General features: G+C 51.4%; 58 protein-coding genes (2 of these 58 cut by a window edge). 24 read left to right on the top strand and 34 right to left on the bottom strand.

Annotated elements, in window-relative coordinates; translation table 11 throughout:
• Positions 1–1,281: the 5' portion of a hypothetical protein gene (locus CVV30_06070; protein PKL70901.1), read on the bottom strand. The gene continues 150 nt to the left of window position 1, outside the view; the window shows 1,281 of its 1,431 coding nt (coding positions 1–1,281); it begins with the start codon at positions 1,279–1,281; the stop codon falls past the left edge of the window.
• 913 nt (positions 1,282–2,194) lie between these two features.
• Between CVV30_06070 and CVV30_06065 the strand changes: the two genes are divergently transcribed.
• Positions 2,195–3,709 carry a transglutaminase gene (locus CVV30_06065; protein ID PKL70986.1) on the top strand — a complete coding sequence of 505 codons (1,515 nt, stop codon included), beginning with the start codon at positions 2,195–2,197 and terminating at the stop codon, positions 3,707–3,709.
• A gap of 352 nt (positions 3,710–4,061) precedes the next feature.
• Here the strand turns inward: CVV30_06065 and CVV30_06060 are convergent, their stop codons facing one another.
• Complete coding sequence (locus CVV30_06060; GenBank protein PKL70900.1) at positions 4,062–5,804, bottom strand: bifunctional metallophosphatase/5'-nucleotidase; 1,743 nt, start codon at positions 5,802–5,804, stop codon at positions 4,062–4,064.
• 344 nt (positions 5,805–6,148) lie between these two features.
• On the opposite strand from CVV30_06060, the gene CVV30_06055 reads away from it, so the two are divergent.
• The 3 genes from CVV30_06055 to CVV30_06045 all read left to right on the top strand — a co-directional run bounded on the left by CVV30_06055 (position 6,149) and on the right by CVV30_06045 (position 8,663).
• Positions 6,149–6,379: a hypothetical protein gene (locus CVV30_06055; protein ID PKL70899.1), complete on the top strand. Its 231-nt coding sequence runs from the start codon at positions 6,149–6,151 to the stop codon at positions 6,377–6,379.
• 70 nt (positions 6,380–6,449) lie between these two features.
• The gene (locus tag CVV30_06050; protein ID PKL70898.1) at positions 6,450–8,345 is read left to right on the top strand and encodes a peptidase U34; all 1,896 of its coding nucleotides are present in this window, start codon (positions 6,450–6,452) and stop codon (positions 8,343–8,345) included.
• A gap of 117 nt (positions 8,346–8,462) precedes the next feature.
• Positions 8,463–8,663, top strand: a complete 201-nt coding sequence (locus CVV30_06045) for a hypothetical protein (protein ID PKL70897.1) — start codon at positions 8,463–8,465, stop codon at positions 8,661–8,663.
• A gap of 211 nt (positions 8,664–8,874) precedes the next feature.
• On the opposite strand, the gene CVV30_06040 is transcribed toward CVV30_06045, so the two are convergent.
• Positions 8,875–9,123 (bottom strand): hypothetical protein, encoded by a 249-nt coding sequence (locus CVV30_06040; protein ID PKL70896.1) that lies wholly within the window; start codon positions 9,121–9,123, stop codon positions 8,875–8,877.
• A gap of 274 nt (positions 9,124–9,397) precedes the next feature.
• Between CVV30_06040 and CVV30_06035 the strand changes: the two genes are divergently transcribed.
• The 6 genes from CVV30_06035 (at position 9,398) to CVV30_06010 (ending at position 15,592) form a co-directional block, all read left to right on the top strand.
• Positions 9,398–9,604: a hypothetical protein gene (locus CVV30_06035; protein PKL70895.1), complete on the top strand. Its 207-nt coding sequence runs from the start codon at positions 9,398–9,400 to the stop codon at positions 9,602–9,604.
• Positions 9,601–9,993: a nucleotide-binding protein gene (locus CVV30_06030; GenBank protein ID PKL70894.1), complete on the top strand. Its 393-nt coding sequence runs from the start codon at positions 9,601–9,603 to the stop codon at positions 9,991–9,993. Before CVV30_06035 ends, CVV30_06030 begins: the two co-directional genes overlap by 4 nt.
• Positions 9,994–10,171: 178 nt before the next feature.
• Positions 10,172–11,842, top strand: a complete 1,671-nt coding sequence (locus CVV30_06025) for a sodium:calcium antiporter (protein PKL70893.1) — start codon at positions 10,172–10,174, stop codon at positions 11,840–11,842.
• A 90-nt stretch (positions 11,843–11,932) separates the two neighbouring features.
• Positions 11,933–12,367 carry a DUF4440 domain-containing protein gene (locus CVV30_06020; protein ID PKL70892.1) on the top strand — a complete coding sequence of 145 codons (435 nt, stop codon included), beginning with the start codon at positions 11,933–11,935 and terminating at the stop codon, positions 12,365–12,367.
• A 236-nt stretch (positions 12,368–12,603) separates the two neighbouring features.
• On the top strand, positions 12,604–13,620 hold the full coding sequence (locus CVV30_06015) for a BMP family ABC transporter substrate-binding protein (GenBank protein PKL70891.1): 1,017 nt from the start codon (positions 12,604–12,606) through the stop codon (positions 13,618–13,620).
• 217 nt (positions 13,621–13,837) lie between these two features.
• Positions 13,838–15,592, top strand: coding sequence for an ABC transporter ATP-binding protein (locus tag CVV30_06010; GenBank protein ID PKL70890.1), 1,755 nt, complete (start codon positions 13,838–13,840; stop codon positions 15,590–15,592).
• Between the two features lie 100 nt (positions 15,593–15,692).
• Here CVV30_06010 and CVV30_06005 read toward each other — a convergent pair whose 3' ends face one another.
• Entirely contained in the window at positions 15,693–16,898 is a 1,206-nt protein-coding gene (locus CVV30_06005; GenBank protein PKL70889.1) for a peptidase M1, read from the bottom strand.
• A gap of 246 nt (positions 16,899–17,144) precedes the next feature.
• Positions 17,145–17,522: a hypothetical protein gene (locus CVV30_06000; GenBank protein ID PKL70888.1), complete on the bottom strand. Its 378-nt coding sequence runs from the start codon at positions 17,520–17,522 to the stop codon at positions 17,145–17,147.
• Positions 17,523–17,672: 150 nt separating this feature from the next.
• Between CVV30_06000 and CVV30_05995 the strand changes: the two genes are divergently transcribed.
• Positions 17,673–18,317, top strand: coding sequence for a methyltransferase type 11 (locus CVV30_05995; protein PKL70887.1), 645 nt, complete (start codon positions 17,673–17,675; stop codon positions 18,315–18,317).
• 165 nt (positions 18,318–18,482) lie between these two features.
• Here the strand turns inward: CVV30_05995 and CVV30_05990 are convergent, their stop codons facing one another.
• From CVV30_05990 to CVV30_05980, 3 genes are all read right to left on the bottom strand, one after another.
• On the bottom strand, positions 18,483–18,728 hold the full coding sequence (locus CVV30_05990) for a hypothetical protein (GenBank protein PKL70886.1): 246 nt from the start codon (positions 18,726–18,728) through the stop codon (positions 18,483–18,485).
• A gap of 111 nt (positions 18,729–18,839) precedes the next feature.
• Positions 18,840–19,799: a cation transporter gene (locus CVV30_05985; GenBank protein PKL70885.1), complete on the bottom strand. Its 960-nt coding sequence runs from the start codon at positions 19,797–19,799 to the stop codon at positions 18,840–18,842.
• 141 nt (positions 19,800–19,940) lie between these two features.
• Positions 19,941–20,867, bottom strand: coding sequence for a 3-hydroxybutyryl-CoA dehydrogenase (locus CVV30_05980; protein PKL70884.1), 927 nt, complete (start codon positions 20,865–20,867; stop codon positions 19,941–19,943).
• A 483-nt stretch (positions 20,868–21,350) separates the two neighbouring features.
• Between CVV30_05980 and CVV30_05975 the strand changes: the two genes are divergently transcribed.
• A complete protein-coding gene (locus tag CVV30_05975; protein PKL70883.1) occupies positions 21,351–22,313 on the top strand; it encodes an alpha/beta hydrolase in 963 nt (320 codons plus the stop codon).
• A gap of 162 nt (positions 22,314–22,475) precedes the next feature.
• Here CVV30_05975 and CVV30_05970 read toward each other — a convergent pair whose 3' ends face one another.
• From CVV30_05970 to CVV30_05960, 3 genes are all read right to left on the bottom strand, one after another.
• Entirely contained in the window at positions 22,476–23,948 is a 1,473-nt protein-coding gene (locus CVV30_05970) for an MFS transporter (GenBank protein ID PKL70985.1), read from the bottom strand.
• 253 nt (positions 23,949–24,201) lie between these two features.
• Positions 24,202–25,281 (bottom strand): hypothetical protein, encoded by a 1,080-nt coding sequence (locus CVV30_05965; GenBank protein PKL70984.1) that lies wholly within the window; start codon positions 25,279–25,281, stop codon positions 24,202–24,204.
• Entirely contained in the window at positions 25,167–28,163 is a 2,997-nt protein-coding gene (locus tag CVV30_05960) for a hypothetical protein (GenBank protein ID PKL70882.1), read from the bottom strand. The genes CVV30_05965 and CVV30_05960 overlap by 115 nt, the downstream gene beginning before the upstream one ends.
• A 319-nt stretch (positions 28,164–28,482) precedes the next feature.
• Here CVV30_05960 and CVV30_05955 point away from each other — a divergent pair, with 319 nt between their 5' ends.
• Complete coding sequence (locus CVV30_05955; GenBank protein ID PKL70983.1) at positions 28,483–28,698, top strand: KTSC domain-containing protein; 216 nt, start codon at positions 28,483–28,485, stop codon at positions 28,696–28,698.
• A gap of 194 nt (positions 28,699–28,892) precedes the next feature.
• Positions 28,893–29,291: a flavin-nucleotide-binding protein gene (locus CVV30_05950; GenBank protein ID PKL70881.1), complete on the top strand. Its 399-nt coding sequence runs from the start codon at positions 28,893–28,895 to the stop codon at positions 29,289–29,291.
• Between the two features lie 121 nt (positions 29,292–29,412).
• On the opposite strand, the gene CVV30_05945 is transcribed toward CVV30_05950, so the two are convergent.
• The 4 genes from CVV30_05945 to CVV30_05930 form a co-directional block, all read right to left on the bottom strand.
• Positions 29,413–30,942: a carboxylesterase family protein gene (locus CVV30_05945; protein ID PKL70880.1), complete on the bottom strand. Its 1,530-nt coding sequence runs from the start codon at positions 30,940–30,942 to the stop codon at positions 29,413–29,415.
• A gap of 351 nt (positions 30,943–31,293) precedes the next feature.
• Positions 31,294–32,364, bottom strand: coding sequence for a hypothetical protein (locus CVV30_05940; protein PKL70879.1), 1,071 nt, complete (start codon positions 32,362–32,364; stop codon positions 31,294–31,296).
• Between the two features lie 80 nt (positions 32,365–32,444).
• Positions 32,445–33,965, bottom strand: coding sequence for a carboxylesterase family protein (locus CVV30_05935; protein ID PKL70878.1), 1,521 nt, complete (start codon positions 33,963–33,965; stop codon positions 32,445–32,447).
• Positions 33,952–34,176: a hypothetical protein gene (locus tag CVV30_05930; protein ID PKL70877.1), complete on the bottom strand. Its 225-nt coding sequence runs from the start codon at positions 34,174–34,176 to the stop codon at positions 33,952–33,954. The genes CVV30_05935 and CVV30_05930 overlap by 14 nt, the downstream gene beginning before the upstream one ends.
• Before the next feature lie 60 nt (positions 34,177–34,236).
• Between CVV30_05930 and CVV30_05925 the strand changes: the two genes are divergently transcribed.
• The 4 genes from CVV30_05925 (at position 34,237) to fhcD (ending at position 38,023) form a co-directional block, all read left to right on the top strand.
• Complete coding sequence (locus CVV30_05925; protein PKL70876.1) at positions 34,237–35,472, top strand: hypothetical protein; 1,236 nt, start codon at positions 34,237–34,239, stop codon at positions 35,470–35,472.
• Positions 35,473–35,627: 155 nt separating this feature from the next.
• A complete protein-coding gene (locus CVV30_05920; protein ID PKL70875.1) occupies positions 35,628–36,428 on the top strand; it encodes a hypothetical protein in 801 nt (266 codons plus the stop codon).
• Between the two features lie 128 nt (positions 36,429–36,556).
• A complete protein-coding gene (locus CVV30_05915) occupies positions 36,557–37,117 on the top strand; it encodes a 5-formyltetrahydrofolate cyclo-ligase (protein PKL70874.1) in 561 nt (186 codons plus the stop codon).
• A gap of 15 nt (positions 37,118–37,132) precedes the next feature.
• Positions 37,133–38,023, top strand: a complete 891-nt coding sequence (gene fhcD, locus CVV30_05910; GenBank protein ID PKL70873.1) for a formylmethanofuran--tetrahydromethanopterin N-formyltransferase — start codon at positions 37,133–37,135, stop codon at positions 38,021–38,023.
• 301 nt (positions 38,024–38,324) lie between these two features.
• Here fhcD and CVV30_05905 read toward each other — a convergent pair whose 3' ends face one another.
• A complete protein-coding gene (locus tag CVV30_05905) occupies positions 38,325–38,717 on the bottom strand; it encodes a hypothetical protein (GenBank protein ID PKL70872.1) in 393 nt (130 codons plus the stop codon).
• Between the two features lie 375 nt (positions 38,718–39,092).
• Here CVV30_05905 and CVV30_05900 point away from each other — a divergent pair, with 375 nt between their 5' ends.
• Together CVV30_05900 and CVV30_05895 are read left to right on the top strand one after the other, a co-directional pair.
• Complete coding sequence (locus tag CVV30_05900) at positions 39,093–39,755, top strand: alpha/beta hydrolase (GenBank protein PKL70871.1); 663 nt, start codon at positions 39,093–39,095, stop codon at positions 39,753–39,755.
• A 173-nt stretch (positions 39,756–39,928) separates the two neighbouring features.
• Positions 39,929–40,177, top strand: coding sequence for a hypothetical protein (locus CVV30_05895; GenBank protein ID PKL70982.1), 249 nt, complete (start codon positions 39,929–39,931; stop codon positions 40,175–40,177).
• A 140-nt stretch (positions 40,178–40,317) separates the two neighbouring features.
• On the opposite strand, the gene CVV30_05890 is transcribed toward CVV30_05895, so the two are convergent.
• The 3 genes from CVV30_05890 to CVV30_05880 all read right to left on the bottom strand — a co-directional run bounded on the left by CVV30_05890 (position 40,318) and on the right by CVV30_05880 (position 42,718).
• Entirely contained in the window at positions 40,318–40,641 is a 324-nt protein-coding gene (locus tag CVV30_05890) for a hypothetical protein (GenBank protein PKL70870.1), read from the bottom strand.
• 120 nt (positions 40,642–40,761) lie between these two features.
• On the bottom strand, positions 40,762–41,055 hold the full coding sequence (locus CVV30_05885) for a hypothetical protein (GenBank protein ID PKL70869.1): 294 nt from the start codon (positions 41,053–41,055) through the stop codon (positions 40,762–40,764).
• 46 nt (positions 41,056–41,101) lie between these two features.
• Positions 41,102–42,718: a thermosome subunit gene (locus CVV30_05880; protein PKL70868.1), complete on the bottom strand. Its 1,617-nt coding sequence runs from the start codon at positions 42,716–42,718 to the stop codon at positions 41,102–41,104.
• Between the two features lie 377 nt (positions 42,719–43,095).
• Here CVV30_05880 and eif1A point away from each other — a divergent pair, with 377 nt between their 5' ends.
• Positions 43,096–43,437, top strand: a complete 342-nt coding sequence (gene eif1A / locus CVV30_05875; protein ID PKL70867.1) for a translation initiation factor eIF-1A — start codon at positions 43,096–43,098, stop codon at positions 43,435–43,437.
• A 320-nt stretch (positions 43,438–43,757) separates the two neighbouring features.
• Here eif1A and CVV30_05870 read toward each other — a convergent pair whose 3' ends face one another.
• The 6 genes from CVV30_05870 to CVV30_05845 form a co-directional block, all read right to left on the bottom strand.
• A complete protein-coding gene (locus CVV30_05870; GenBank protein ID PKL70981.1) occupies positions 43,758–44,180 on the bottom strand; it encodes a zinc/iron-chelating domain-containing protein in 423 nt (140 codons plus the stop codon).
• A gap of 145 nt (positions 44,181–44,325) precedes the next feature.
• Complete coding sequence (locus tag CVV30_05865; GenBank protein ID PKL70866.1) at positions 44,326–46,224, bottom strand: hypothetical protein; 1,899 nt, start codon at positions 46,222–46,224, stop codon at positions 44,326–44,328.
• A gap of 216 nt (positions 46,225–46,440) precedes the next feature.
• Positions 46,441–47,019: a phosphohydrolase gene (locus tag CVV30_05860; protein ID PKL70865.1), complete on the bottom strand. Its 579-nt coding sequence runs from the start codon at positions 47,017–47,019 to the stop codon at positions 46,441–46,443.
• A gap of 14 nt (positions 47,020–47,033) precedes the next feature.
• Positions 47,034–47,270, bottom strand: a complete 237-nt coding sequence (locus CVV30_05855) for a hypothetical protein (protein PKL70864.1) — start codon at positions 47,268–47,270, stop codon at positions 47,034–47,036.
• A gap of 571 nt (positions 47,271–47,841) precedes the next feature.
• Positions 47,842–48,129, bottom strand: coding sequence for a hypothetical protein (locus CVV30_05850; GenBank protein PKL70863.1), 288 nt, complete (start codon positions 48,127–48,129; stop codon positions 47,842–47,844).
• Positions 48,130–48,131: 2 nt separating this feature from the next.
• Complete coding sequence (locus CVV30_05845; protein PKL70862.1) at positions 48,132–48,437, bottom strand: hypothetical protein; 306 nt, start codon at positions 48,435–48,437, stop codon at positions 48,132–48,134.
• 215 nt (positions 48,438–48,652) lie between these two features.
• Here CVV30_05845 and CVV30_05840 point away from each other — a divergent pair, with 215 nt between their 5' ends.
• Complete coding sequence (locus CVV30_05840) at positions 48,653–48,985, top strand: hypothetical protein (protein ID PKL70861.1); 333 nt, start codon at positions 48,653–48,655, stop codon at positions 48,983–48,985.
• Between the two features lie 246 nt (positions 48,986–49,231).
• On the opposite strand, the gene CVV30_05835 is transcribed toward CVV30_05840, so the two are convergent.
• The 7 genes from CVV30_05835 to CVV30_05805 all read right to left on the bottom strand — a co-directional run bounded on the left by CVV30_05835 (position 49,232) and on the right by CVV30_05805 (position 52,842).
• A complete protein-coding gene (locus CVV30_05835; GenBank protein ID PKL70860.1) occupies positions 49,232–49,561 on the bottom strand; it encodes a hypothetical protein in 330 nt (109 codons plus the stop codon).
• Between the two features lie 212 nt (positions 49,562–49,773).
• A complete protein-coding gene (locus CVV30_05830; GenBank protein ID PKL70859.1) occupies positions 49,774–49,989 on the bottom strand; it encodes a hypothetical protein in 216 nt (71 codons plus the stop codon).
• 235 nt (positions 49,990–50,224) lie between these two features.
• Positions 50,225–51,295: an AI-2E family transporter gene (locus CVV30_05825; GenBank protein ID PKL70980.1), complete on the bottom strand. Its 1,071-nt coding sequence runs from the start codon at positions 51,293–51,295 to the stop codon at positions 50,225–50,227.
• A gap of 171 nt (positions 51,296–51,466) precedes the next feature.
• Positions 51,467–51,868 (bottom strand): hypothetical protein, encoded by a 402-nt coding sequence (locus tag CVV30_05820; GenBank protein ID PKL70858.1) that lies wholly within the window; start codon positions 51,866–51,868, stop codon positions 51,467–51,469.
• Complete coding sequence (locus CVV30_05815) at positions 51,855–52,226, bottom strand: hypothetical protein (GenBank protein PKL70857.1); 372 nt, start codon at positions 52,224–52,226, stop codon at positions 51,855–51,857. The genes CVV30_05820 and CVV30_05815 overlap by 14 nt, the downstream gene beginning before the upstream one ends.
• A 14-nt stretch (positions 52,227–52,240) precedes the next feature.
• The gene (locus tag CVV30_05810) at positions 52,241–52,585 is read right to left on the bottom strand and encodes a hypothetical protein (GenBank protein ID PKL70856.1); all 345 of its coding nucleotides are present in this window, start codon (positions 52,583–52,585) and stop codon (positions 52,241–52,243) included.
• A 32-nt stretch (positions 52,586–52,617) separates the two neighbouring features.
• Positions 52,618–52,842, bottom strand: coding sequence for a hypothetical protein (locus tag CVV30_05805; protein PKL70855.1), 225 nt, complete (start codon positions 52,840–52,842; stop codon positions 52,618–52,620).
• Between the two features lie 132 nt (positions 52,843–52,974).
• On the opposite strand from CVV30_05805, the gene CVV30_05800 reads away from it, so the two are divergent.
• Entirely contained in the window at positions 52,975–54,381 is a 1,407-nt protein-coding gene (locus tag CVV30_05800; protein ID PKL70854.1) for a hypothetical protein, read from the top strand.
• Positions 54,382–55,018: 637 nt separating this feature from the next.
• Positions 55,019–55,345 carry a hypothetical protein gene (locus CVV30_05795; protein ID PKL70853.1) on the top strand — a complete coding sequence of 109 codons (327 nt, stop codon included), beginning with the start codon at positions 55,019–55,021 and terminating at the stop codon, positions 55,343–55,345.
• Between the two features lie 33 nt (positions 55,346–55,378).
• Here CVV30_05795 and CVV30_05790 read toward each other — a convergent pair whose 3' ends face one another.
• Together CVV30_05790 and CVV30_05785 are read right to left on the bottom strand one after the other, a co-directional pair.
• Positions 55,379–56,593 (bottom strand): type III PLP-dependent enzyme, encoded by a 1,215-nt coding sequence (locus CVV30_05790; GenBank protein ID PKL70852.1) that lies wholly within the window; start codon positions 56,591–56,593, stop codon positions 55,379–55,381.
• A gap of 12 nt (positions 56,594–56,605) precedes the next feature.
• Positions 56,606–56,739 carry the 3' portion of a homospermidine synthase gene (locus CVV30_05785; GenBank protein PKL70851.1) on the bottom strand. Its footprint extends 1,309 nt past the window's final position, so only the last 134 of its 1,443 coding nucleotides appear in the window; its start codon lies off the right edge, out of view — the gene reads right to left on this strand; the stop codon is at positions 56,606–56,608.

Here is a 56,739-nt window from a genome sequence, read left to right as displayed (position 1 = left end):
GTTCATTGCCGGTGCTGCACCGTGTCCTACAAAATCCGCCCGTCTCGCGTTTAAGGGGAACGTGATCGTGTCATCAATGACCGGTGCCGGGTAGATGACCGGCGTCTCGTTGTCATTATCGTGCAGGACATAGCCCACGGTGATTTCCTCTGCAGTTGCCGAATTACCGGCCGGATCCACCATTACCTTAAGGTACCCGAGCCGTCGTGTTGAACCCGTCTGGTACCCGGCCGGAGGGGTGGCATTGAGTGGCATGGAAAAGCCCCCGGCAGTGCCGACAATCAAGTAGGGTGTTCCCTGAATGGAAAACCGCTCGTAGTTATGATTGTGCCCCGCAAACGATGCACTGAGATTGTACGTATGGTACAGTTTCTCCCAGGGTCCCGCAGTGGGAAAGAGAGTTGTATAGTCATCCCGCCAGTTGGGCTGGTGCTGGATCGTAAACGTCCCGTATAACTGGTTGTCCAGTTGTTGCCGGAGCCAGGACTCCTGTCCCGCCACAATGGCATCGGAGAATGGCGGGCCGAGAGCCGGGTTCGGGTCCGGCAGGGTCGGGTCCTGGGTGTCCAGGCTGATATACCGGACCCCGGCAACATCGAAGCTGTAGTTCAACGGTACCGCAAATGCCTGGCGGTAATTTATTGCAGGGGAAGGTACGGTGCTGCCGGTGATATTATGGAATTCATGGTTGCCGACCGTCGGGAAGATGGTGGTATTGGAAAGCATCCCGTCAGCGTTATTAAAAAAAATCCCCCAGCGGCCGAAGTCGTCCAGCCGGGCGTAATCCCCGCCCGCGAGGATGAAGCGTACATCCGGTTCCTTTGCGATTGCAGCTGCAACGTAATGGAACCGCATGTTCTCGGTGAACTTTGTGCTGTCCTGCGGATCGCTCATCACGATGAAGGTATACGGGCCATTTTCCGGCATGGTACGGAACGTCCGATAGGAAAAGACGCCGGGGTTGCCTTCGGGTTGCACAAGATAAGTGTAGGATGTATCCGGTGCAAGGCCCTCAAGCTGGACATGGTGGTACGGCGTGGCCGATGTATCCGGTATCGTGGAATCCAGCCGGTGGTTCAGGGTATAGGATTGTGTTGTGGCATACGCAACCGTAGCCGTCCCGTTTGTATCCTGCCGCCAGTTGATAGTCGCGCTGGTGGTCGTGGTTTTTGTCACCCAGGGTGCCCAGTTGTTCTCCCAGGTATCTGCGAGCACCGGGACTACGCAGAGCATGCCAAGAAGGATGAGCACCAAAAAGATGCAGCAGGGTTTTGCCGTCATTATCCTTTCACTCAGGAATGGTACTCATTACCGGTTATTAAACGGTAATCATTTCATCCTGCCGGTGAGCGATTGCTAAGGTTTAAGCGCCGCTGGAAATTCCCCGGTCGGGCCCGGTACAAAAAAAATCAACCGGTTTTTTTTAATATTGAGCAGAACACGCGTTAAAAATTTCAAAGGATCTTCACAATAAAAATTTTCACCAAAACTTCTTTCCGAAAGGAATTTCACAAAGCCGGGGTCCGTAAAAAACGGTCAAATTCACGTCGATGCACGCCGAAAGATTCCCGGATCGGAGCCCCAAAGCTGGGCTTCTTTTCATTTTCCACCTACTACAGGTCATCTCAAGGGAGATTTGCCCTCCAAAGCGCAATAAAGAGGAAACTTTTAGAGCAATTAAATGCCGTTTTTTGGCATTTACTGCCCAAAATAAGAGCCGTTAAAATGCGATGAGCTTTAATCCGACAAATCTCGCAAATAATGCAGGAAAATGATACCCTCTTCATACCCGGGCACCCCCCCTCTCCGTCGGAGAAGTAGGTCTGCGGGAGAGCATCTCTTACAGTGTCCCGGGCCAGAATAATCGATCCCTAAAAGGGGGGTTCTTTTGCTCATCATCCTTCGAACCTCCTCTCCTCAAGGGCTATCAGAGATCCTCAATCCAAACTGCACAGTACTGGCCGGTTTATCTCCTCTCAAAACGCCCCCTTTCATCAACAGGGTTTGAAATGCTATTTTCTGAAAAGAACTGACCGGGAAATCACCGTAACTGGCCGGTCGGGTGCCGGAAATGATGCAATCCGGGGCAATTATGAGCCCGGATGAAGGGTTTATGGGAGCACCCCCCGGTGATGGGCAAGATCATTTCAACAGCTTAATTTCCCCGCACATCCGTCTCTTTATCCGGCGAACCATGAATAAATTTCCCGTAGTATCCGTGATAACTGCGTGTGTCCTCATCGCTGTCATCCTTGCAGCGGGATGCACTTCCGAAAAGACCCCGGTACCAGCGTCCAAAGGTGACGCACTCTATGCGCAGGGTGAGAACGAAGTAAGGAACAACAACCTGAATGCCGCAGAGACACTCTTTGGCCTTGCGCAGGAAAATTACACCGCAGAAGGCAACACTGCTGCCGCCCTTAAGGCCCGGGACAGGGATACGATTACCCTGATGAAGCTCGTCCCCTTCCCCTGGAACCGCAGTGCCGCAGAACAGCAGGTTGCAGAGACCTTCTCCAACATGTCCGTACAGGAAAGGACAGCCCTCCTCGATGCAACAAAGGTAACAACCATCACAACTGACGGGGAGGTTATGTATTCCCTTGATACCGTCAATAACATCTGGTTCCATAACCCGCCGCTGATGCAGAAGAGGACGGCCGCCATGAACTATACTCCGCTGTACGATCAGATTATCCCCCTGGTACGCACACCAAAGACGGCGGGAGCCGGGCCGTACGGCGAGCCGGTGCGGTATACGGGCCTCGGGGAGATCTCGATCCCCCGCGAAGAGCTCCCAAAGACCGGCACGTTCAAACTCTGGATGCCCCTGCCGGTGGAGACCGGTTCCCAGACCAATGTAACGATCATCTCCGTTGAGCCGGCCCGGTACGTGAAGTCCTCAACCGGCACGGGTGCGGATATTGGTCTCGTCTATCTCGAGGTCCCGCTCGAAGAGTTTAATGATCCCTTCCTGAATGTCACAACGCGGTTCAGTTTCACCCAGCACGAACAGCGGTTCACCATCGATCCCGTAAAAGTGAAACCCTATAACACGAACGATCCGGAATACCTGAAATACACAAAGGCCAGCAATAATATCGCTCTTACTCCCGAGATGAAGAAGAAGGCGAAAGAGATCGTGGGGAATGAGACCAACCCGTACCTGCAGGCACAGAAGATCTACTGGTCTATCGTGGACACGTTCCCCTACAGTCACGCCCCGCATTCCTGGATTAACGCAATGAAAATCCCTGAATCCACCTATATGCTTACGACTGATATTGGCGACTGCGGAACCCAGAGCGTATACTTTGCCGCACTCTGCCGCTCTCTCGGCATCCCCGCCCGGGCACCCGGCGGCTACCAGATGATTGAAGGAAAGGCAGGCACTCATTTCTGGGCAGAGTACTATCTCGAAGGGTACGGATGGATCCCTGTTGATGTGACCGCAGCAGAGGGTGCCGACTGGTCCCATAACGCAACCGCGGACGACCGGCACCAGTACAAAGAGTACTTCTTCGGCAGTCTCGACCCGTACCGCTATATCATCCAGAAGGATGTCGATGTCCCGCTCGTCCCGGCAATCAATGACCCGACAATGGTGGATATGGGGGTTCAGGAACCCCGGGCCATGTGTGACACCTGCACGGAAGATACAAAAGTCTGGCTGAGTAACTACGGCAAACTCACGGTCACAAAGGAATAATTCTGTCCCTATTTTTTTTAGAGATTGCCTGTATGCATCCATCTCGTCGGCCATTGTTATTGCACTTGTGCAAAAAAATGGAATGCTCATACCAGCACCGGAAAAATTTCAGGTAAAAACTCCGGGTCACAGACTCGTATCTCCCCCTGAATCGCGGTCCGCCAACAAACCCGTCCTCACTCAACTCATCATCAAAACCCTTCCCTCAGCACTCCCCACCCCCATTCATCCGGCCAAGCCCCGGCCCCCGTTCCCTCAAGGTACTAAAACAAAGCCCAAAACCCCGGGAAACACCCGCGGTCCCCTCAACAATAATTAAAAAAAAAAGACTGTGGCAGATGCCGGTTCAACGTCAGTTGATCCTCTGTATTCTCCCGTCCGTGGTCACATTCACCGGTTGCGGCAAGGACCCGACATAGGCAACAAGGGCATCGATATCTCCCGGCCCATACGTCATGTTCGTTCCCCGGGTAAATGTTGTATACCCGTCACCGCCCATGGCAAGGTAGGCAACCGTGGAAACCGTGTAGCTCGAATTCGGGTTTAACGGTACACCGCGTATTGTTACGGCAGTCACTTTACTGCCGGCAGGTTTTGCTTTATCCCAGCTATACACAAGCCCCGAGACAATGAGATTGTGCGGGGGAAGCGGCTGCTGCCACTGCTGTTCAAGGGCCTGCCGGATCTGGGCACCGGACAGGGTCATCGAGAGGACCGTGCCGCTGGCCGGCTGGACTGCATAGAGATCGTTCCAGGAAATATTTCCAGCAGACAGGTCTGCCTGGATGTCACCGGCAGTATCGAATCCCACATCGGTTTTCATCGCAGCCCGCTCACCGTCTGCAAGAAGATCGCCGAGAGCCGATTCCCCGGCACTGTTCTGCGTCCGGGTAATATTTTGGGCAGCAACGCCAATGAGCCGGTTCATCACCGGGGCAAGGACATTTTCATCCTCAGCAAGGAACTCAGTGGCCGCGGGATCCGGGCTGGTGCCGGGGGCCTGATCGGCATAGGTTAAGATAATCTGTGCGGATTTTTCCACGATCTCCCCGCTTGCCCGGTCAATCGTGAGATCGACATCGGCAAATCCCCTGCTGTACATGTATGCCTGCGTGACAAGCACGGGTTTCCCGCCGGCATTGGGGAGGTACGTGTTGGTAAACTCATGGGTATGGGCTGACAGCACTACATCGACATCGGGGTCAAGCCGGGGAACAATCTGGGCCACCCGCCCGGTCACGGTTCCGTTTGCCTGCGTGGGGCCGTCATAAGGTGTCTGGGTGCCGCCTTCGTGAAGAACAACAACGATCGCATGGACTCCCTGTTTCTGGATCTCCGGGATATACCGGTTGATGGCATCGGCTTCGTCCTGGAATGAGACCCCGTCGAGATTGGCAGCATTCTGGAGCTGGGGAGTAGTCATGGTATCGGCACCAATAAATGCAATCCTGACACCTCCGACATCCCGCAGGGTATAGGGCGGGAGGACCGGTGTCTGGTTGGCAGTCCAGACCACATTTGCTGCAACATAGCCGAGTTTCGAGCCGGGATACGGGTCAACAATGTGGGTGATGTTGGTTGTGCCATTTCCCCCGTTGATCATTCTCATGAGTTCTGCAACCCCGTAGTCGAAGTCCTGGTTTCCCAGCGTTGCAACCATATTGCAGGAAGGATCCTGGGGCTGCGATCCGAAGGTACAGTGCTGGTTTGCATAGCTGTTGAAGAACACCATGGACGGTTCGTCAAGAAGCAGCCCGGACTGGGGTGGTGAACCTCCCATTACATCCCCGGGCAGGGCAATGATGATCCCATCTGCCTTCCCGGATGCCATTGCAGCATTGAGGTAGGATGCCAGTACCGGAATACCGCCGACCGGGCGGTTGTTCAGGGTCTGGCCCGGGATGATGTGCCCATGCAAATCATTTACCGCGAGAATTTTCACCTGGACGTTGGGGTTAGTATGCGATGCCGGAGCCGGCCCGAAAAGATACCCGGCAAAAAAAAGTGCCGCCAGGAGGAGAACACAGAGTGCGCAGATCCCCAAGAGAATTTGTTGCCTGGCCGGAATCCTGTCCCGCCACGAATCGGATGCCATGATAATGACATGTCAGTGTGTGATCGTTTAATTGTTGAGTTTCCCGGCGAACCAGAAGGAGTCGGGCAGGAAATTTTCCGGCCATATTTTCCCCCGTAAATTTCTCACCGGATATTTTTTTTTAAAAACAAATTTTTTTGCAAATCCTAAAAAAAAAATCTACCGTCTCCCCTTAAAAAAATTTCACACGCCTCTGCCCGCACCACTTCCGGCCCCCTTTCATCCACCCACGCCCCGGCCTCCATCCCCTTAACAGTCATCTGATCTGGATGATGTGGAGCATAAACCTTAAAGGAAATCAGGACAGGCATCAGTTTATCCCCTCACTTGTTCCATTGCGGTATATGCTTGAGGAGTTCTGTGAAGAAAATCACTGTGATCAATACATCCATTCCCTGGGTGGGTCTACCGCACAGTGTCTCATGGTACAGAGAGAATTATCCCGGGTTGGTGCCTGTCCTCTCCGCTATGACAGGATTGCGGTAAAGGAGATCCCGGTAGAAAGAACCAATTCCCACAGCGGGGTCAAAAGCGAGCCAGCGAGGAAGAAAGGATTTACCGACAGATCAAAATGATCTGAAGGCAACCGCTCCGGAAAATGAAAGGGCATCGATTAAATATTTCCTCATCCCAAGGAAAAGTTGCATGGCGATCCTATCGACAAATCGGTTTCCGGCGCTTTTATTGGCGCTGATCCTTCTCTGCTCTCCGGCCCTGGCATGCACCAGTTTCATCATTACACCGGGTGCATCTGCTGACGGGTCAATGTATGTAGGGCACACGAATGACGGCTTTGGTGCCAGCGTTGTCGGGCACAAGGTAGCAAACGAGAGTTCCCAGATCATCTATGTACCCGCAGCAGATCATCCTGAAGGTGCGATGCGGGCGGTCAACTATGATCCCAACTCCGGATCCGATGAACCCACGAGTGTCAAGGAAGCGCAGTCAAAACCCTTAGCCTACATCCCGGAAGTAAAACACACGTACGGGTATTACACCGGCAGTTACGGGATCATCAACGAGCACCAGCTGATGTCCGGGGAAGTGACAACGGGAGCAAAAGTTCAGCCCGTCTCCGACCCGAAAAACCGGATTTTCTATAGTTCAGAGCTCTCGAATATCGCGCTCGAACGAACCCGGACGGCAAAAGAAGCGGTAACCTTAATCGGCCAGCTCATTGACCAGTACGGCTATTACGGCACCGGAGAGACACTGCTCTTTGGCGACCCCAAAGAAGCCTGGGTCATCGAGATGTGCGGGGGTACACCTGACGGAAAAGGCGGACTCTGGGTAGCACAGAAAGTTCCCAATGGCGAGATCTTTGTCACGGCCAACACGTTCCGTATCCGGGATGTGGTGCCGGGCAATCCCAACCAGATGTATTCTGCCAGCCTCTTTCCCGCTGCAAAGGCAAACGGGTGGTGGAACGAATCACAGGGAAACCTTGACTGGTTAAATACCGTGAGCGAGGGTGAGTACTCGCACCCGTACTATTCCCTTGGCCGGGTCTGGAGCCTGTACAGCAGGATTGCGCCATCCCGTAACTTTACGCCGTACGTTACCGACACGTACTCGAAGGAATACCCCTTCAGCCTTGCTCCTGACAAAAAACTTTCCACCGCCGATGCCTTTGCCCTTTTCAGGAATCACTACGAAGGCACGGTCTGGGATCTCACCACCGGGCCGGCAGCCGGCCCGTTCGGGAATCCCTACCGCTGGCGCGGACCGTTCGATGATCACGGCCACATTATCTTTGGCGAAGTAAAACCGGGTGCATGGCCCCGTGCGGTCTCCGAGATGTTCTGCGGGTACAGCTACATCAACCAGGGCCGGAGCTGGCTCCCCGACCCCATTGGCGGAATTGCCTGGTTCGGGTTTGCCCAGCCAGCCGAGACGCTTTATATTCCCTTTTACGCAGGAGGGACACAGGTTCCCGCCGAATGGTCGAATACTGACCGGTCCACCTTCAGCCGGGATCAGGCCTGGTGGGCGTTTAACTACGTGACCAACTGGGCAACGCTCAATTATCGTGCCATGTCCGGTGATATCAAGGCCCGGCAGCAGGCAATTGAGCAGCGACAGTTTGCCGTTCAGCCGGTTCTTGAGGAGAATGCACGACAACTCTATTATACGCAGGGAGAGGATGCAGCCCGGGCGTATCTTACCGGGTACAGTACGGCAAATGCCCTGGAGAACAAGAATGACTGGTGGAAACTTTCCGACCAGCTGGTAGTGAAATACAGCAACATGATGGTGAGTGACTTTGCCAATGGTACAACTGCCCTGCCCGGCTACCCTGACCCGTGGCTGCAGGAGAACAAATACCAGTACGGCCCGCGGATTTACGATGCAAAAGATCTGCAGAATGTTGTCGGCCTTGCCTACGTGAACGTGACTGTGGATACAACGCCGGGCAATGAACTCAATCTTATCCGGGAGACCCAGCGGACAACCTTAACCGAACGTATTATCGAATTCATTAAAGGACGGTTCCCCGAACCTGCCCGGAACCTTACTCACCGGATCATGAAGTCCGGTTAATCACATTTTTTCTTCCTCCCGAAACCCATATGAGGCTCTGCGGCGAACCAGCTATAGTTCTTCTTTGAGAGGAAGGCGTGAGGATCTCCAATGCACGTAACGCAGGTACAATTGAAAATGATTGCAATCGGGCTCATCCCGGTTTTTTTTATACTGACTTTCATTATGCCAAAAAACACGATTACTGACATCCTGCTCACGGCTGTATTGATCACCGCCATAGCGATCTCTATCATCGGATGGTCAATGGAGAAGCGGGAAGCCGCGGGGAAGGAGGATGACCTGCTGGCAATTCCTCCCAAATCTCCCAAAAAATAGTAATTTTCTTTTTTTTTGCAGGCACAGGGGAATAAAAGCGGTTTGAAAAAAATGATGGCGATACAACAGAGGATCCCGCAACGTATGGTTCAAATTTTCTGGCAGGCCAAAGAAATTTCCCGACAGGCCCCGGTACAAAAAAAATCCAACTTTTTTTTAAAATGTTAAGCCTACCCGGCCTGAAAAAATAAAATAAAAATCAATAAAAAAATTACCGTCGGACGCAGAAGAAGCCGCCGCGGAGGTGGTTTTGTATATAGACCTCGCAGCCCGAGCAGTAACAGCCGATGAGTTTCATGTCCGTGGCAGACGACTGGCCGCATGAGCAGAACAGTTCGGTTGGCTGGTGTTTTTCCAGGGAGTGTTTGCGGTAGTTCTGGCAGTTCTTGCAGTATTTCCTGCAGATTGCCCGGTTCTCTTCAGTATCCTCAACGACAGGTTTGTTGCCTGATTCAAACATGGTAAAAATAGTGAGCGGTGATGGTTAATAGATCTTTTTTTTTAATTCTCCGTTTTTATTCCGGCGAGCGTTGGAACCGGCGGATCGGGTGCCTCGTTAAGCAAAAGCCCGCCCCTTCGCCTCGGTCCGGGTGGAACCGGCCGGATAATTTTCCGGCCGGATCCTGTAAGAAAATTTCGGACATAGGAGACTCCGACTTGCGAGTTACGGCCAGTCCCCAGGATACGCCAGCACCGGGAAAACTATATTCTCTCGCGGGAATAATGATGGTACAATGAATGAAATCCAGTACGTGTATGACGCTGGCGGCCACAAGAAAAGCGTCATAATCCCTGTTGAACTCTGGGAGCGGACACTTCAGGTGCAGAAGCCAAGGCTTGCACCCTGCAATCCGCAGGAGTATTACGGGATATATCGTGACAGGATCAAAAATCCCCTGGAAGTAGCACGGGCCCTCCGGAGTGAGTGGAACCGAGGATGACTTCCTATCTCATCGATACCAATATCCTCATCTATTATCTCGCGGGATCAATTCCTGATGACGAGAAACCGGTCCTTGACCGGATTCTTCAGGAGTCTTTTAATATCTCCATTATCACCCGGATCGAACTTCTTGGATGGAAAGATCACACCCCCGAAGGACTTGAGAAAGCCAGAAGTCTTCTTGATTGTGCCCGGTGCCTGCCTCTTACTGATACTCTTGCAGAGAAAACCATTGAACTCCGTACGAGGGTAAATATAGCACTCCCCGACGCCGTCATCGCTGCCTCCGCCCTGTCACTGGATGCGACCCTCGTTACCCGGAACGAGCGGGATTTCGATCAGGTACCTGATCTGGTAATCTACAATCCTTTTAGTAAAATAGCCTGATAGTAATTCTCCGGTCACCCCCCCTTTTAACGATCCGGAAATGCTGGGCCTTTGTCACGTATGATCTTCCTTTCCGCCCGGCATTGTCCCCCAGTCCTCGTTAGCCGTCGCGGCACTCCTCTGGTTGCATCACACCATTTGACAATATTTTTTGTGATGCAAGGCTAACACGAGTGCTATGAAGGCATTTCACATTGCCATGATTCTTTTTCTCATGGTAGTATCTGTATCGCTGGCGGGATGTACCAGTACGGTTGCCGATCCGAAGATCACTGATATGAAAGCGGTTGCAGGACAGCTCACCGTTTCAATCAACAACGATCTCGGCGAACTCAAAGCAGGGATTCAGAATAACTCCCATGTCCTCTCCACAACGGGTCTTTCGGGCCCCGGCGCAGAGGCAGCCCTGGCTGAAAATCTCATGCGTCATCCCTGGGCGGTCTCTTCTCTGGTCATCTCGCGGGATGGAATCGTTACAACCGCAGTGCCCCGGAACCATGCCGGGATGGTTGGTATGAACCTGAGCTGGCAGTCGCAGGTCCGGAAGGCAAACACGGAGCGGGTGCCGGTTGTCAGCGGGGTCTTTAGGATGGAAGAAGGTTTCACCGGTATCTCGCAAAGCTACCCGGTGTTCTCTGCATCAGGAGAGTATCTCGGTTATACTGATATCACCTATCCGGCGGATGTTTTCCTTGGCCGGCATATCGAGCCGGTGATCCGCAGCACGGGCTATGATGTCTGGGTAACGCAGCTGGACGGGACCGAGGTCTTCGACACGACAAAAGAAGAGATCGGGAAAAATATTGTATCCGACCCCGTCTATGCAGATCCAGTTCTGCAGGAATTTGTATCTAAAATCATCAAAGAGCCGTCCGGTACAGCGAACTATGTCTTCTGGGACAAGGAATGGAACCGGAATGTCACCAAGACTGCGGTCTGGGAAACCGCGGGGATCGATGGGGCAACATGGCGGGTAGTAGTCACCAGCATCGACCGTGAAGCCGCCGTGAAAACTACTAAAATACCGGCGAACGTGACAGGGGCGACCGATGCCCGCTCTGCAAATCTCACCCGTTTTGTAAACGCGGCACATGCCTATGCACAGGAACACGGGAAGGAGGCAGCTCTCCGCGAGTTCAATAACGTAAACGGATCATTCATCGACGGGGACCTTTACGTGTTTGCGTACACGATGAACGGGACGGTCATTGCACTGCCCTACCAGCAAGGTCTGCTCGGGACCGATCGGACCGGCATTACCGATTCCAACGGGGTTGCATTTATCGACCGGATGACCGAAGTTGCCCGTGACGGCGGGGGTTCAGTCTACTATATCTACCCGAATCCCGGGGATAATTACCGGGAGGAGTTCAAGTTCTCCACGGTCATGCCGGTTGACAATGAATGGTTTGTAGGAGCCGGAATGTACCTGCCCGAACTGCCGGCCGGGTTCAACACTACTGAGCGGGAAGAACTTGTCCAGAGGGTGAAGCTGGCCCGCGGGTATGCCCAGGTGCAGGGTGCCGGCAGGGCGATTGCTGATTTCAATGATCGGAACGGTACGTTTGCTGATGGAAGCCGGTATATCTTTGCCTACGCCAATAACGGGACCACGCTCGCACTCCCGTTCCAGCCGGAACTGATCGGCTCGAACCGGCTGAATTTTTCTGATACTCACGGGGTAAAAATTATCGAGTGGGAGATCTCGGCAGCAAAGCGGGGCGGAGGATTTGTGTACGTGGATTATCTCAATCCGGATACCGGGTTACCCGGCCTGAAACTCTGCTATGTTGCACCGGTCGATGATACCTGGTTTGTGGGATCCGGGATCTATGCTGATCGGCAATGAGGGACGGGAGATGAAAATGGCAAAACTTTTACCTTTTTTCCGATTATGAATAACAAAATAATAATAGGTTGATTTCGATAACCCATTGCTATGAAACTCACACCCGCACAGGATGCAGAAGTAATCGCGGTCATGCAGCAGTATGCCACGGCCTACCGGAAGAAGGACATACAGGCATTCTCGGCGTTATTCTCTCCCGATATCACCGGGTTTGGGAGCGGGCCGGATGAAGTCATTACGAATCATACTGATTTTATCCAGCACATAAAGCGTGATATGAGCCAGGCCACCGTTCTTTCGGTTGAGTTTACTGACCGGAAGATCTTTGGGGATGGCAGGGTTGCCTGGGCAACGTCAAAGAGTGCCATTGCGTTCACAATTGACGGGACCACAAAGCAGACGCTCTATGGCCGGTCGACCATGGTGCTGCGGAACACCGGGAGCCGCTGGCTCATTGAGCAGCTTCACTTCTCGCTGCCCTACGGTGAACAGGCTGCGGGGCAGTCGTTTCCCGGCGCAGAGTGAACAGCCCCGATCATAACCGTCACCCGGTCTCCGGCCGAACCCTGCCGGATCTCCGGGAGCCCGTACGGGGAAGGGGATGGTTGAGTACTCTATGGAGCATTGACCAACACCTCCCTGTTCAGGATCCGTTACGTCATAGATGTTGACAGGACCCGGGTGCCCGGCGCCGGGCGCTCCTTGGAGTCAAGCCCGGCCAACCTGCCGGGATAACGATCCTCTATCCTATATGTGAAATCATGGACCGAAAGTATCTCATTTTGAGCGTTATTGTTGCAGCAGTCATCGTTCTTGCCGTAGCAGTTGCGGTAAGTATGCTGCCGCACGAACCTGCTGCCAATACCGTGTACATCGTGTACGGGTCTGAGAAAGGCGACCTCTCATACACCGACAGCGCGTACCAGGGCCTTGCGGCAGCACAGGAAAAGTTTTCCCTAGCCACCCGGGAGTTCATACCTTCTGATTACGAAACCCTTCCGGCAATCCTCAACACTACGAAGGGATCGGAAAGACCGGGTCTTATCATAACAGTCGGTTTCCAGTATGCCGGTTTCACCCGCCAGCTTGCGCAGCAGTATCCGGATATTGAGTTCTTAGCCATAGACCAGTCGGGAACCGGGTCGGGCAATACCCGGTCGTCCGAGATCACCTCTTATGGGGACAGTTATCTTGCCGGTGTGCTTGCCGCATCGGCATCGAAGACCGGGCGGGTGGGGATCATCATGGGGATGCAGTCGGACGTGCTCGATGCCTTTCTCGATGGTTACACGGACGGTGCCCGTGCCGTCAACTCATCGATCTCCGTTGATCCTGCGTATGTGCACCAATACACAACCAACGGGTTTTCCGATCCTACCGTGGCCGGACAGGTTGCAGAAGGGATGTACCGCAACGGGACAGACGTGATCTTTGCGTGTGCAGGATATTCCAATACGGGCGTGTTTGATGCAGCAAATACTACCCCCGGGCGGTATGCTATCGGCACGGATTCCGACCAGTCCCCGCTTGGCCCGCAATTCGTGCTTGCATCGGCAGTCAAGCGGGTGGACCGGGTTGTCTATACCGGTATCGCTGACCATCTCAACGGGTCATTTACCGGGGGAAACCAGGTTACCGGGCTCAATGAAGGAGTGACCGGCATTGTCTACAACCCGAAATTTGCTTTCTATAATGAAACGGTCAATGCGTGGAAAACACAGGCACAAGAGAGTGAAGAAAAGTACCTGGTATCCCGGACAAAGCCGGTGCAGAAATAATTACGGGCCCCTTATTCTTTTCATCATCTCCCCTATTTTTTTCGGGTAATCGATCCCGGCAGGGATCTCACCGGGGAATTCCCGGCCGGATCGCAGCTTAAAATTATTCCGGACGGCGATCTCCGGCCGGGGATTTTCGTCAATTTTCCAGACCCGTATGGTGTATATGCCATTGAATATATATGAGAAAAAGAAACAATGCCGGTTTACCAGAACAATGATGATCCTTTGGAAATATCTAAGGCCGCAGAAATGGCTTATCGTTGTCGCTCTCATTTTAGCGGGCATCAGCCAGCTGCTGAACCTTGTCGATCCGATTATTTTTGGAAAGATCATCGATGACTATGCCTTAAATCCACTCTACATCCCGGAAAATGTTCTGGTCACCGGTGTCCTTTTCTGGCTGGGAGTTGCCATTGCAATCGCGTTTTTCGCCCGGGTTGCAAAAACGTTCCAGGATTATTTTGCCCGGCTGGCAGTGGAATTGTTCGGGATGCAGATATACAATGACGGACTGGAGCAGACGCTCCGCCTTTCGTACGATGAGTTTGAGGACCAGCGGAGCGGTGAGACATTATCAATATTGCAAAAAGTCCGGTCGGATACCCAGACCTTCATCAATGCATTCATCAATGTCCTCTTCTCTGCATTTGTCGGCATTTGTTTTCTCATCGCGTATTCTCTCACCAAGAACTGGCTGCTGGTACCTGTTTTTGTGATTGGGATCCTCGTCTTGGGATCGCTGACCTGGCTGCTCTCTTCAAAGATCAAGACAACGCAGAGAGAGATCAACCGCGAAACCAACGAGATCTCCGGGGTGATCACCGAATCCTTGCGGAACATCGAGCTCGTGAAAAGCCTGGGCCTCACCTTCCCTGAGATCTGGAGACTACGGAAACGAAATTTAAAGATCTTCAACCTGGAGATGACGAAAATAAAACGGGTCCGTATGCTGACGTTTTTCCAGGGAACTACGCTTTCCATCCTCAAGCAGTCGATACTGTTCATTCTCCTCTGGTTAATCTTCCACAAAGTCCTTACAACAGGAGAACTGGTCTCGATGCAGTTCATCACTGCTATCATCTTTGGACCTTTGCAGGACTTTGGCTCCGTAATCGTGAGTTATCGCGAGGCCGAAGTTTCGGTAAATAATTTCGATCTGCTGATGCAAAAGCCGATTGAAGAAAGACCGGAAAACCCGATCGAGATCGACGAGCTGAACGATATCCGGTTTGAAAACATTGTCTTCCGTCACAAGACTGCCGGTTATAACGCCATCGACGGGATCTCTTTTCACGTGAAGACCGGTGAGACAATCGCGTTTGTCGGTCCATCGGGTGCTGGCAAGTCAACGCTCATGAAGCTCCTGGCAGGGTTATACCGTCCTATCAGCGGGGAGATATATTTCAATGGACAGCCCTCGACACTTATCCGGTTTAACCCGTTGCGCCGGCAGATTGGCCTCGTTACACAGGACTCCCAGTTGTTCTCAGGTACGATAAAGGAAAACCTCCTGTTCGTGAGGTGGGATGCGACTGACGAGCAGATGATGGATGTATTGCACAAGGCTTCGTGTGACGGGATACTTAACCGTTCTGCACAAGGCATTGACACGCTCATCGGGGAGGACGGTATGATGTTGTCCGGAGGAGAGAAGCAGCGTATCTCCATTGCCCGGGCCCTGCTGCGTCATCCCCGCCTGTTAATCTTTGACGAAGCAACGTCGGCACTTGATTCGCTGACCGAAGAGGATATCACGAACACCATCCGGGATATTTCCACGAGCAGGGACCAGATCTCCATCCTGATTGCTCATCGCCTGTCTACCATACTGCACGCGGATGTGATCTATGTAATGGAGGCAGGAAAGATCGTTGAGACCGGTTCCCACCAGAGTCTTCTTGACCAGAAGGGTTTGTATTATGCAATGTGGCGCCAGCAGATAGGTGAACGCAGGATGCCCACCTCCTGATGGTTGCTCCTGCCACACCGGCCCTCAACAGCCCCTTCCCGCTCCGGCACCGGCCAGCCCCCGGGTGGGTCTGCGGAATTTACCTTTCCCTACCCCGCCGTCAGTTGCCGAAGAGGGGAGCGAGTTCCACTTTCTGCCAGTCCCGGTCCATGGATTTCATCCAGAGCGTTTCTGACTTTGGCATGAAAACAACCTGGTGGTTGCTGGAGTACTTGTTGCCAAAAAGTTCCGAATGACAGAACTTTGCCCCGCCATCCTCTAAACATACGTCACGGATCTGCATCATCTTCTGTGCATCGATCGATCCCTTTGCCTCTCCGGCCAGCCGGAGGAGGTTGTTGTAGCGGGAGAGCGAGTGCTCGGGAGGTGCAGCGAGGTTCCAGGCCGGTTCGGTGAAATGGTTGGCCGCTGCAACGATCCCGTCCCCGGTCCTCTGGATCGTTTTATTGGTCATTTTCTCGTACACGTACGCGCCGTCCGGTCCTGCGACATCGACAATCCATGCAACATCCGGGCTGGTCCCGCGGATGCCGGCATCAAGGCCTTTCATGTCCGAATAATCGAACATGAACCGGAAGAATTCCGTGATGAATTCCGGGCGGGTTTCCGGCGCAGCATCGTTAATGCCCGCGTTATCGTCAGCAATGAAAAGCCCTTTATTGTTCATGAAGGTCTCGGGCCGCATTCCCGCGGGGCTCCAGGTTGCGATGCTGTTGCTGCCATCAGTAGGCCGGTACACGGTAAGGACATACCATTTGGTGTACGGCATTACAGCATCGTCTAAGTCCCAGTTGCGGGAGGCAACAACAGATCCGTCGGTTGTATAGTTCCCCCAGGTGGCAAGGTACGAGCAGGATACCGGAACGGGGGGTGCAGTCATGAGCTGGAAGATCGCCCCGTAATAGAGTATGGCGATATCATCGGGTGTCAGGCCCGAGGTCTCTGACATGCCCAGGAAGATCTCCTTTACGCGCTGAGGATACAATGCGGGTATGTCCCGTCCCACTTCCCGCGCCTGTTCCTGCGTATATCCCCGTTGGGCAAGGGTGTTGATGAGGAACGTGTACTCCTCGTTCAGCTCGGTCTTCATCAGGCCGCCGTACTGCCGCCCCATCTGCCGGTAGGAGCCGGAGAGGACGATGACCGGGTAATCGCCTGCCTGGAATCGCTGCCCGCCTTCAAACGAGGCAACGGGGACAAGGTCCGTGACTTCAGGCTGGGAGAAGAACGACACCTGTGGCAGGGAGAGTGCAGCAGCGGTACCGGTAAGGAGGCATAGCATAACGAGGAGAACGATGAGTTTCATACACGTTGTGATTTTTTTTAATGGATTAATTCTTTGATCGGTGTATCATTTTTCCCCATCAGCCTCCAGTACTCCTGCACTTACCGGCACACGATGACCGGCCGGTACCGGGATCAACGCAACGTAACCGGACAGGTCTTTTGCAATAACAATCGCTGATTGTTTTTGTATCTGTCCAGCCTCCTCACAAATCGCGAAAAAACTCCTGCGATCTCCCCGGGGGGATTGTTTGTTTCCGGGGATTTATCAGGAGTTCAAGCCGGCTTTTCCGGCCTTCCGCTGCATTGCCCAGCTCGCAATTACGTCAGCAAGTGCTCCATAGATGATACCGAAGATAAGGAGCATCACTGCACCAAAATAATTGTGGGCAAACAGGGGAACGATACAGAGCAGGAGGCTGAAGATCGCCCCGAGTCCCGCACCCCGCAGCACCGGGCGAAGGGGGATCCCATCAGCAAAACCGATCACAAATCCCTGGATGATGCGACCGTAAAGGATCATCACCATGAACCAGGGTTCCGGGGTGACCCCGGGAGGGGCGGCAACGAGCAGGCTTCCGACGCAGTATAATCCCGTCAGTAAACCAATGGCCGTTGTAATTGCAATCCGCTTTTTCTGCATCATAATCCGATATAAAATAAAGAACGATGCCAGACAAAAGCATTGTCTTTTATCCGTCAAGCGGGCTGTAAATGGTAATAAAGGGAAATTTTTAAAAAAATTTATGCATAGCCCCATCTCAGTTTATCCTATCCGCACCGGAGAGGACTCCCCATGATTTCCATATTGTTTATTCTTGTTATCCTCATTGCGCTGGTTATCATCATCTCTCTTGCCTGGAGGATTGCATCGCGCCGTTATACCCTTCCCTGCCCCGTCTGGATGAAATGGCTGCTGGATCCCCCGTCTTCCGGCGGGGTGAGCGCACGCACGCAAAAAACAATCGGGCTCCTTGATGTCAGGTCCGGCATGAACGTGCTGGATGCAGGCTGCGGCCCGGGCCGGCTCACCATCCCGCTCGCTCACTGCGTTGGGCCTGAAGGAGAAGTAACGGCAATGGATCTCCAGGAAGGGATGTTGCGGGAAGTGCAGGACCGGGCCCGTGCTGCCGGCCTCAGTAACATCCGGTTCCTCCGGGCTGGTATCGGGGACGGAAAGCTTGAGTGTGACCGCTTCGACCGGGCCGTGCTGATAACCGTATTGGGCGAGATCCCCGGACGGGAAGCGGCATTACGCGAGATCTTTGAAGCGCTTAAGCCCGGTGGTATCCTGCTTGTGGAAGAGACGATCCGCGATCCCCATTTCCAGACCCGCAGTACCGTCACCCGGCTGGCCGGAGCTGCCGGGTTTATCGAAAAGGAATTTTCCGGGAACCGGTTTTCTTATATTCTTACCTGGGAAAAACCATCAGGAGCCTGACGATAAGCACAGCGGGTGTCATTTTATCAGTGCACGGTCATACGAATGCAGCATCTCCCCTGGGAACCCTGCAATTCCGGTACCCAAGGTAAAGCGGTTCTCCAAAAAGCAAAAGAACCGGATGAGTTCCGGTAAAGCCTGATGGATAACCCGGGGAAACAGTGCCTAACCGTTAACGCAGAAGAACCCGACCCGGAGATGGTGCTTTGCGAAGAGCTCGCAGGCAGTACAGAAACACCGGATCTCTTTTTTTTCCGGGCATGAGGACCTTCCACTGGCGCAGAAGAGTTCAGTTGGCTGGAATTTTTCTAAGGAATGAGCCTTGTAGTTCGGGCATATCCTGCAGTACTTCCTGCAGATCTGCCGGTTCTCTTCCGTATCCTCGGGAATATTCTTGGCAGGATTTATCATGATACCTGATGGTGTGCGATTCCTGATTATAGGTCTTTTGTAGACTTTCCCGGCTTCTCCGCTCTCATCATTCCCTCTCTTCATGAGAACAACCGGTCATATCAATCCAGGTCAGGACCTGCCACGGCTGCACCTGCCGCTCGAAGTGATGATATTGACCGAACTTTTGGGGATTTTGGATTCTAGCGATATCTTCATCCGGTCGATCGTATCCTGTACCTCGCACATCTGAAGGTCTCCGCTGAACTCTAAGAAGATATCGACATAGATGCTTCCCCCGCTCCGCCGCGACCTGACACCGTGGAGCTGCTCGTAATGGTGAAAATGATCTGCCAGTTCTTTTACCACTACGAGCTGGAGTTCTTCTTCCAGCGTCTCGTCAAGAAGATCCGGGAGGGATGATACAATCATACGGAGCCCGGAATAGAGAAGGATGCCCATGACTGCAAACGAGGCAACCGGATCGATATACACTGCCCACGGGAACGCTGCGCAAAGGGTCGCAAGGACCAGGGTCACAAAGACCACGAGATTTGCAATGGCTTTCAACCGGAAGAGGCGCCACTGGGAATCCATGAGGGGCGAGGGTTCCCGCATTGCAATCCGGTAATTACGGACCGCGATATAACTATCAACGGCAATCATGATGATGACGATGACCATCCCGACCTGGACACCCCCGTTGCCGAGAGGTGTCGGGAAAAGGATCTTGTAAGTGGCGACAATGATAAGAATGACAAATGAGATGAGCATCACGCTGCCGGTGATGATACGGGCAATATTTTCGTATTTTCCCATCCCGTAATCATAGACCCCGTGATCGCCCCGGGCAATCTTGCGTGCGATCAGCCATGCAACCAGGACGCCAATGGCCTCGTTGACGGTCTTCATCGCTGATGCGTAAAGAGTAACTGACCCCGAGAGAACCGCTGCGGCAAGCTTGGGTATGGCAGGAGCAATCGCTACGAGAAGGTTGAAGAATATGGCATGTTCCCGTTCCTTTTCTGCGGCATGGATCGCACTTTCCTCCTCCTGCACCAGCGTCCGGGTCGTGTTCATAGGGATTCTCATAGTATTAATCGCAGCAATGTAAAAAAACCCGGTTATAAAAAATGCACGGGCTGGAATATTTCCCTGCCCGGTTTTTCACGCGAACCCTGATGTAAAAAAAATGCAGATTTTAAAGCGGAAATTTTCCTTGCAAAGGCAACTTCAGATATGCCTGAAGTTCCGGTCATGCCGTAAACCCTGCTCGATAAAACCCGGCTGGGCGAACTCCGGATCCGGGTACCGGTAAAACCCTTCCCCGCTCTTCTTTCCGAACTTTCCCTTTGAGATAAAATTCTTATGAAGATAATCAGCAACGAGCCGTGCTCCGTTGTCACCGGCCCCGGCAGCCCGCATGGCTACATCGTAGGAATGATCGATACCCATGAGATCGATGCAGGCAAACGGGGGTGTACTGCCGTGGGTAAGGAGCCATGCCTTATCCACGTCCTTATAGTTTGCAACTCCCGTTGAAACAATCTCAAACGCGACCTTGAGATATTCCCTCTCCATGTGATTCATGATATATCCGCTATGCTCTTTGGGAAATACAATCGGAACCTGATCGATCCGGCGGGCTACCTCGCAGGCGATTTTTACTGCCTCCGGATCGGTTCCCGGGTGCGGCATCACGTCAAGGACACGCTCTTTCCATACCGGGTTTCCGAAATGGAATGCGAGCAGGTTCCGGGGCCGTCCTGAGCGTTCGGCAAACAGGGAGGGAATCAGGTGCGACGTATTGGAGAGGAAGAGGGTGTGGGCTGGGCACAGGGCATGGAACCGGGCAAAGAGTTCGCCCTTGAGTCCCGGGTCATCGGGAACGGATTCACTGATCAAGTCGATATCCCGTGCCGCTTCGCGTTCATCGGTGCAGGTCGAGATTCTCCCCAGCACGGTCTCTTTCTTTTCGGTACAGTAACCATTTGCGATGAGCGAATCAAGAAGCCCGGCAATATCTTTCATTGCCCGATCCAAAGAAGCGGTCTTTGTGTTGAACAGCCGTACGGTAAAACCGTGCATGGCGAACTGGAGAGCGATCTGTGCGCCCATAGTGCCGATTCCGACGATCAGGACGCGGGAAGGTACATGCATAAAATCCTGTCAGCCCGGCGGGATAAATTTCTTTTTATTTGTGGCAGTACGAATGCGGGGATAGGGTTTTTTTAAAAGAGCCATCGCTTTGTGTCTTAGCCCAGCCCCCTGTCCAGCCCCGGAGCCTTAACAAACCCGAGGTGATCGTTTCTGGTGTCCGGACAAATTCATCATGTTAGGTGAAACCGGCGATTATCGAATAATTTAATTGCATATCGAATTGATACTGAATCATGGGAAAGCAGCAGATAGCAGGATATATCATGGCCGGTGTAGGATTTGTCATGATCCTGATCAGTATATCGAGTTACCTTCTTAACTACGATCTGAAAGTTCCCTCTTTTGGTATCATAGGTCTTATTCTTGCGGTCATAGGTACCTGGACTGCCTGGAAATCTTCATGAATGCAGAATAGGATCGTCAGCCCCCGGGCTGGCTCATCCTCCCAAAAAACTTTTCACGTTTTGGCTTTAACAACAGTTCATGCCTGGAGAACCCTATGATACCCTGTTTACCGCCGATTTCCCCGGCTGGGTCCGTGCCGAGGTTGCGCAGCAGGATAAACTTGTTGCAGAAAAACAGATTGCCACAACGGCAAAAGGACCGGTGGAATATGCACGAATCGGGGAAGGCCCGGTTGTGCTGGCTATCCACGGGGGACCGGGAGGATATGACCAGAGCATCCTGTTATTCGAATGGCTGGCCCGCGCCGGCTTCACGCTTCTCGCACCGAGCCGGCCGGGATATCTCGGTACTCCCCTTTCGAGCGGGAAGTCGCCTGCCGAGCAGGCGGACCTGTATGCAGCGCTCCTGGACACGCTCGGGATCGACAAAGTTGCGCTGGTCTTCGGTTCTGCCGGTGGTGCCTCCGGTTATGAATTTGCCATCCGGTATCCCGGACGGGTCACCGCACTTGTCGCTGCTGATGCCGTTGTCACCCAATACCTCATGCCCGCCGATGCCGGTCCCATCGCCCAGGCGCTTTTTTTGAGCGGCCCCGGTGAGAAACTCATCAGCTACTTTACAAAACATTTCCCCAAACAGACCCTGCAGGAGTTTCTCCAGCAGGAGTCCCTGCTCCGGCCTGAACAGATCGCCACGCAGGTCGAGGCGGCATTAAAGGATCCCGGGCAGGTACGCCTGCTCCTGCGGTTTTCCCGTTCAATGTCGGAGTACCCCTTAAGAAAGGCCGGTGTTGACAATGATCTGGAAGGCCTTGCGCGGATTTCCGATCTCCCGGTCGATAAGATCACGTGCCCGGCACTCATCATCCACGGGACCCATGACAGCGATGTTCTCTTCTATCATGGTGTCTATGCATGGGAAAATATCCCCAATGCCGAGAAGATGTGGATTCGGGAAGGTTCCCACTTATGCGCCTGGATCTCCCCGCAGTCCTCTGAGATCCAGGAACGGATCATCGCGTTCCTTACCTCACACAAGTGACCGGGAATAGTGAAAATATCATTTTTACCCTCCGGTAATCCGGAAGCAGGGCAAAATCATCTGCTCTCCCACGGATTTTTTAAAAAAATCCTGAAAAATTTTAAAAAATATCCGGAACATTTTCATTAGTTCCTGCCACAAAAATTATGGTATTCCTCCCCCTCATTTCGGTCGGCTCGTGGGAACCCCGGCCACCGGTTCCTGCTTCCTCCGCATAAGTGACGCTGCGATTCCGAAGATACAGAGTATCGTAAAGAGGATGAATGCATAATGGAGGCTCTCTATAAACAGGGCATAATACTCGGGCGTGATCTCGACCCGGCCAATGATGATGGAAAAGATCATCATTGCAATACCCATTGAGAGCATCTGGCCTACGATCCGCATAGTCCCGTTCATGCCGGACGCAACCCCGTAATACTTTTTTTCAACGGCACTCATGATCGCATTGGTGTTCGGCGAAGAGAACAGCCCGAACCCGATTCCGCACACGACGAGGCTGAGGATTATGTACCACAGGGGAGTTGATTCGGTAAGGAAGCAGAGCAGGAAGAGGCCGATGACGGTAAATCCCATGCCGGCCGATGCAACGATCTGCGGGTCGATACGGTCGGAGAGCCGCCCGGCAAAGGGCGAGACACACGCCATGATCGCCGGCTCGATAATCAGGATAAGGCCGGCATATTCGGGGGAAAAACCCTTGGTATACTGGAGGTCGAGGCTTAATAGAAACATCATGGCAAAAGTGGCACTATAGATGATGAGCGCAGCAAGATTCGAGAAGGCAAAAACCCGGTTATTGAACAGGAGGCGCATATCAAGGACCGGTGCAGGAATACGCATCTCGTACAGGGCAAAGCCGATCCCGGTGATGATGCCGGCAACAACCAGGATGATGCCCGTGCTGTCCGGGACAAGGGAAAACCCGTACATCACGGCAATAAGAGCACCGGCATAGATGACCGAGCCTAACAGATCGAAACGCTCACCTTTGCACTCCGCCCATTCGCCGTCCAGTTTCCAGAGGATCAGGATGCAGGCCAGAATGCCGATGGGAACGTTGACAAAGAAGATGCTCCTCCACCCGAAGTACTCGGTCAGCACGCCTCCTAAAAACGGCCCGAGCGTGAGCCCGAAATACACGGCGGTTATGTAGATCCCGAGCGCCTTTCCCCGTTCCCTTTGGGGAAAGACGGAAGTGAGGATTGCGATGCTTGTACCGTAGATCAGGGCCCCGCCGAATCCCTGGACGATCCGGACGGCGATGAGCATGTTTGTGGTCGGAACCATCGTGATGATGAATGACGCTGCGGTAAAGATCGCAATACCGTACAGGAAGATCCGTTTCCTCCCGTAGATGTCGGCGATCTTACCGAACGGTACCAGGAAGATGGCAGCGGCGAGAAGGTACGCAGTCGCAATCCATGAAAGCGAGATCGCGTCCATGTGAAATTCCGCACCCATGGCCGGCAGCGCAATATTGACTGCCGAACCATCAAACGGGGTAATGAACCCGGCAAGTATCCCAATGAAAAGCACGATTTTCCGGGCAGCCGGTGTTACCGGAGCATCAGGTGTATGGCAGATGGCCGGCACATCGCCGGTCATAGCAGTTGTGGGACTTGGGGGTTCCATGAGAATCATGCCCGATTTTTAGTAACGGGCTTTTTTAGATCTTTGTCGGCCTTGTATTTTTACGCTCTTGATAACCGGTCATCAGCCAGTATGGTTACCTGCCCGGGCTCCACCTCAATGCAGAGATCCATTTTACCTATCGCAAAGATCAATCAACCGGAAAACATTGCCGCAGAAACTGGAGAAAATGGAGTAAACCGGACAGGGTTTTTTAAAATGAAATACACGGGCCGGTAAAACCCGGGAATTGTTTTTACCGGTATCCCATTGCTGCGCCAAGGAGATTTGCAGTAATTCTTAATGCCTCGATCTCATCTGCTGACCGTATCTTTTCCGTGATATCGAAAAACCCGATGAACCCCCAGAGCGTATCCCGGATAAAAATAGGAATAATTGCCCCGGATTTTGCATGAAGCAGATTGAGAAGAGTTTTCTCTGTTTCCGGAATTCCAGTAATGGTTAAAGGAATAAACTCTCCTTTTGACAGTAAACCGTACCAGTGCGAAACCCCGATGGAAGAGAAAGTAAACAGTTTGAGTTCAGGAATGCATTCATTTCGATGGCACTCGGATCCAATCCATTCATATTTCATACTGACCGTTGACGAACCGTCAGGACCCGGCTGGATAGTAAAAATGCCCATGGAACAGGCTTCCACTGCAAGGCCAATCGGTCCAAGGATATCCTGGATATCAGCGTTATCAATATCACCAATTTTGTCCGGTGCATGGGAATCCGACCGGGATATCCTCAGCAACCACTCAACGGCAGAACTGACCGCAAACAGGATTGCATCCCGTTTTTTGATTTCCTGTTCGGTCTTGCTCTTGTAGAGCGCCATCTGGATCGTGGTTTTTAATGCACGTCCTTCGAGTGGCTTGATGAGGTACCCGAATGGTTCGGCCTTAACCGCCTTTTCTACCGTCGCATCATCAGAATGTGCCGTCAGGAAGACTACCGGAATATCAAAACGTGCCTGGATCTGTTCGGCAGCTTCTATTCCGTTCATCTTGCCTTTCAGCGTGATATCCATGACAATAATATCCGGTTTGAGTTCCTCAGCCATCCTGATGGCATCCAGGCCGGTATCCACCGCAGCGGGCACCTCGAATCCCATGTCGGTCAGCCGTGCCCGGATCTCAGAAGCGGTTACAAATTCGTCTTCAACAACCAGTATTTTTTTCATTTTCTCCATGTTCTTCCCTCCTTTGTCTCTGTTCATTCCGGAAACGTTATGGTATATTTTGTTCCTGCTTTCCTGTCCGATACGATCGTCCCGTTCAGCTGTTTTACCAGGCCGGCTATAAGCTGCATTCCTAACGATTCTGTCCATTCAAACGTAATATTCTCTGCAAGTCCAATTCCGTCATCGCTGAATATAAGGGTGTAGGTACCGGATTCGAATTTGAAATCAATGGTTATAATGCCTTTTCTTCCCGAGGGAAATGCATGTTTTATGGCATTTGACATAAGCTCGTTTAAGATCAGGCTGCAGGGAACCGCCTTGTTGATATCAAGAAACACTTTTTCTGAAAAGATTTGTGTCTGGATTGCGGTTGGATCGACATTATAGGATTCGGATAATTGCCGGACGATTTTGTGCAGGTATGCTGAATAATCTATCTCGTCAAGGTTGGCAGAACGGTAGAGCTCCTCATGGACAAGCGCTAGAGACCTGATACGGTTCTGGCTCTCCCGCAGGATCTCCCGGACCTTTACATCCTTTACCAGCCGTTCCTGCATGAAAAGAAGGCTTGAAATGACCTGCATATTGTTCTTGACCCGGTGGTGGATCTCTTTTAAGAGCATCTCTTTTTCTTTGAGCGATTTGAGATTCTGCTCTTCGAGGTGTTTGCGCTCAGTGATATCAATGAACGTGACAACCACTCCAATGATGTTGTCGTCCCTGCGCATGGGAAATGACCAGTACTCAACAGGGAAACTGGTCCCGTCCGCCCGCCAGAAAATATCGTTATCCGCATGGGTGCCTTTTCCTAAAAGGAAGGCATTGAATATCCGGCAGTCACTGATTGGGCAGGGTGTCCCGTCAGGATGCGTGTGGTGGATGAGGTCATGCATTTTCCTGCCAATAACCTGCTCCTTCCGTTCATACCCCAGTATTCTGAGAAAAGCAGTATTGCATAATGTGCACAAACCCTGCATATCCACACCATAGATTGCCTCTGCGGTTGAATTGAGAAGGAGTTGCACCCGCTCCGAACTCTCTTTGAGTGCTTCATTGGTTTTTTGAAGTTCAGAGGTCCTATCTTTTACCCGTTCTTCAAGTTCCCGGTAGAGTAACTTGAGTTCATTTTCAGCAGTCTTGCGTTCGGTGATATCCTGGTTTGCCCCGTGGGTTTTGATTGTCCTGCCCTGTTCATCTTTGGTGATTGCAAACTGCACGATGATATTCCGGATCTCACCATCCCTGCGGATTATCCGGTGCTCGATCTTGGTCGTATAGTTCGGATCCGGGGAATTTATTGCTTTTTGCACTTCGCTGGCCACCAAATCCGACTCATCCGGGTGAACAAACTCCCGTGCATATGCCTCTACCGTCATCTGGTACCCGCCTTCGCGCTCTGCTGTTGTACCGTACAGCGCGTAGAATCGATCATTAAAGGTAAATATGCCTGAAGCAACGTCAAATTCCCAGTTCACCAGATGTGCAAGGTCCATTGCTTCAGCGAGATAGATCCGGCTCTTTTTAAGCATCTCTTCTGCATTCTTACGCTCCGTGATATCCTGGAACGTTCCCTCAAGTTTCACCACCTTACCATCGATCCTGACTGCACGTCCTATAGTCCGTGTCCAGAGTTTCTTCTCCTTTGCATTGGTGAAGGGAAGTTCAAGATCGAATGGCTCACCCTCTTCCGTACAGCGCTGGAGCGCTGCTTCAAGAGTTGACCGTCCCGGAATATCGAAGAAGAGTATCGCTTGTGAGAGATTGATTATCGTATCTTCGGGAACCTCATGAATCCTGTACGTTTCTTTCGTAAACAGCAGGTCATTTGTCCTGATGTCAAGTTGCCAGCCGCCAACAAGGGCAATCTCACCAACTTCATTGAGAAAAGTCTCGCTCTCCTTTAACTGATCTTCTGCCCGTTTGCGTTCGGTGATATCACGTACCATGGACAGGAATGTTTGCTTACCCTGGAGATCGAAGACCCGGGTACTCACTTCAACCGGGATACGTTTCCTGTCCTTTGTCAGTAAATCGGTCTCAAAAACAGCATACCCATTTTCCATAAGCCGTTTCATTATACCCGGAACTTTTTCGAATTGTTCAGGAACATCGATATCAGTGACGGTCATGTGTGTCAGTTCATCAGGGGTGTAACCGGACAACCTGCACATTTGATCATTTACAATAAGGAACTTCCCGGGGCCTTTTGGTGAGAGCTCAAAGACAAAGATACCGTCATTGGCATTCTGGAGCAGCATGCGGAACCGCTCCTCACTCTCCCGCAGCGCCATTTCCCCTTGCTTTCGTTCGGTAATATCTATCCCGATTGCAACAAAATGATCGAGAACACCCTGTTCATGAGGAATCGTGCGGGTGTTCCAGGAGATCGTTTTACTTCTGCCATCTTTTGTTATGATAACCGTTTCAAAATTGGTAAAAAATTGTTTTTCACGGGTAATTGTTGTGATGATGCCGGTAATTTTTTTCCGGTAGTTACTGTCCGGGTAAAGTTGTTTCCAGATGGAATTTTTCCCGGTAACTTCCTTGCCGGAATAACCGGATATGTCCTCTGCTGCCCTGTTCCAGGTAATAATATTTCCTTTCGCATCAATGACGGCAAGCCAGACATTTGCGTTTGATATAATACTCTCGTTGAACTGGCTGAGGTTGAAAAAATCCTGTTGTTTCCGGGTAAGATTTGTTGAGAGGTACGCAACTACGATTGCAACACCGGTAAAACATAACACCCGTAGCAGTGCACTGAATATTTCAACGGTATTGGAGTACTGCAATAATAATTCGATTAACAGATACGATGTGCTGAGGACCAGGGAATATATCACGCCTTTTTTCTGGTACCGGTATGCAAGGAGAATGATCGGGAAATAATAGAGGTGCGTAAAAACCGTGGTAATCCCGACAAGGAGACAATAGAAGGTCAAAAGGAAGACGGCACTGCTGGAAGTGAGGATGAGTATCTCCCAGTTTCGCTCGGATATGGTCAACGAAGAATCTTCACCAGGGGTCATTTGGTATTTCCTCACTGTTATACCAGTTCTTGACTCCTCTTATACTTATATTGCGTTTCATGAAATCACCCTTCACGGGTAACCCGGCAAGAATGTGCTGTTTTTAAAATGCTGGTAGATGATGAAAAAGGATCGTATGCGTGAACAAAAAAACGTGTAACTGCCTTTGTCATGGTCACTTAGCAGTACCCTCATTTATCGCACCGGCCCACCGTTGCACTACCCTTCCGGAACAAAAATCCGGTGCCGTGTATCCAAACAAAAATTTTTATAAAAACCCTTAACCATTCAGCACACGTGTAAAAGAGTGGTGATATACCTGGAAAGACAACCCGTTAAATCCCGGATTCTGCGCTCCGTGGGATATGATGAAAGCACAAAAATCCTGGAGATAGAATTTCAGACAGGACTTGTTTACCAGTATTCCGGTGTCCTCCCCAAGGTCTATAAGGATTTTATGCATTCGGATGAGATTGGAAAATATTTCTCCGAAAAGATCCGCCCCCGGTTCCAGACAAAACAGGTTGCGGCATAATGTTGCATTCCTAAAAAAACCCGGATGATGGTCCAGGACAGCCCCCGTTCGTCAATCTTCCCAGCAGAGCCCCCGTCCGTCGCATCCGCCCGGAGAAAAATTCCGGGATTACTGCTCCTGATATTGCCGAAAAACCGGGAGAACTGCAAAACCAATAAGTGCCTTTGAAGTAATGATGAATGTGAGGTTCAGCAATGGTTACACTGACAGATGAGATCAAGGAATCGCTGACGGGAACGAAGCTGGTGTTCATGGCAACCTCTTCAAAAGAGGGTATGCCAAACGTAGTTCCGATAGGGGCGTTCAAACTTCTGGATAACGAAACACTTCTTATTTCGGACCAGTTTTTCTTAAAGACGCTCCAGAACCTGAAAGATAACCCGAAGGTTGCCATATCCTGGTGGGCAGAGAAAGGCGGCTTTCAGCTCAAGGGTCCGGTGACCCTCCATACAAATGACAAGATATTCCAGCAGGATGTTGCGTGGATGAAAGAGTTCAAGGCCAACCTCTCTCCAAAGTCTGCAGTGATCCTGAAGATTTCCGAGGTCTACCAGATCAAACCCGGCACCGACGCAGGAAAGAAGATACTCTGATCCTGCTGGTTAATTCCAAGAGGCACAAAGATCCCGGCAAAATATCAAAAACTTTTTTTTTTAAATTTTCCTTAAGAAATTTTGAAAAATTCCTTAACAAAAAATATTTGAAAAAAGTGATTTACTCCTCAGTCATCACAGTCGGGGTCGTATTGATATCGAGATACCGGCCCTTTTCCCGGGTATAGTTCGGCCAGGTAACATTCATCCCGCCGTTCGGGTTTCCCGTCTTTGCAAACCGGGTCCAGAGATCAACGACATTTGCAGATACCGATGGATTCGCGGGAACCGGTACACCGAATAACAGGAGGGTCTCGCTGCCGTGGAAGGCCCCGTTGGGCTGCCCGGGCAGGATATAGCTGTACCGGTACACGTACGTGTCCGGGCTGATGTCTCCCATAGAACCCGCTGCAAACTTTACCGAGTCGGAAAAGTCGTAGTCGGTCATGATCTGCGCCAGCTGCAGCTGGACTTCGGCAGTCGAATTGGCGGGATATTTTGCAAGGACTGCATCGGCGTCTTTGCCGAACCTGCCCCGTATGAAGCTTACATACTCTGAGACGGTCATGTTGGCGCCCGCCGAGAGCGTTGTCCCGTCATTGGCATTGTTCCCGATCATGAGGGGGACCGGGTTTTCCTTGTGGGAAAGGTACAGGTTGTCCATGGAGTCAGGAAGGATCCACCCGTCGACCGTCGGTTCGAACTTGACGGTGTGGGTTGTCCAGAAGCCGGGTGACGGCGATGGTGTTGCATTGATCAGGGCTTCGGGACTTACCTTTCGCATCTGTGCAATCGCATCCGGGCCGGAGTACCCGAGGCTTGTCGCGAACTCCGTGCCAAACTGTTCTGCATACGCTTTCGGGTGCGTGGCATCGATGATCGCCCCGTGCGCCCAGAAGGGGCCGCTCTCTACAATTGCCTGCGAAAAGAGCCCCTTGCTCGTCGGGCTGGCAACATGCACGAGAACACTCTCGGCACCTGCTGACTGCCCGAAGATGGTCACCCTGGACGGGTCCCCTCCGAACTTGTCAATATTCCTCTGGACCCATTGCAGGGCAGCCTGCTGATCCATGATCCCGTAATTTCCCGAGGCGTTATGCGGGGACTCGGCATCGAGCTGGGGGTGGGCGAGGAACCCGAGAGCCCCAAGCCGGTAGTTCGGCGTGACAACGATGACTCCTTTCTTTGCAAGGGTGGTCCCGTTATACGTTGGCATGTTGAAGGCAACTTCCTTGAACCCCCCGCCAAAGAAAAAGACCATGACCGGCAGTTTCTCATCAGCACTCTGTGCCGGGGTCCAGACATTGAGGTACAGGCAGTCCTCGCTCATATTCAAAGGAGCAGCAGATCCCGGCTGGGGACAGGTTGCCGAATATTCCTTTGCTTCCTTCATGCCGTCCCAGGGTTTGACTGGTGCGGGGGGTCTCCAGCGCAGGTCACCGGTCGGGGGAGCCGCGAACGGGATGCTGTGGAAAACCCGGAGATTGTCCTGTTGTAATCCTGAAACCGAGCCGTCGGCAGTCTTCACAATCACCGGTTCAGTTACGACACCGGTTGCCGGTGCTGTCTGGGTACATCCTGCACATGAAAAAAATCCGATCAGGATTACGCAGATTACCAGAATACTCGCTGTTTTTTTACCTGTTTGCATTGGATTTCATCCCCTTTTTGACCGATAAGATAACCCGGTTCCTGATGAATATGAATTCCTCATGAAAAACCTGCCATCCCTCTGTCACCACGGTATAAACCGGAGTGTTTATGGTGATTTTAGGCCTGTTACGGTTTAATGGTATGGCTTGCCGAATGAAAGGCCCGATCGGGACAAATGGATTGGCTCTTTACCGGTATAAAGGAGGATGAATGGATCAATAGAAAAACGTACTATGAAAATTGTTCCGTAGTCGTGTCAGTTACTGAGAGTAAAAAAAGGATGCGGGAGGATTTGCTCCCTGTTTATGAGGGGTAACGTTTTGCACCTATGCCCGGATATCCCTGATTTTCACCGGGCTTTGATGGTGAACGTATCCCCGGTCTCCCATTCCCCGGTCACCGGGTTCAACTGTTTCTCTACCCCGTCAAACGTCCTGGTCTCTTCATGGACCGTGATGACAACGTAGCCGACTCTCTGGTCATTCTTGGTGATGGTCTTATTCGGGTACTCCAGTGTAAGTGCAGGATCGACATTCGCGGGATCGAAGGGGATCGCGTGTGCCCCGGCGTTTCCGCTGACTACCTGCTGGACTCCTTTGGATTCGCCCCTGACATACAGGTGGGCATGCCCGCAGAAATAGGCAGAGACGTTATTGTCGACCATGCTCTTCCAGAATATATCGCGCTCTTGGGAATGAACGTCAATGGCGTAATCATCCTCTTCAGTATCGTTCACCACGGCATACGCGGGAGAATGCCCGAAGACAAAGATGAACGGTCGTGTCTCCTGCGTGAGCTGTTCGTAGACCCAGCTCTGGTTCACCGTCTCCTTCTTGCCATTGTGTGCGATATAATTATCGTTTAATAAGAATTTTGCACCGTTGTGCGTGAACGAATACGTTAACTTCTCTTCGCCGGGCGGGCCGTTTACCGGCATGCCGGCAGCCGCCGTTGCGAGATAGGCATCTAGGAGGGGAGCAATGGTCTGGTTCGGGCCATCCTCGTGGTTACCCCGGATAACATAGATTGGTATACCCGTGCCATCAGTGTAATTATGGATGGGAGCAACGTATTCCATCCAGTTTTCGAACTGGCCCGTATAATTGCCCTCCATCGGGGATGCCTTGGTTAATTCCCACCCGTTGACCAGGTCCCCCATATAGATGGCCAGATCCGGCTTCTCTTTTGCAATAGCTTTGGAAATCGTGATGAGGACCGGGTTGACACCGGTGGTCGTGTTCCCCGCCGGGTCGGGGGAATCGGCGAATACGACAAATTTCCAGTCTCCGGATCCCGAAAATGTCGTGGGAACTACTGTTGCCGGGGGAGTTTGTGCCGGGGCCGGAGACGGGGCCGTGCACCCACAGACACTTACCGCAAGTATCAGGAAGATAAATAGAAGTAACTGAAGCAATCGCATGGGGGTGTATTCCCCCTGGGATATTATAAAGTCTGTGAGAGTTTGTTATCGTTTTTTTGCCGGCAAAAAAAAGAGATCTGTTATCCGCTCTTCACGACCGGGACTGCCCCGATATCAAGATACTGGCCACTCTCCTTAGTATATCGTGGCCACGTAACATTCATACCTCCGTTTGGATCCCCGGTCTTGGCAAACCGGGTCCAGAGATCGATCAGGTTGTCACCAACCACGTCATTCGTCGGATTCTCTGGTATCGGGACTTTGAATAACAGCATGGTCTCGCTGCCGTGGAATGCTCCATAGGGTTGCCCGGGCAGGACATAGGAGTACTGGTACCGGTAGGTGTCCGGATTCAGTTCTGCATTTGAACCCGCTACAAACTTCACCGCATCGGTAAAGTCATAGTCGGTCATGATCTGCTCAAGCTGGATCTGGACCTCTGCGGTTGAATTGGCAGGATATTTTGCGAGAACCGCAGGTGCATCCTGCCCAAACCGGTTCTGGATGTACGTCCGGTATGCCGGAACGGTCATGTTTGCATCTGCGGCAAGGGTGGTCCCGTCATCGGCGTTGTTCCCGATAATCAGGGGAACCGGGTTCTCACGGTGGAGACTAAACAGTTTGTCCGGGGAATCGGGGATGAGCCAGCCGTCAATCGTTGGCTCGAAATGCCGGGAGTTCACCATCTGGAACGGTGAGGCCGGCCAGGGCGTTGCATTGGCAATTTCCGAAGAACTCAGTTTTCTCATCTGTGCAATCGCATCCGGGCCGGAGTACCCGAGACTTTGTGCATATGTCTCCCCGAGCTGCTCGGCATCGGCTTTTGAATTAAGAGAATCAATTTCCGCCCCGTTCGTCCAGAACGTGCCGCTCTCGACAATTGCCTGCTGGTACAGCCCCGTGCTCTGCGGGCTGACCATGTGGATGAGAATACTCTCCCCGCCTGCTGACTGCCCGAAGATGGTCACCCGGGACGGGTCGCCGCCGAACTGCCCGATGTTCCGCTGGACCCACTGCATGGCGGCGATCTGGTCAAGGAGCCCGTAATTGCCCGAGACATTATACGGGGACTCCGTATCGAGCTGGGGATGGGCGAGGAAGCCGAGAGCACCAACCCGGTAATTGGGTGTAACGACTACAACCCCTTTCTCTGCAAGGGCAGTCCCGTTATACAGCGGCATGGAGCCGGCAATCTTGCCGAATGCCCCGCCATACAAAAAGACCATGACCGGCAGCTTCTCATCGGCACCCTGTGCCGGGGTCCAGACATTGAGGTACAGGCAGTCCTCGCTCATATTCAGGCCGGGATCTGCAGCGAACGGCTGGGGACAGGCCGGTGAATACATCTTCGTTTCCTTCACGCCGTCCCAGGGTTTGACCGGCTCGGTCGGTCTCCAGCGCAGGTTACCGGTCGGGGGAGCTGCGAACGGGATGCCGTGGAAAACCCGGAGTCCTCCCTGCTGCATTCCTGAAACCGAGCCGGCGTCAGTCTTTACCACACCGGCGTCCGGCACCTGCTGGGTACATCCCGCGAGAACGGCAAAACCCATCAGGACCAGACAACCAACCAGAACAAAACTTAAAATTTTACCCGTTTGCATATGATTGCTCCTTTGTTTTATGGAACAGCCCGGTAACCGGAAGGTGTGCTGGATCTTCCGGGACACCCTTTTTTGCCTTGCTACCAGGACCTGCCAGAGAATTTCTGTGAATTTTATGCGGCAACACATTAACCTTTTTGCATCTGATGGTTTCAGAAAAAATCTGTTGCACCTGTGCGGGAATCTCGTATCCCCATACTTTTACGATCAATCTTTTACCTTCACTCCCTCATAGTGCAAATTTATTAACCCGGGGCTTCTTGATTTGAGCATGTACACGCGGGAGGCATCGGCCCTCGACCTTTTCACCGATTCCGTCAGGCTCATGGGTGATGCCACCCTGTGTGCGGTGATGGAGTTTGACCGGAGGCTCGATGCCCGCACTCTTGAAGAGGCTGCGCAGGCATGTCTCCTGGCCCATCCCATTCTTCACAGCCGGCTGGTGCGGGGAAATGGCCCGGCATTCTGGGAGATGGTTAACGATGTTTGTGTCCCTCCCGTGCAGGTGGAGAAATGCGACGGGGATTATTATCCCCGGGTCATCGGGCCGGTGGATCCTTACGGGCCGGTGCAGTTCCGCGTGCGGCTGCTGCGAAGACCTTCGGGGGATGTGATTGTCATCAACCTCGCTCATGCTGCTGCTGATGCGTTTGGTCTCCACACGCTTATGTCCCAGCTGCTGCAGGAATACCGGAAGCCTGGCAGCATTTGTCCCGCAAAGGGAGGAATCCCGGAACGCGATACGCTCTGGACCCGGGAATTGGACCGGACGGGAACTCCGGTACCTCCGGATATGCTGGTGATCAACCCCCTGTGGCCCGATCCGTTCGGCACTTCCTGTCAGCCTGCGACTTTTCACCGGGAGTGTATCAGTACCCCGGTGCTGGAAGCAATCCGTGCCCGTGCCCGGACATTCGGGGGCAATGTTAATGATGCGGTGATGGCGGCCTACTTCCTTGCGATGAGCGATCTCACGGGCCGGATGGGGCCGGTTGAGATCTTCTTTCCCGTTAACCTGCGCCAGCACAGAAACGACGGGTCCCGGGTGATGAGCAACCAGGCCACGAACGTCTGTTTTGCGCTCGAACGCATGGAGGGCGAGGGTATGGAAGAGATCCTTGCCCGGGTCATTAAGGAGACAAAGCAACTCAAGGGAAAATCCATTGGCATCGCTGAGCAGGCCGTGATGGATGCGGCCTGTGACCCGGAGGGCCGGTGCATACACCGGATGGTAGAGCAGATGGCAGCCATGCAGAAAGCGGGTCTTGCGGATATCTTCATCTCCAATCCCGGGCCGATCACGCTCCCGGATTGTGAAGGGCTCACCGGTGCCTATGTCTGCTACCCGGGCGGCTACATGCCCACCACCTGTTTTGTCACCAGCACGTTTAGGGGGCAGATGACCCTCACGATGGGCTACCAGGACAGCGAGAGGGCACGGGTGGGAACGAAAAAGGCAATCGATCTCTTCCGGCACCATCTCCTGTCGCTCGTGAATGGATGTTGAGATTGAAAATCTCAAAAGGGGTGTAGGTATCAACCCCCTTCTTTCGACAACCTAGTTACCACTCCCTTCTGCAATTCGATTGGGCAGAGTTCCATATCTTCCTCGGACACCAAATGATAATCCAGATATGTGAGGAAAATAATTTATTAATAATCATGAAGATGCTCCGAACTCTCCCGCCAAATGCCCACCTGTCAAGGCTGGAGAGCTGCGGGTTAACAGAGCTGTTCGGAATATTCGAGACCTGCTTAAAAACGGGATCAAAGAGATCAGCATATGGCCCGCTTTCCGATGCGTGGGGGAGACTATTCTCCGAGTTGTACCTGTCTGCAGAGGAGCTGGTGGACGAGATGCAACGGGGGGAGCGCAGGTTCAGCCATGACCATGAGCGTATGTTGCGGGAATTCATCAGGGCGGATTGTGCTGACGGTGGCTCTTTCGTAATGGATGTGATAAAAAATGGCGGGAAGATCGACAGGGCGGCTCTGTTCATGGTCGCAGATCTTGAGAGCCTCGCCGGAATTGAACGCAATGGCATAATGGCGATTCACCTCCTCATCGATGCATGCGACAAGAGAGTGAGACCGGTGTTAATCAGGAAGGTGGGTAAAAGACTGCTCTCCCAGGTATATGACCGGAGAGGGATCCCTCTCATTTTCTCAATCTATGGCCTGTGTGATCTCTGCGGGGAAGATCTTGACGCTATAGCGTCAGTGTTCTCCCGGGAAGATCTCCGGAATATCATGAGCCGGAGCAGAACCGGGTACAATGCCCTTGATGTATTTACAAATGTCTCCGCATCGATGAAGAGATATCCCCCGCAGGAACGGAATGCATCGCTGGAGCGGAATGCATTCTATATCCCGGCTGCAAAGGATACGCAGAAGGAAGAAAATGAAACCCCTGTCAGAATTAGGAAAATTTGCAGTACGGCAGCAAATGACAGAAAACAATAAAAAAATGTGGCCTGATGCCCGCTCTTCACCTTCAGAATAATCCCGATATCGAGGCATTGGCCACTCTCCCCGGTCATTCGTGAACGAACCCGGAAAAGCATAAATATTCTGGTTCTCTACTACTGCCCATGCGGGAGCAGAAGAGCAGCATACGGCATATCCTGCGGCAGCGCAAGGACGCCATGGAACCGGAAGAGCGGGAGAAAAAGAGCGCGATCATCTCCAGCCACCTCATGACCCTCATCAGAGATGGCGAGACCGTGATGGCCTATACTTCCAAGGAAAAAGAGGTCCACACGGTGCCGATCATCACCGCCCTGCTCGCACGCAGCAATCCGGTAGTTGTTCCCATCATCGTCAAAGAGGATGTGAGCCTCCGGCTCTCGTACCTGCGGGATTTTGCAGCTCTTGTCCCCAGCACATTCGGCGTGCCCGAACCCATCGGCAGCGAGATACCGGCACGGGGCGAGGATGTGGATACGATCATCCTCCCGATGCTCGGCTTTGACCGGACCGGAGGACGGATCGGGTACGGGGCCGGGTATTATGACCGGTTCTTAGAAAAGTACACCGACCTCCGGAAGATCGGTATCGCATTTGCCTGCCAGGAGATCGACAGCCTTCCGCTGGATGAGACGGATGTTCGCATGGATCATATCATCACCGAAGATGGAATCGTGTATCCCTGAGGGGATGAGGATATCATGGAGATCAATGGTACAGAAATTCTCGATACCTATGCCGAGGCATTCCCGGTCTGGATCTCGCGGATCATTATCACTGCGGCCACGATGGAATGGGCACATATTGCAGCCGTGAACGCAACCGGTTTTGCCACCTCCCGGATCGCATGTCCCTGTGAAGCGGGAATCGAAGGCGAACTCCTGCCAGGTGAGACTCCGGACGGGAGACCGGGCGTTTCTGTCCTGATCTGTGCAGAGAAGAAGAATATGAAAGCTAATGTATCAGCACGCATCTCCCAGTGCGTGCTCCCGGCACCTACGACCAGCGCATTTGACGGCCTGCCGGATGCGGGCTCGCGGTTTTTTACCCGGATGCACTATTTCGGCGACCGGTACGAAGAGCGCTGTAGTGTTGGCGGGCGAAGCTGCTGGAAGATTCCCGTCATGGAAGGTGAGTACATAGGCGAGGAACGGTTTGGCACCGTAAAGGGAATTGCCGGGGGAAATTTCCTCATCATGGCAAAAGACCAGCCATCCGCCCTCGCGGCTGCGACTGCCGGAGCCGGTGCAATCGTAGGAATGAAAGGGATCATCACGAGTTTTGCCGGGGGTATTGTCAGGAGCGGGTCGAAGGTGGCAGCCAAAAATTACCGCTTTCCCATGCCGGCGAGCACCAACCATATGTTCTGCCCGACTCTGAAAGGCAGGATTGCCGACTCCCTTGTTCCGGATGGCGTGGGTTCTATCTACGAGATCGTCATGAACGGGACGGATGAAGCGGCGATAAAAAAAGCCATGAAGGCCGGTATCCGGGCAGCAGCGGAGACCGGGAAAGCAAGCCATATCGGGGCTTCGAATTTCGATGGGAAGCTTGGCCCGTACCAGTTCTCCCTGCATGAACTGTTCCGGTAAGCAAGATACGGAATTGCTGCGGGGGTGGAAGGTGTGTTTATGCCCCGGGGATCTAATTTTTCCCCCTGCGTGAATTGCGGAAAATTTCAGGTAACTCCATCCTCCTAAAATATTTTAGATTTTTTTCTTTTTATTGCGCCCTCCGTTGAAGCGTTATCCGGTAGCCTTTCGATGCCTGGAATAACTGTTCAGGGAACATTACGTTCCAATGAATTATCCCCCGGTTTGGAATAGTTGTATACAAAAAAAGGCGGGTAAACCGGAATGTGACCGGAAACGCTCATATGAGCATGAGGAAGTTTCAGTCCGAAGGACTGGTGTTATGATGACGGGTATCCAGTACCTTTTCGATTCTTTCCTGGAGAATTGCCCGGGTGACCGGCTTTGTTATATAATCCGCGTAATAACTGCCAAATTTTTGCTGTTCTTCATACATAGCATCTTTACCGGTAATCATAATGACCGGAATTGAATTTGTATCCGGGCACTCTTTGATCTTCTTGAGCGTCTGCCACCCGTCAAGGGGCCACATCATGACATCGAGAAGAATGATATCCGGTCTGACCTTTGTCAGCATCTCCAGGCATTCCAGACCCCCCGGGGCAGTCAGGGTGCTGTACTGCAATGAGACAAGAGTTGCCGCGAATAACTCCCGGAGGTCAGGATTATCATCCACGATAAGAACGGTAGTCATGTGCTTCAAACGCTCCGGCTTGTGGGTATTTTTTCCCGTATATTATAACTCATTATTGTTTTTCACCCGGTTCTTATCGTGATGCGGGAGAAGTTATCTGCTGTCCTGAACCGGTATACCGTGAATTCATACTATCCCCCCAGGACATAGCGTTCATTCTTCGCGGTACCAGACTGGGTACAATAATGAAATGGTGTATGTCAATACCTCTGCTGGATTATTTCCCAGATCTTTTCTCCCCCTGAAAAGAGACGGCTGTCCGTTGCGGGACCCTGGCAGAATTCCAATTTTTTTATTTTCTTCATGCAACAGCCTCTTATCGGATAAAAAAAGAATGTCGTATCAGGAATATCTGATTAGCGAGTGTTTTTAAAAATGGCCAATTATGTTCTGGTTCATGGCGGCAACATGACAACAGAAACGTGGAACAAGCTTACCCGGGGAGATCCTGTGCATACCCCGGACGGTACGATGGGAGGCCGGATTTGGGACCCTGTTGTGCCTGTGCTTTTAGCGCAGGGCCACCATGTTTTTGCGCCGACTCTCAAAGACGAACACAGCAGCAGCCTGACTGTGCATATTGAGCAGGTCTGCACGATAATAGCCGGAAATAATTTACGGGATGTCATCCTGGTCGGGCACAGTTATGGCGGGATGATAATAACCGGCATTGCATCCCGCATGGCAGAGTGTATCAGCCAATTGGTGTATATCGATGCTGCTGTGCCAGATCCGGGACAATCACTGTTTGACATTATTGTTTCCAGCGGTAGTGACCCGCTGTCGTTTGCCGGCCTGGAGCCGGCTGCGCCTTATGTCGAAAAACTGCAGTTTGACCCCGTAAAAATAAAATCATTGCCAAAAACCTATATCCTCTGCACCAAAAGCGAATTTTCATCAGTAACTAATCGTGCAAAGCAAAAAATTTCCGCTGCAAAAAATGAGTGGAACTTTGTTGAGTTGCCTACATCCCACGTGCCTATGGCCAGCATGCCGGAAGAGTTAGTGCAGTTATTGCTGGATGCTGCGAAAAAATAACCCGTTTATAATGTGAATCGTGTTTTGTTCCCGATGCCGGAAATGTCCGCCTTTTCCTGTATCCGATAACCAGCAACAATAAAGGATGATGTAAATAGTGTGCAGTGAAAAAATACTGTTAGGAATAGTACCGGCAGGATTCTCAACCGGTGTTTACAGCAAAGGATAACAAGATGGAATTTCCCACCCTGCGGTTATGGATATTGTTCTACCTCATTGCGTTTGCAACCGTACTCTGGGCGGCCTTTATGTCCTCGCAGGGAACGATGCTCTGGGTGAGCCTGATGCTGGTGATAATCATCATCGGGATCAGTTCTTCTACGGTGTATGCCGAGATAAAAAAGCAGATGAAACGCCAGGAGTTGCAGCGGGAGCTTACCCAGGACATAAAAGATTCCAAAAAAGGCCACGGTGGCCGGTGATTACGGGCCTGATGGAAATTCCCCTCTCGGACATTTTTCCCGAAACGCACGGTAAATATTATTGAACTCGTAAATGGTCTTTTTTCCCACGGGTCATTTGACCGGGGATTACAGAGTTCAGATAATTCCCGGAAAAAATATCAGCTCGCGGTCAGATGTCCGATCCGGAACTGGTGCAGTTCGGGATACCCGATCCCTGCGATCACTGCAGGATCATTATAAAAAAGCCGCCGTGCCTCATCTGCCGAATCCACGCGATAGATGACTATGCCAACGGAACCGTCAACTGCTGCGCCACTCATGGCAATATTTCCTAGTGCAGAGAGGTTCCTGACATATTCGATGTGCTCTCCCATTGTTACCTCCTCTTCCGGTGTCATGGTGGTAAGAAAATCCGGGCGTTTTAACCGGAGCAGGGAGATAAAATCCAGTCGTTGACTCATACATCTCATTACGGGGTTCATCGGTTATAGGTATGGAATGGTCCCGACGGCTGCCGGCATCGCCCGGCATTGCAGGCCGGGACGATGATGTAGCCGGGTACCTGCCCGGAAAAAATGAGGGGCCGGATCCTAAAAAAACGGTTATATTTTTTTAATCAGCCGGACTTCGGCATCGGTTATCTCGTAGATGATATCCTTCTTTTCCTGTTTGAGTTTCTGGAGTTCATTCAATATATCCTGTAACTTGTACTCCATGTCCCTTCGTGCGATCACGTACGGGAAGTTCTGCTGGGGATTTTCCGGAGTAATGGCAATAAGTTCACAGGAATTGCGCTGGCGGTTGATCTCGAATTTGGTGATCTGGTCGAGTTCCAGGGATTTGAATTCCCCGGAATGGAATGATCCTGACTGCAGGAATTTTACCAGTACACTCATTCGATAATCCCTCCTGTCCTGTTTTCTGCATGTGCAGTGTTCATAGTCAATAGTCACCCGCACCCGGCGGCATCCCCCCGGCAGGCCCGGAGGCCCGCGATGCAAAGACATCGTCGATGCGCAGGATCATCACCGCCGCCTCGGCAGCGCTCATGACTGCCTGTTTTTTCACCCGCAGGGGTTCAACAACGCCCGCCTTGAGCATGTCGACCGGCTTTCCCTCATAGACATCAAGACCGAAGGTCCGGTGACCCGCTTCATGCGCAGCCCGGATCGCGACAATCATATCGATGGGATCGAGACCGGCATTCTCGGCAATGGAATGCGGGATGATCTCGAGTGCCGATGCAAATGCCTCGATGGCGAGCTGGACCCGGCCCCCGACCGTAGATGCATAGCGGTGCAGCTGGAGCGAGAGTTCGATCTCGGGAGCCCCGCCGCCCGGGACAATTTTTTTGTCCTTTACAACCTCGCTGACCACCATTAGTGCATCATGCATGGCACGTTCGAGCTCGTCGATCAGGTGCTCCGAGCCGCCCCGGATTATAATCGAGACCGCTTTGGGATTTTTGCATTCCGAGACATAGATCATCTCATGGCCGGAGAGTTTCTTCTCTTCTACCCGGCCGGCTCTCCCGAGATCTCCCGGGGTGATGAGATCGATGCTGTTGATGATCGTGGCCCCGGTGGCCCGGGCAATATTTTCGCAATCGCTCTTCTTGACGCGGCGGACTGCTAATATGCCGGCTTTTGCCAGGTAGTGCTGGGCGGTGTCATCAATGCCTTTCTGGCAGATGACAACCGTGGCACCGCTTGCTATGATCTTGTCGGCCATGACACGAACCATCTGTGCATCCTCTTCAAGGAATGCCTGGACCTGCTCGGGCCGGGAGATATTGATCTTCGCGTTGACTTCCGTCTTTTTGTACTCGAGAGCCGCGTTGAGGAGGAGGACTTTTGCGTTCCGGACCAGCTGCGGCATTCCCGGGCTGGCCCGTTCCTTGTCGATGACCATGCCTTCGATGATCATAGTGTCTTCGACTTTTCCGCCAACTTTCTTCTGGATGTTCACGTGCCCGATGTCTACGGTACCGTCAGGATCGGCCACCATCGTGATTGCATGGACGACAATATCGCAGAGCAGCACCTTGTATGCCCCTGCCGCCTTGCCACTGATTGCTGTCTCTGCGATCTGTTTCAGCCGTGCACTGTCGGTGGGTTGTATGCTGATAGCAATCGTTGTAAGAATCTCCAGCGCTTTTGCTGCAGCGTGCTGGTAGCCTTCGGCAATAACGGTCGGGTGAACCTTCCGGCTGATCAGGACTTCTGCGTTCTTTAAGAGTTCCCCGGCAAAGACGACTGCCGTTGTCGTGCCATCGCCCACTTCATCGTCCTGTGCCTTTGCGATCTCGACCATCATCTTTGCGGCCGGGTGTTGAATGTCCATCTGTTTGAGAATGGTGGCGCCATCATTGGTAATCACGATATCGCCCGTGGCATCGATCATCATCTTGTCCATTCCTTTTGGCCCGAGCGTTGACCGGACTGCGTTTGCCACCGCCTTTGCCGCAGCGATATTGTTGTTCTGGGCTTCCTGCCCACGGTTCCGTGTCGTTCCCTGCCTGAGAATCAGGACCTGCTGTCCGCCAAGTTGTTGTGACATATCTATCCTTGATAATTATCCATTTGTGTTCCTCGCCGGCACAACCGTTCATACTCCATATTTCTTACGCTTTGCAGGTCGGGGGTGTCTGGATTGTCGGTATTCGCAGGCCTTAAAAAGTATTGTGGAATCAAAGCGTGAGATCATATCCCCGGTTACCATGGTGCGGTTGGTGAAAACGTTATCAGCCCGTGCGGGCCGATACGGGAGAATTCATCGTCATGCCGTATTGGGCTACCATTGGTTCGTGAGTTCATATGCCTATGTATGGTACGGGCAGTTTAGCCCCGGGTCACCGGTGTTGTTTTACGGAGCGTAGCAAACATAGCTTCATGGTGTCAGCCCCCCAATATATTTATATATTTGTAGTTGGTTGAATGAGTGCTTTTCATAAAAAAAACAATGACGCAGCAGCAGATCCAAATGCCGTGAACCCCGATGGTTCACCCGTTGCCCGTGTACGGCTGCCCAAGAAATGGAACAAAGAACAATTCGCCCTTGCCGAAACGATGCTGGGGGCAAATCACATCCGTGTCCGGTGCATGGACGGCGTCACCCGCATGGGCAGGATCAAGGGAAAGATTAAGAAACGAGCCTGGATCCGGGAAGGCGATACCGTTATTGTCATGCCGTGGAGTTTCCAGGACGAGAAGTGTGATATTATTTACCGGTATCTCAAGCCACAGTCAGACTGGCTGCGGAAAAACCAGTATATTTAACCTGGAATTTTCTCAATTTTGATTTTTTTTCAATACGCAACGATATCCCTGGAAGAACCAAAGGGGCATCAAAAATATAAAAGGGAGATTAACATGGGAGACATCCGGACAGGTCAACGCGGCGATACGGGTGTGCCCCGTTCCATTTGTCCTCTCAAAATTTATCAGCAGTCCGGCCCATAAACGAAAACGGCCCCTTGTCCGATGTAAACCAGATGTGGTGAGAGAAAGAATTTCCGGGATCTGTCCCGATTAAAAACTTTTACCAAAAAATCATCGGACGGTAATGAAAATATTTCCCGGAGACGCAGGCTACCGGCTTATAATGGCCATCTGCCAGCCCGGTTGGTTTTTTCCAAACCTTTGCAACGGTTGAAGTATGTCTCGCCCCAGATCCACGGCTGGTAGGTGCAGCACATGTCGGGTTTTACCTGGTGAATTCCGCAAAGGTACCGCTCTTTTGTGACCCGGCGCAGGAACGGGCAGACGGTTACATAATCCCCGGTGTCGGGATTGCGCATCTCCACAGAGACAACATCCCCGAGGTCTTCAGCATGGAGGTCCGCACAGTTCACCGGCGTGCTTTTCTCCCTGTATGCTACAAACCAGCGCAGGATATCGGTCCGCCCCTGTTCTATCCAGATGTACACATTCGGTACGGTTGGTGTAATACCAGGGCCGAATATCCGGCAGCAGAGTCCGCACTGCTCACAGGGCTCGTCTTCGGTTATCTGGTCATCCATTGAAGTTCCCATCCATTATTCAGCCGGCTGCTGGATAATATTTTGCCGATATGTTCATACCGGTGGTGTTAATGGATTTTTAAAAGTCAGGATCGATCTGGATTGGCCTAAATGCTATTTTTGGTAAAAATGCCTGACTTTGGAATCACTTGTATTCCTGGAATAATGTCGGGTTCTGTTGCCGGATCCACCATCTCCGTACCAGTAGTCCACCGGCAAGGAGTCCGGTACAACCAATGACGGTGAGTACGATAATAAACGGAAAACCCGGGGCCGGCTGGATCGATAGTACCGGAAGGGGCGATGTTGTCTGCGCGACAACCGGGCTTGTGACAGCAGGCGGATTTTCCGGATTTGGCGGGGTATCGCCCGATGCATACGGGGCATGGCTGGTAGGAGGACCGTCCGGGTTTTCACCGGGTTTCCCGCTGATCGCAAACAACGAGAACCCGGAACCCTGCGATGAGAAAAAAACCCGGCCGTCCCTTGTGCTGACGAATTCTGTGGGTAGTGCTTCCCACATTGTACCGGTAAAATGGTACATATTCACATTATCCGGGCTTACCCAGTGCTCTTCCAGCCATGGAGCCGGGACAGAGAAATGTATCTCCGAACCGGTTATGGTGATGTACCGTGCCTGAACGAGATCGATATACTGGTATACGATACCGGGTGGAGGGGGGATATCAGTCCCCGGTCCCTGCCGTACGATTCCGGTTATGATGAGATCTGAAAGCCCGGTGCCGGTCAGGGTCGCATGGGTCACTGCCGAATCCCCTCCTACGTTCACGGTCGTTGTCATGAGTGCATGGGCCAGTGGCGGTTCTGATGAGGGTACATCATCGCCGACGGAGACGGGCTCCGGGATAGTTACCGAGATGTATTGCGCTTTTGTTTCGGTACTTGTCCCATCACTGTTCGTTACCGTCTGGGATACCGTGTACGTGCCTGCGGCTGTGTAGCTATGTACAGGATTGGCAATTGACGCGGTTCCACCATCGCCAAATGTCCATGAATATGATGAGGGATATCCCGTCGATGTGTCTGAAAATGTTACCGAAAGGGGAGTACTGCCGGACCTCGGGCTGGCGGTGAATCCCGCGACCGGGGAGGACAGGAATGACCAGGTGTCGTTTTTATTGGTCGCGCCGTTATACCCGCCAAGAATCCACATTTTCGAGCCGTATACCCCCGATGTGTGACCCTCACGTGATGGCATGGGGGCGGTGACCGTGGGAATAGTCCAGGTAATGCCATCAGAGGAATACCAGACATCATTTCTGATCGCAGCTCCGCCAATTCCGCCAATTATCCACATCTTGTTATCATAGACCGCGGAAGTGTGGCTGTACCGGGGCGGGAATGCAGCGTTATGGATTGCCTCGACCCATACGATCCCGTCGCTGGAATACCAGACATCATTTTTGTCCACGCCATCGTTGCCACCAATTACCCACATCTTGTTATCAAAGACAAGGGCCGAGTGACCATACCTGGCAGAAAACCCGGCACTTGAATTGGTCAATTTCCAGTCCATCCCATCGGTAGAGTTCCAGACATCATTCAGCCCCACCCCAACAGAATTAGTACCCCCGATAACCCACATACGGTTATTGTAAACTACCGATGCGTGTGCATCCCGTTTGGGAAATTCTGCGGAATCATTTGCCTGTTCCCAGATAATGCCATCCGTCGAGTTCCAGACATCATTCAGTTTTTCCAAACCGGAAAGTGTACCCCCGATCACCCACATGCGGTTAGCGTGCACGACAGACGTGTGCCAGGTTCGCGCCGGAAATTCCGCAGATGCGTTGGCCCGGTGCCATATATTACCATCAGTAGAATACCATGTATCGTTCAGGTAATTCGTATCATACCCGCCCATCACCCAGAGAGAATTCCCGTAAACTACCGAGGTATGGTGGTATCGTTGCGGAAATTCTGCTGATGAATTGATCTCTGTCCAGTTCCCGTTTAATGCAGATACTGTTGTAACTGACAAAAGAAGACAGATCCCGATCAGCATTATGTATTGAATTTTCATCAGAATACCCGGACAATCTATCCTTCAGGAAACAACCGATGAAGTCGTTTTTCTGAACGGAAATTCTTACGGATTTGGTAAACGTGTTTTACCGGATAACTACAATAAATGTTGTCATTTGTATCCGTTTTGCCCAATAATCAAAAGTGAATAAATATCATCGCAGTTCTTGCGGTATTGGGGATATCTCAGCTTACCATGAGAAAATAATCTTCTTTATTTTCCCCTCTCACGTTCAAGAGTTTCGAGGAATGTTGCGAGAAATACATGCCGCTCTCCCGCGATATCCCGACCCGTTTCCGTGTACATCAAATTTTTTAACTTCAGCAGTTTGTCGTGGAAATGAAATACAGCATCACTGATATCGCCGCCGTGTTCTGCTGCCCGCATGAATGTCCGGGCAATACCGATTGCTCCAAGAGCATCGAGTTTGTCTGCATCGGAGAGGATCTTTGCTTCGGGAGTTGCCGGTTTTTCATCAGACCGGAAGCGGTGGGTACGGATCGCAGCACCGATTGCGGGGATGAGTTCCGGATTGTAGTGTATTGATGCGAGATAGGCTTCCGCCATCCGTGCCCCTTCAGTCTCATGGGGCAACCCTCTCTCCTTTTCAAGAGGCCGGGCAATATCGTGGAGCAGGGCGGCAGGGATCAGGATGTCCATATCCGCATGCTCGCGTTTTCCAATAATCCGGCACAAACGGGTGACACGTTCGGTGTGATCCATGCCATGGGAACCCGCAGTCCCGAGCTCGTCTCTGACATGACTGCGGATTTTTTCGATGAGTTCATCCATATATTGGTCACCTGCTAAGGAATCTTGTGGCAGAAAAAGGGAAAAATATTCTGGAATGATCCATCAGGTTTTTTTTTAGTTCCATCGTGATGCAAATGAACGGAAAGTTCGCGTCCAAACGGAAAAAATCCATGATAATACGAGGAGTCCCCACCAAATGCCCAGTCAGATGCACGGTAGGGCAACTTGGGTTTCAGCATTTTTTCGTCATTGATCCACCGCTGGGCACCCTTCGGGGCGGCGGGGTGCATCGCAACAGTAAAGCAAAAGCCCGGATTTTTTTCACCATCGCTCCAGATAACTGCTCTATGGACCGCCGCAAATCTTGTTTGTCCCTCACTGACCCCCCTTCCCTCATCACAACATTATAGGGGCATAGATATACCGTAAAATACAGCAAATCCGGTCCAAAAATCAAAAGGGATGATAGGGGGTCAGTGAGGGACATTTAATCATTATGGCCACAACCCTGCAAACAAATTCCAAAAAATTACGACAGAATACATCCAGATATCACCATTCCGTGCAAAACGAATTGTCCCTCACTGACCCCCCCATCCTGTCCCGCCGGGCGTGGGGAAAGGACCTTAAATGGTCAGGGAAAAATCCTGATAAAAAAGTGAATCAATAACAGGGTCAAGGAGATGCACTCCCCAAACAGTGCCGCATCCCTGAGGAGTTTTATAGGTTACCTTCCCTTCGATGGTGAAAGAATAAGCAAAAAAAAAGAGAGATTTCAAAAATGCCTGAATTACGTAAAAATGGGAAATTTCCCCTGGGCCGGCCCGGTTTGGCTATTAACGGTACAACGGGTTCGATACCTCAGTATTCATTTGCCGTAGAAAATGGTGATTCTTCCTCGCTTTTCTGCTGGTGGTGCTCGATGAGCGTCCGCACCTCATCGTACGCTTTCTGCTTATCCTTGATCCCGGTAAAAAGAATGCGAACCTCGTCGATATCGTCTTTGATGTACACTGCCTCGTCATACGCGATCAGGAGAATCTTGTCATCCGGGCCAAAGGTGTGCTCTTCGCGTTCCCCGGTCATATACCGCTCGCGCTGCTCTTTTGTCGGTGCTGCATATTTGTTCTCGTACCGGAAGACTCCCATATCTACACCCTGTGATAATTATTCTGAATGTTCAGGAGATTAACGTATTGACCAGCGGGAAGAATGTCCATCCTGATTACCGTCAATTCCTGCACAAGGGCAGGATCCTGGAATCGCAGGCAGGGACATTTCACTGAGAGATTATCGACTTTTACGGATGCCTCCTTTGAGATCGATTGCAATGGAAATGTGATCGCCTGGAACCGGGCCAGGGTAGTGATGACCTGAGATATGCCCCGGTTCGATGACATCTCCCTGGATGTGTGAAAGGGAATGTCGGGAATGGAATTTATCCCCGTGCCATCCATTTTACGATGCGGTGAGCAGATCCTGTCGGCACATCTTACCGTTTTTTCCGTACTTTTTCTGAAATGTATTGACGCATGTTCCCCCCGGGCCGGGGAGTATCCTGTTCCTCCTGGACAGGATGAATTTATACCCGGATAATCCTGTAATGGAACACCGTACGCGGCATTTAACGAATTATTTATGTCATGAATTGCAACCCTTTGACAGGTACATCATGAGAAATACATCAGATCTGGTTAATGAGATGCTCAAAGAAGCCAAAAATACCTTTCTTGTTGCAATAGCAGTCGGGTTTCCCGATGAGACCAAATTTGTATTCAGTTCCGGGAAGTACCCCTTAAATGACTTAAACAAACTTGTCAGGCTGGGAGGTTCTCCAATCGGATTGCTCCGGTTTGAGAAAGAAAATGCGGTAATACAGGGCTCGTTTCGCCCGTTTTTAGAATATGAAACGGAAGAATGGGCAGGAAAATACCTTGCAGGACTGCTGGAAAATACGCCGGATATTATGGTATTGAGCCAGCAGCCGGATGTTACCGATTATTAATAAAAATCACTTTCAGTTTTTATTAAGAATACTTTTTTTGGCTCTGTCTAGTTCCTCTTTTCCACACCCGGCTGTTTTTTTCAAAGGATACGGGGGTGACTCCTTATCTTTCGATCCAGCCCTCTCTCATTTCTCCTCAAGCAGATACCTATATTGGCATGAACAACACTCGTCCATGTATCCAGGTTGATCAGCACCTGAGCAACAAAAAGAGGAGGTAGAGAAATGGTACGACGTAATCACCGGTCAATCTATGATGAACTCGATGAACTCAAAGCATCCATGGACTACCTGTTCCAGCTTGCACTTGAACCAACTGATAATCCGCTGTTGCCTGATGAAGAAAGATCCGAAATCGTATGCCAGTACCTGCATAACCTGAACGCAGAAGTTGTCGGGCACGATGATGAAGTGATAGTGACCGTGGATATGATCCCTGGCATGGATACAGCGGTAATCTCTGCTGACCTGGTAGATCCGGTCACTCTGAAAATTTCCTGCAACTGGCAGGATGATGATTCTGGAGGAGAGGATCGTTATTACCAACCCCAGCAGCAATCCTTTTCCCTTCACCATCTCATATCGCTGCCAGTACCTGTCACCAGGAGCGGGGCAAGAGCTACGCTCAAAAACGGCGTGTTGGATCTTCGCTTAAAGAAAATATCCCTATAACTAAAACCAATCCCTTTTTTCGTTGTAACTGGTTGTGACCATACAAACAGCCCGGTCTATTATCATCTGAGAAGATGACCGGATTTCAGGTAAAGCACATGCGTGCATAAAAACGATTACACGGATGTATAGGCCGTGTGATGCATGTCGGGGGTGATGATCCGGGAACGCTTCTTGCAATTCTTGCACGCTGCATCCCGTGTCGCTTTATAATGATCCCGCGGGGATTTGTTGACAATGGAATTTTCTGTAGAGCATTCGGGGCAGGTGAACCGGATAACATACCCGCTTCGGGTTCCGGGAATTTCAGGTTTTACGGAGTTTTTTATCATTTTTTTACGGTTTTAATGGGTGTTCTCTCAGGGTAACAGACCTGATCTCGTGTTCGATCCATGGGGATAAAAAGGGTTTTTTAAAGGGCATGGGATGGATATACCCTGAACAGGGGGATGATCCCATTGCCAAAACCGATTATTATGTATTATTATTGGTCTTCATAGCGTAAAGCATGATGGGTTCCGGAAAAACCCGCAGGTGCAGGAAAATAAAGATCCTGTCATTCTTTTTTTAATGCTCGATTTCCTGCCCCTTATTTTTGTTCCCTAACTCTTCAAAGAGATGACCGACCCCGAGTGCGGCATTGATCCAGCGGAGTTCATCGCACATCTGGAAGACCATCAGGACCAGCAGGGTGATAGGGATTGCAAAGAGCATGCCCACGAGTCCCAGCAGCCAGCCCCAGAAGATCACCGACACGATGACAATAAGAGCCGGCATGTCGAATTTCCGTGCTGCAAGGAAGGAATACACCGGGTTCTCGACAACCAGGTTCAGTACGCAAACTGCGGCAATGACTGCGACTGCCCCCGGTATGCCAAACTGGATCCATGCAAAAAAGATTGCTGGCACGGCTGCGATTACGAGCCCGAAATAGGGAATATAGCCAAGAAGGAATGTCAGGACTCCCCAAAGAATTGCCCCCTGGACCCCCATTATTCCCAAAAAACTCCCAAAGAGCACACCATGGACGAAGTTCGTCTCCGTCCTGACAACGATAAAATCGGTGATATAGCCGGTCATGCGGGAGAACTGCTGCATGGTCTCAGAATCTTTGCCGAACCTCTGTTCAAGGCGGGTGGAAATGTTCGGAGCATCGAGCAGCATGAAAAAGGTTGTTATCCCGACAAAAAAGAGAAACATAATTCCGTCGATAACGCTCATGGCTCCCCCAAGTGCGACCGAGAGAATCTGACTGAGATTGATCGTTGGCTCCCCGTTGGAGACACTGGATATGCCATAGGATGAAAGAATCGTTGAAATCTCCTGGAGACGATTGTTGAGTTCTGCCTGATACTGCGGAAGATCTGCAAGGAGCGTATGGAATGATAGGAAGGTCAGGAAAAAGAATCCAAGAATTAAAACGGATGCAATAACGGTGATGATGAGCGTTGCATGAAAATAGGAAAGTCCTTTTTCTTTCAGCCAGAACAAACCGGGCAACGCAAGGAGTGTGAGGATGAGTGCCATGACAAAAAGGGTGACAATGTATGCAGTCATCTTCACCGCCAGGATAATGATGACGATAAGCGCGATGAAGAGCACGATGCGCTCGGTCCGCGATATGCCAGCGGGAATCATAGTCATTACTATGTCTTCTGGTTAATATTATTCATCCGCACCAGTTGCATGGGATCCGGGGTTTGTAATATTCCCGCAACTTTTTTTATGGGGTAACCGGATATCCTGTGATCCGGGCAAACTGATAGTTGCAGATATAAAAAAAAATTCTACATATCCCCTGCGAAGAAATTAATCCTGCTGGGGGGTTTTCTCGTGGGATGTCCCTGAATTACCCATGTATTTCTCAAGATAGCCGGCAATATAGGGAATTACCAGCGGGACAATTGCCGAGAGGATATCCATCATCGGGTCGTACCGGCGCTTAGATTTCTTTTTTTTGCCGTGCTTTTTTCGATATTCATTATCCCTGCTGTGCGGGGCTAACATCCTGGCAATCCCGTATGCAGCGATTCCTCCCCCGACTGCCGTTGCTGCAGCTTCAACCGGGTGATCGCTGATCACCTGGCTTATGGGGCCAAGCGCCCGAACCGGTGCCTGTACCACACTTTTTTTCAGCTTCTTATAGGATTCTGCGATCAACCTTTCGGTGACAAGTAAATCTTCTTCGGTTATGGGCCTACGGTTTTCCATGGTCAATCGTCTCCGCAGTAGGGGTCTTTAAGACAATTTTATCCGACAAAATGATGTGCGCGATGATCCCGCCGGCTGCAAAGACTATTGCACCCATGATGAGCAGGGCTGCCCAGAGCGGGACAAAGGTGGAAAGGAAAAGGATCATTCCCAATCCCAGGGCCAGGGTCCCTCCTGCGAGTAAAGTGACAATTACTGACAGGTACATGGTCCGTTTGAACAGGAGATCGAACGGTTCTAACACATAGTGCTGCAGGAACAGGTCCGTTTTTTGCTGGAGGTACAGATCGATATACTTGCAGGTCCTGACGAATTCTGATTCTATTGACGGGTCTGTTGTGCCGGCGCTTTCGTCCATGTGATCCCTCGTTTTTAGTCGCGGGATTTGAAGATCAACATACCGATAAGAACCCCGATGCCGGCTGCGATAAGGACTGCGGGAATGGGATGTTCGATGATGATATGCTCCACAGGCTTGACCTTTTTGTGGTAATCCGCTTCAACTCTTTCGTACCCTTCGCCAACTTCGGTTTTAAACTGGCTTACCCGGGATTCGACTTCATTAAGGATCTGTCGGACATCCTCTTCATTTACCGGGGCCTCAGCATTCCGCAGTCTGCGGGCCGCTTCTTCGAGTGCTTCTGCGGTCTGGATCTTATACCTGCCCGCACTTGCAACGCCAACCGTTTCCCTTTTGTCTGAATTATCATCTGACATGGTTTTCACCAACACCTATCATGTCGTTTCAGTTAATTATATATTTGGTCTCCAATCCCAATCAGGGCAATTTTATCGCCAGATGAAATTTTGGCTAATGAAATGCCCGTTTCCGGATAAATCGCTGCACTTCTTTTGTTTGTCTGCCGGTATATTTTTCCGGTACGTATTGATTTTGCCGGTATCTGTTGAGTTACCATGAAAACCATTTCATCATCGTATTTTATCAGCAAATTTAGCATATGTGTACTGAGCATACACTCACTGCAAATTATGGATATTTGTGCAAGTGATGATTCACGGGAAATACCCGGACATTTGAAAAATTCCTGTCTGAAACATACCATGCAACAGAACAAGCGGAAAAAAAGCAACGGGGGCTGGTTTCCCTGACTGATACCATTCTTATCGTAGATGACAGTTCGTTCATTGTTGACGGGCTCGTTTCCATCCTGAAAAAAAAGTATAACCCCCTTGCTGTATATGGCGGGCAGCAGTGCCTTGACATCCTCAAAAAGGAAAAGCCGTCAATCATTATCCTCGATATCATGATGGAACCCATGGACGGGTGGGAAACGCTGGCACGAATCAAGGAAAACCCTGCTACCCGGCATATCCCGGTCCTGATGTTCTCTGCAAAAAAGATCAGTGCTGAGGAAGCAGAAGAGCACCGGATCAGTATCGATGATTTTGTCACAAAACCGGTAACTCCGAAAAAGCTTATCGAAGCGATAGAAAAAGTCCTCGCACGCCAGAAAGCCAACCGCGAATGTGTAGAATCATGGTGTGCTGCGGGAATCGGGCAGGACCGGATCGATGAATATACTTCGCTGATGACAAGCCAGGAAGTGGATGTCAGCCTTCTCCAGAATATGAAAGTCCAGCTCTCCCTGATTCGTGATGAGGATACGAAGGCCCGTGCGGATCTTGAAAACGTTATCACGGCGATTGAGGCAAGGATAGAACAGGAACATCTTCTGGAGGCTAAGCTGTACAGCGAGATCCAGGAGTCCGTTGCAAAGGATTCTGAAATGAAAACCAGCAACGGTTCGGCACCAGCAACACCTGATGGTAAAGAAAAAAGCCTGCCTCCTGATGGTGAATCAGGTACAGCTGCTCCGCATGTCTCTTCGGATTCGCCCGGCATTTCTGATGCCGGATTGATACTATCCGCTGCTGATGACCCTGTACCGGAAGTGAAGATCCCGGAAATCGTGACTGTTCATGAGGTCCCCCCCCCGGAAAATATTCTGCCGGATGCGGAAGCAATTCCTGAGACTACCAAACCCGTTTCTCTAATTCATGACAGCGGCCCGGGAGATTTTCCCCGGGAAGAACCGGAGATAACGGTACCGGAAGAATCCCCCAACGACAAATCCCCATCAGGCCCCGTGTTCTCTGGCATCTCTCTTTCGGAAGAGGATTCTGAAATACCACCATCCCCTTCTCTGCCCCATGAGCAATCACTGACCGGAACCTCCGGACGTGAAGACGAAGTTTCCTCCCCTGAAAAAACACTCCCTGTTGCTGAACCAAAACAGCCTGCTGTTCCGGTGCCCCGTTCCCTGAGTGCGAGGACTATTGACAATAATCCCGGTTCACCCGGTGCATCCACACCCCGCCCTTTCGGTTCCGGAACAGACACATCCTTACGGAGGGGCCCGAACAAAGGCAGTTCCTCTGGGGACAAAGGAACCGCACCCAAAGGAGATGTACCTGAAACTTCCTCGCAGGGGGGTTTCCTGTCAGGAATTATTTCTGCAATTCTCGGTATTTTTAAACGCCCGGGAAAGTAACAACCCATTCCCGCATTCTTGTTAACGTTCAGGGTGCTGATGAAAAACCTGAAGATATGGGGGTCAGAAGAATGATCGCCTTGAGTTGCCCCCTGTCTTGGGGAGAGGGTCACCTTTGGTTGCAGAAGAGAATAGTAAGCATCGGGAAAATGATGATTTCAACCAGGCTTCATTACCCGGTTTCCATTTTTTTGTATGCCATTTTAAAAAAGTATTCATCTCCCGTATAATTATTTCACAAGCTTTATTTTCCCAATCGCCTTCTAATACTATTCAAAGAAGAGGAAGAATATGCAGGGTGAACCGTTTGCAATTTATGTTCTGGATCCCGGGTGCCCTGACTGCTGCTGTAATGAGTGCGGAGAGGAATTCTCATGGGATGGTACAACACGTCCTTCCTGTCCGTCCTGCAATTCAAAAGATGTCAGGTCCGCGTAAAAACCGGTTTTTTTTAAAGCCGGTACTACCTATTTCCCTTCTCCCGCATAATCAACATCGTAACGCGAATTTTTTTAGTAAAAACGCCTTTACGTATCTTTCAGCCAACTGTTCTCCGGTGTGATTTTACATGACTCCCGTTCAGGATTGTCAGCAATGCGGCAGGTGCTGTGAGAAGTGGGGCTGGGGGCAGAAAGGAATGATCGAAGATCTCATCCCCTGGATACGGGCAGATCGCCGGGATATCCTGCAGCATGTTCTGATCCGGTTTACCGACCGGAAACGATGCACCGGGAAGAATATTTCCGAAGAAGATCTTTCCCGTATTGTCCGCATAGATTACTGGACTGATCCAGATGGCCGGTCATTGACTTATTGTCCGTTTTTCTGGCGGGCGGAAGATGGAAAGGTTTACTGTAAAATTCATGACACCAAACCAAAAGTCTGCATTGGGTTTACGCCATGGAACGAGGGTATCCGTGACTATGCCCTGAACTGCCCGGCCTGCCGGAATAATTCGCCGTAAAAAAAGATTTCCGGAAGTTTTACCCGGAAACGCTCACTTGTTGATATGCACGACCTTTGCCGGTGGAAACCCGTTGAAGTAGGTTGAGGAGGCATGGGAGTAGGCCCCGATATTTTCTGAATATACCAGGTCGCCGATCTCGAGATCCGGCAGTTCCGCGGAAAGCGTGATGGTATCAAAGGCATCACAGGTTGGACCGAAAACAGCGGAGATGTGCGTCTCTCCTTCCTTGAAAGACAGGACGGGGTACGTACTGTGGTCAAAGACCTGGCCGGAATACGTGTGGTAAACCCCGTCGTTGATGTAATAACAGGGTTTCCCGTCGCGGAAGGCCTTGCCGACAACCTTTGCAACAACTTCGCAGGCATTGGCAACCAGGAAACGGCCGGGTTCTGCAAGGATCTGCATATCCTTGGGGAACAGTCGTTTGATCTCGGCAGTCAGTTGTTTTGCAAGTATCTTAAACGATTTTACCTCGGGATAATACTTTACGGGAAAGCCCCCGCCGATATCAAGAATCCGGAGTTTCTGTCCGGTCCGTGTCTCTACTTCACTGATGATATCTGCGGAGAGTTGCAGGGCCTGGACATAGTTTTCGAAATTGGTGCACTGGCTGCCCACGTGGAAGCTGAGGCCTTCCACAACAAGTCCCATATCAAAGGCGGCAACGATCAGGTCCACGGCCTCGCCCGGGTGGGCGCCGAACTTTGAGGAGAGTTCAACCAGAGAACCGGTATTGGGCACCCGTATCCTGAGTATAAGCCCTGCATGGGGTGCATGCTTGCGGAGTTTTTTTAGCTCTTCAATATTGTCGAACGTGACTAACGGGTTGTATTTATCCAGTGCTTCTAACGTTTCTATCGGCTTGATCGTATTTGCATAGATTATTTTGTCCCAGATCCAGTCCTGCCGTTCCCTGGCAGGCATTTTCCGGATATTCTCGTAAACGATCATGAACTCCGGCATGGAGGCAACATCGAAGCTGCTGCCCATGTCATACAATGTCCTGACAATCTCCGGGTTGGAATTCGCTTTTACCGCAAAATATACCTGAACTTTGGGCAGGTTTTCCCGGAATTCCCGGTAATTATCCCGGAGTTTTTCATGATCAATGACAAAGATGGGGGTGCCATGTTCCCGGGTAAGGTCCTGCAACAGTTCTTTCCGGGCTTCGCTGATATGATGGACCCCGTCATCAGTCCCTTTCTTTTTTCTCTTCTTCTTTGCGTCGACTGCGATTTTTGTCATTACATGATTCATTCATTGCACAAATAAGAAGTTTTTGAATTGCCAGACATCTTCCCGGTCATAGTCATTCTCCGGATTCTCCTTGAAATAGACCGCCCTGTTTTTCAACGGAGTCCAGTCTGAAGCGCACGAGTAAAATTCGCCAA

The sequence above is a fragment of the Methanomicrobiales archaeon HGW-Methanomicrobiales-1 genome (genome assembly GCA_002839675.1).
GTDB lineage: Archaea > Halobacteriota > Methanomicrobia > Methanomicrobiales > Methanospirillaceae > Methanoregula.
Note: the sequence above shows the minus strand (reverse complement) of the source record. Positions and strands in the feature narration are given on the sequence as shown.

What these genes read in the sequence shown, in the direction of transcription:
- CVV30_06065 (PKL70986.1), top strand. Translation starts at nt 2,195, where the DNA reads ATGAATAAATTTCCCGTAGTATCCGTGATAACTGCGTGTGTCCTCATC.
- CVV30_06060 (PKL70900.1), bottom strand. Translation starts at nt 5,804, where the DNA reads ATGGCATCCGATTCGTGGCGGGACAGGATTCCGGCCAGGCAACAAATT.
- CVV30_06055 (PKL70899.1), top strand. Translation starts at nt 6,149, where the DNA reads ATGCTTGAGGAGTTCTGTGAAGAAAATCACTGTGATCAATACATCCAT.
- CVV30_06050 (PKL70898.1), top strand. Translation starts at nt 6,450, where the DNA reads ATGGCGATCCTATCGACAAATCGGTTTCCGGCGCTTTTATTGGCGCTG.
- CVV30_06045 (PKL70897.1), top strand. Translation starts at nt 8,463, where the DNA reads ATGATTGCAATCGGGCTCATCCCGGTTTTTTTTATACTGACTTTCATT.
- CVV30_06040 (PKL70896.1), bottom strand. Translation starts at nt 9,123, where the DNA reads ATGTTTGAATCAGGCAACAAACCTGTCGTTGAGGATACTGAAGAGAAC.
- CVV30_06035 (PKL70895.1), top strand. Translation starts at nt 9,398, where the DNA reads ATGAATGAAATCCAGTACGTGTATGACGCTGGCGGCCACAAGAAAAGC.
- CVV30_06030 (PKL70894.1), top strand. Translation starts at nt 9,601, where the DNA reads ATGACTTCCTATCTCATCGATACCAATATCCTCATCTATTATCTCGCG.
- CVV30_06025 (PKL70893.1), top strand. Translation starts at nt 10,172, where the DNA reads ATGAAGGCATTTCACATTGCCATGATTCTTTTTCTCATGGTAGTATCT.
- CVV30_06020 (PKL70892.1), top strand. Translation starts at nt 11,933, where the DNA reads ATGAAACTCACACCCGCACAGGATGCAGAAGTAATCGCGGTCATGCAG.
- CVV30_06015 (PKL70891.1), top strand. Translation starts at nt 12,604, where the DNA reads ATGGACCGAAAGTATCTCATTTTGAGCGTTATTGTTGCAGCAGTCATC.
- CVV30_06010 (PKL70890.1), top strand. Translation starts at nt 13,838, where the DNA reads ATGATGATCCTTTGGAAATATCTAAGGCCGCAGAAATGGCTTATCGTT.
- CVV30_06005 (PKL70889.1), bottom strand. Translation starts at nt 16,898, where the DNA reads ATGAAACTCATCGTTCTCCTCGTTATGCTATGCCTCCTTACCGGTACC.
- CVV30_06000 (PKL70888.1), bottom strand. Translation starts at nt 17,522, where the DNA reads ATGATGCAGAAAAAGCGGATTGCAATTACAACGGCCATTGGTTTACTG.
- CVV30_05995 (PKL70887.1), top strand. Translation starts at nt 17,673, where the DNA reads ATGATTTCCATATTGTTTATTCTTGTTATCCTCATTGCGCTGGTTATC.
- CVV30_05990 (PKL70886.1), bottom strand. Translation starts at nt 18,728, where the DNA reads ATGATAAATCCTGCCAAGAATATTCCCGAGGATACGGAAGAGAACCGG.
- CVV30_05985 (PKL70885.1), bottom strand. Translation starts at nt 19,799, where the DNA reads ATGAGAATCCCTATGAACACGACCCGGACGCTGGTGCAGGAGGAGGAA.
- CVV30_05980 (PKL70884.1), bottom strand. Translation starts at nt 20,867, where the DNA reads ATGCATGTACCTTCCCGCGTCCTGATCGTCGGAATCGGCACTATGGGC.
- CVV30_05975 (PKL70883.1), top strand. Translation starts at nt 21,351, where the DNA reads ATGCCTGGAGAACCCTATGATACCCTGTTTACCGCCGATTTCCCCGGC.
- CVV30_05970 (PKL70985.1), bottom strand. Translation starts at nt 23,948, where the DNA reads ATGGAACCCCCAAGTCCCACAACTGCTATGACCGGCGATGTGCCGGCC.
- CVV30_05965 (PKL70984.1), bottom strand. Translation starts at nt 25,281, where the DNA reads ATGGACAGAATCGTTAGGAATGCAGCTTATAGCCGGCCTGGTAAAACA.
- CVV30_05960 (PKL70882.1), bottom strand. Translation starts at nt 28,163, where the DNA reads ATGACCCCTGGTGAAGATTCTTCGTTGACCATATCCGAGCGAAACTGG.
- CVV30_05950 (PKL70881.1), top strand. Translation starts at nt 28,893, where the DNA reads ATGGTTACACTGACAGATGAGATCAAGGAATCGCTGACGGGAACGAAG.
- CVV30_05945 (PKL70880.1), bottom strand. Translation starts at nt 30,942, where the DNA reads ATGCAAACAGGTAAAAAAACAGCGAGTATTCTGGTAATCTGCGTAATC.
- CVV30_05940 (PKL70879.1), bottom strand. Translation starts at nt 32,364, where the DNA reads ATGCGATTGCTTCAGTTACTTCTATTTATCTTCCTGATACTTGCGGTA.
- CVV30_05935 (PKL70878.1), bottom strand. Translation starts at nt 33,965, where the DNA reads ATGCAAACGGGTAAAATTTTAAGTTTTGTTCTGGTTGGTTGTCTGGTC.
- CVV30_05925 (PKL70876.1), top strand. Translation starts at nt 34,237, where the DNA reads ATGTACACGCGGGAGGCATCGGCCCTCGACCTTTTCACCGATTCCGTC.
- CVV30_05920 (PKL70875.1), top strand. Translation starts at nt 35,628, where the DNA reads ATGAAGATGCTCCGAACTCTCCCGCCAAATGCCCACCTGTCAAGGCTG.
- CVV30_05915 (PKL70874.1), top strand. Translation starts at nt 36,557, where the DNA reads ATGCGGGAGCAGAAGAGCAGCATACGGCATATCCTGCGGCAGCGCAAG.
- fhcD (PKL70873.1), top strand. Translation starts at nt 37,133, where the DNA reads ATGGAGATCAATGGTACAGAAATTCTCGATACCTATGCCGAGGCATTC.
- CVV30_05905 (PKL70872.1), bottom strand. Translation starts at nt 38,717, where the DNA reads ATGACTACCGTTCTTATCGTGGATGATAATCCTGACCTCCGGGAGTTA.
- CVV30_05900 (PKL70871.1), top strand. Translation starts at nt 39,093, where the DNA reads ATGGCCAATTATGTTCTGGTTCATGGCGGCAACATGACAACAGAAACG.
- CVV30_05895 (PKL70982.1), top strand. Translation starts at nt 39,929, where the DNA reads ATGGAATTTCCCACCCTGCGGTTATGGATATTGTTCTACCTCATTGCG.
- CVV30_05890 (PKL70870.1), bottom strand. Translation starts at nt 40,641, where the DNA reads ATGAACCCCGTAATGAGATGTATGAGTCAACGACTGGATTTTATCTCC.
- CVV30_05885 (PKL70869.1), bottom strand. Translation starts at nt 41,055, where the DNA reads ATGAGTGTACTGGTAAAATTCCTGCAGTCAGGATCATTCCATTCCGGG.
- CVV30_05880 (PKL70868.1), bottom strand. Translation starts at nt 42,718, where the DNA reads ATGTCACAACAACTTGGCGGACAGCAGGTCCTGATTCTCAGGCAGGGA.
- eif1A (PKL70867.1), top strand. Translation starts at nt 43,096, where the DNA reads ATGAGTGCTTTTCATAAAAAAAACAATGACGCAGCAGCAGATCCAAAT.
- CVV30_05870 (PKL70981.1), bottom strand. Translation starts at nt 44,180, where the DNA reads ATGGATGACCAGATAACCGAAGACGAGCCCTGTGAGCAGTGCGGACTC.
- CVV30_05865 (PKL70866.1), bottom strand. Translation starts at nt 46,224, where the DNA reads ATGAAAATTCAATACATAATGCTGATCGGGATCTGTCTTCTTTTGTCA.
- CVV30_05860 (PKL70865.1), bottom strand. Translation starts at nt 47,019, where the DNA reads ATGGATGAACTCATCGAAAAAATCCGCAGTCATGTCAGAGACGAGCTC.
- CVV30_05855 (PKL70864.1), bottom strand. Translation starts at nt 47,270, where the DNA reads ATGCACCCCGCCGCCCCGAAGGGTGCCCAGCGGTGGATCAATGACGAA.
- CVV30_05850 (PKL70863.1), bottom strand. Translation starts at nt 48,129, where the DNA reads ATGGGAGTCTTCCGGTACGAGAACAAATATGCAGCACCGACAAAAGAG.
- CVV30_05845 (PKL70862.1), bottom strand. Translation starts at nt 48,437, where the DNA reads ATGGATGGCACGGGGATAAATTCCATTCCCGACATTCCCTTTCACACA.
- CVV30_05840 (PKL70861.1), top strand. Translation starts at nt 48,653, where the DNA reads ATGAGAAATACATCAGATCTGGTTAATGAGATGCTCAAAGAAGCCAAA.
- CVV30_05835 (PKL70860.1), bottom strand. Translation starts at nt 49,561, where the DNA reads ATGGTGAAGGGAAAAGGATTGCTGCTGGGGTTGGTAATAACGATCCTC.
- CVV30_05830 (PKL70859.1), bottom strand. Translation starts at nt 49,989, where the DNA reads ATGATAAAAAACTCCGTAAAACCTGAAATTCCCGGAACCCGAAGCGGG.
- CVV30_05825 (PKL70980.1), bottom strand. Translation starts at nt 51,295, where the DNA reads ATGATTCCCGCTGGCATATCGCGGACCGAGCGCATCGTGCTCTTCATC.
- CVV30_05820 (PKL70858.1), bottom strand. Translation starts at nt 51,868, where the DNA reads ATGGAAAACCGTAGGCCCATAACCGAAGAAGATTTACTTGTCACCGAA.
- CVV30_05815 (PKL70857.1), bottom strand. Translation starts at nt 52,226, where the DNA reads ATGGACGAAAGCGCCGGCACAACAGACCCGTCAATAGAATCAGAATTC.
- CVV30_05810 (PKL70856.1), bottom strand. Translation starts at nt 52,585, where the DNA reads ATGTCAGATGATAATTCAGACAAAAGGGAAACGGTTGGCGTTGCAAGT.
- CVV30_05805 (PKL70855.1), bottom strand. Translation starts at nt 52,842, where the DNA reads ATGCTCAGTACACATATGCTAAATTTGCTGATAAAATACGATGATGAA.
- CVV30_05795 (PKL70853.1), top strand. Translation starts at nt 55,019, where the DNA reads ATGATCGAAGATCTCATCCCCTGGATACGGGCAGATCGCCGGGATATC.
- CVV30_05790 (PKL70852.1), bottom strand. Translation starts at nt 56,593, where the DNA reads ATGACAAAAATCGCAGTCGACGCAAAGAAGAAGAGAAAAAAGAAAGGG.